This window comes from Novosphingobium sp. UBA1939, assembly GCF_002336885.1.
Lineage (GTDB): Bacteria > Pseudomonadota > Alphaproteobacteria > Sphingomonadales > Sphingomonadaceae > Novosphingobium.
In genome coordinates, this window is record NZ_DDFB01000051.1 from 1 (window position 1) to 57,671 (window position 57,671).

46 protein-coding genes (1 of these 46 running past the window's edge) are annotated in these 57,671 nt (G+C 66.1%); 18 read left to right on the forward strand and 28 right to left on the reverse strand.

Translation table 11 applies throughout. From position 1 onward, the window contains the following. A partial coding sequence (locus B3547_RS07755; protein ID WP_292961816.1) for an inositol monophosphatase family protein occupies positions 1-497 on the forward strand: 497 nt, incomplete at its 5' end. Positions 498-564: 67 nt separating this feature from the next. Further along, positions 565-1,500, forward strand: coding sequence for a chloramphenicol hydrolase (estDL136, locus tag B3547_RS07760; protein WP_292961817.1), 936 nt, complete (start codon positions 565-567; stop codon positions 1,498-1,500). 81 nt (positions 1,501-1,581) lie between these two features. Here estDL136 and B3547_RS07765 read toward each other — a convergent pair whose 3' ends face one another. The 6 genes from B3547_RS07765 to B3547_RS07790 all read right to left on the reverse strand — a co-directional run bounded on the left by B3547_RS07765 (position 1,582) and on the right by B3547_RS07790 (position 12,131). After that, positions 1,582-3,993, reverse strand: coding sequence for a TonB-dependent receptor (locus B3547_RS07765; RefSeq protein ID WP_292961818.1), 2,412 nt, complete (start codon positions 3,991-3,993; stop codon positions 1,582-1,584). A 165-nt stretch (positions 3,994-4,158) separates the two neighbouring features. Further along, on the reverse strand, positions 4,159-5,562 hold the full coding sequence (locus B3547_RS07770; protein ID WP_125953200.1) for an efflux transporter outer membrane subunit: 1,404 nt from the start codon (positions 5,560-5,562) through the stop codon (positions 4,159-4,161). Then, positions 5,555-6,721: an efflux RND transporter periplasmic adaptor subunit gene (locus B3547_RS07775; protein WP_292961819.1), complete on the reverse strand. Its 1,167-nt coding sequence runs from the start codon at positions 6,719-6,721 to the stop codon at positions 5,555-5,557. The genes B3547_RS07770 and B3547_RS07775 overlap by 8 nt, the downstream gene beginning before the upstream one ends. Further along, complete coding sequence (locus tag B3547_RS07780; RefSeq protein ID WP_292961820.1) at positions 6,711-9,938, reverse strand: efflux RND transporter permease subunit; 3,228 nt, start codon at positions 9,936-9,938, stop codon at positions 6,711-6,713. The genes B3547_RS07775 and B3547_RS07780 overlap by 11 nt, the downstream gene beginning before the upstream one ends. Before the next feature lie 152 nt (positions 9,939-10,090). Further along, on the reverse strand, positions 10,091-11,461 hold the full coding sequence (locus B3547_RS07785; protein ID WP_292961821.1) for a sensor histidine kinase: 1,371 nt from the start codon (positions 11,459-11,461) through the stop codon (positions 10,091-10,093). Further along, the gene (locus B3547_RS07790; protein WP_124810998.1) at positions 11,451-12,131 is read right to left on the reverse strand and encodes a response regulator transcription factor; all 681 of its coding nucleotides are present in this window, start codon (positions 12,129-12,131) and stop codon (positions 11,451-11,453) included. Before B3547_RS07790 ends, B3547_RS07785 begins: the two co-directional genes overlap by 11 nt. A 195-nt stretch (positions 12,132-12,326) precedes the next feature. Between B3547_RS07790 and B3547_RS07795 the strand changes: the two genes are divergently transcribed. The 4 genes from B3547_RS07795 to B3547_RS07810 all read left to right on the forward strand — a co-directional run bounded on the left by B3547_RS07795 (position 12,327) and on the right by B3547_RS07810 (position 16,848). Beyond that, complete coding sequence (locus tag B3547_RS07795; RefSeq protein WP_292961822.1) at positions 12,327-12,746, forward strand: group II truncated hemoglobin; 420 nt, start codon at positions 12,327-12,329, stop codon at positions 12,744-12,746. Positions 12,747-13,152: 406 nt separating this feature from the next. Further along, positions 13,153-14,349, forward strand: a complete 1,197-nt coding sequence (locus B3547_RS07800; RefSeq protein WP_292961823.1) for an AAA family ATPase — start codon at positions 13,153-13,155, stop codon at positions 14,347-14,349. Between the two features lie 44 nt (positions 14,350-14,393). Beyond that, positions 14,394-15,488 (forward strand): ParB/RepB/Spo0J family partition protein, encoded by a 1,095-nt coding sequence (locus tag B3547_RS07805; RefSeq protein WP_292961825.1) that lies wholly within the window; start codon positions 14,394-14,396, stop codon positions 15,486-15,488. A gap of 106 nt (positions 15,489-15,594) precedes the next feature. Continuing rightward, on the forward strand, positions 15,595-16,848 hold the full coding sequence (locus B3547_RS07810) for a replication initiator protein A (RefSeq protein WP_292961827.1): 1,254 nt from the start codon (positions 15,595-15,597) through the stop codon (positions 16,846-16,848). Positions 16,849-17,508: 660 nt separating this feature from the next. On the opposite strand, the gene B3547_RS07815 is transcribed toward B3547_RS07810, so the two are convergent. The 14 genes from B3547_RS07815 to B3547_RS07880 form a co-directional block, all read right to left on the reverse strand. After that, a complete protein-coding gene (locus tag B3547_RS07815; protein WP_292961829.1) occupies positions 17,509-17,784 on the reverse strand; it encodes a helix-turn-helix domain-containing protein in 276 nt (91 codons plus the stop codon). A gap of 263 nt (positions 17,785-18,047) precedes the next feature. Next, complete coding sequence (locus B3547_RS07820; protein WP_292961830.1) at positions 18,048-20,057, reverse strand: TonB-dependent receptor plug domain-containing protein; 2,010 nt, start codon at positions 20,055-20,057, stop codon at positions 18,048-18,050. A 226-nt stretch (positions 20,058-20,283) separates the two neighbouring features. Continuing rightward, entirely contained in the window at positions 20,284-20,880 is a 597-nt protein-coding gene (locus B3547_RS07825) for a response regulator transcription factor (protein ID WP_292961831.1), read from the reverse strand. A gap of 241 nt (positions 20,881-21,121) precedes the next feature. After that, positions 21,122-21,331: a hypothetical protein gene (locus B3547_RS07830; RefSeq protein WP_292961832.1), complete on the reverse strand. Its 210-nt coding sequence runs from the start codon at positions 21,329-21,331 to the stop codon at positions 21,122-21,124. An 11-nt stretch (positions 21,332-21,342) separates the two neighbouring features. After that, complete coding sequence (locus B3547_RS07835; RefSeq protein ID WP_292961834.1) at positions 21,343-22,110, reverse strand: PilZ domain-containing protein; 768 nt, start codon at positions 22,108-22,110, stop codon at positions 21,343-21,345. 136 nt (positions 22,111-22,246) lie between these two features. Next, entirely contained in the window at positions 22,247-22,522 is a 276-nt protein-coding gene (locus tag B3547_RS07840; RefSeq protein ID WP_125953212.1) for a hypothetical protein, read from the reverse strand. Beyond that, positions 22,519-22,965 carry a chemotaxis protein CheW gene (locus B3547_RS07845; protein ID WP_125953213.1) on the reverse strand — a complete coding sequence of 149 codons (447 nt, stop codon included), beginning with the start codon at positions 22,963-22,965 and terminating at the stop codon, positions 22,519-22,521. Before B3547_RS07845 ends, B3547_RS07840 begins: the two co-directional genes overlap by 4 nt. Positions 22,966-22,984: 19 nt before the next feature. Continuing rightward, a complete protein-coding gene (locus B3547_RS07850) occupies positions 22,985-23,356 on the reverse strand; it encodes a response regulator (RefSeq protein WP_125953214.1) in 372 nt (123 codons plus the stop codon). 15 nt (positions 23,357-23,371) lie between these two features. Further along, entirely contained in the window at positions 23,372-23,926 is a 555-nt protein-coding gene (locus tag B3547_RS07855; protein WP_371431877.1) for a chemotaxis protein CheD, read from the reverse strand. 2 nt (positions 23,927-23,928) lie between these two features. Continuing rightward, the gene (cheB, locus tag B3547_RS07860; RefSeq protein WP_292961840.1) at positions 23,929-24,960 is read right to left on the reverse strand and encodes a chemotaxis-specific protein-glutamate methyltransferase CheB; all 1,032 of its coding nucleotides are present in this window, start codon (positions 24,958-24,960) and stop codon (positions 23,929-23,931) included. Further along, entirely contained in the window at positions 24,957-25,829 is an 873-nt protein-coding gene (locus tag B3547_RS07865) for a CheR family methyltransferase (RefSeq protein ID WP_292961842.1), read from the reverse strand. The genes cheB and B3547_RS07865 overlap by 4 nt, the downstream gene beginning before the upstream one ends. After that, a complete protein-coding gene (locus B3547_RS07870; protein WP_292961844.1) occupies positions 25,826-27,949 on the reverse strand; it encodes a chemotaxis protein CheA in 2,124 nt (707 codons plus the stop codon). The genes B3547_RS07865 and B3547_RS07870 overlap by 4 nt, the downstream gene beginning before the upstream one ends. Next, positions 27,946-28,206: an STAS domain-containing protein gene (locus B3547_RS07875; RefSeq protein ID WP_292961846.1), complete on the reverse strand. Its 261-nt coding sequence runs from the start codon at positions 28,204-28,206 to the stop codon at positions 27,946-27,948. The genes B3547_RS07870 and B3547_RS07875 overlap by 4 nt, the downstream gene beginning before the upstream one ends. 33 nt (positions 28,207-28,239) lie before the next feature. After that, positions 28,240-29,649 (reverse strand): methyl-accepting chemotaxis protein, encoded by a 1,410-nt coding sequence (locus tag B3547_RS07880; RefSeq protein WP_292961849.1) that lies wholly within the window; start codon positions 29,647-29,649, stop codon positions 28,240-28,242. Positions 29,650-29,891: 242 nt separating this feature from the next. Between B3547_RS07880 and B3547_RS07885 the strand changes: the two genes are divergently transcribed. From B3547_RS07885 to B3547_RS07895, 3 genes are all read left to right on the forward strand, one after another. Further along, positions 29,892-30,899, forward strand: coding sequence for a chemotaxis protein CheB (locus tag B3547_RS07885; protein WP_292961852.1), 1,008 nt, complete (start codon positions 29,892-29,894; stop codon positions 30,897-30,899). 37 nt (positions 30,900-30,936) lie between these two features. After that, entirely contained in the window at positions 30,937-32,439 is a 1,503-nt protein-coding gene (locus tag B3547_RS07890) for a globin-coupled sensor protein (RefSeq protein ID WP_292961854.1), read from the forward strand. Between the two features lie 69 nt (positions 32,440-32,508). Continuing rightward, positions 32,509-34,311 carry a putative bifunctional diguanylate cyclase/phosphodiesterase gene (locus tag B3547_RS07895; RefSeq protein ID WP_292961856.1) on the forward strand — a complete coding sequence of 601 codons (1,803 nt, stop codon included), beginning with the start codon at positions 32,509-32,511 and terminating at the stop codon, positions 34,309-34,311. Positions 34,312-34,338: 27 nt separating this feature from the next. On the opposite strand, the gene B3547_RS07900 is transcribed toward B3547_RS07895, so the two are convergent. Next, positions 34,339-35,319 (reverse strand): alpha/beta hydrolase, encoded by a 981-nt coding sequence (locus B3547_RS07900; RefSeq protein WP_124811356.1) that lies wholly within the window; start codon positions 35,317-35,319, stop codon positions 34,339-34,341. Positions 35,320-35,565: 246 nt separating this feature from the next. Between B3547_RS07900 and B3547_RS07905 the strand changes: the two genes are divergently transcribed. From B3547_RS07905 to B3547_RS07920, 4 genes are read left to right on the forward strand one after another with little or no spacing between them, the layout of a single operon-like run. Further along, positions 35,566-36,690 carry a fumarylacetoacetate hydrolase family protein gene (locus tag B3547_RS07905; RefSeq protein WP_292961858.1) on the forward strand — a complete coding sequence of 375 codons (1,125 nt, stop codon included), beginning with the start codon at positions 35,566-35,568 and terminating at the stop codon, positions 36,688-36,690. 53 nt (positions 36,691-36,743) lie between these two features. Then, positions 36,744-37,526: an SDR family NAD(P)-dependent oxidoreductase gene (locus B3547_RS07910; protein WP_124811358.1), complete on the forward strand. Its 783-nt coding sequence runs from the start codon at positions 36,744-36,746 to the stop codon at positions 37,524-37,526. Next, positions 37,517-38,413 carry an SMP-30/gluconolactonase/LRE family protein gene (locus B3547_RS07915; RefSeq protein ID WP_292961861.1) on the forward strand — a complete coding sequence of 299 codons (897 nt, stop codon included), beginning with the start codon at positions 37,517-37,519 and terminating at the stop codon, positions 38,411-38,413. The genes B3547_RS07910 and B3547_RS07915 overlap by 10 nt, the downstream gene beginning before the upstream one ends. Further along, entirely contained in the window at positions 38,410-40,314 is a 1,905-nt protein-coding gene (locus tag B3547_RS07920; RefSeq protein ID WP_292961863.1) for a sialate O-acetylesterase, read from the forward strand. The genes B3547_RS07915 and B3547_RS07920 overlap by 4 nt, the downstream gene beginning before the upstream one ends. A 7-nt stretch (positions 40,315-40,321) precedes the next feature. Here the strand turns inward: B3547_RS07920 and B3547_RS07925 are convergent, their stop codons facing one another. Further along, on the reverse strand, positions 40,322-41,380 hold the full coding sequence (locus B3547_RS07925) for a LacI family DNA-binding transcriptional regulator (RefSeq protein WP_125953224.1): 1,059 nt from the start codon (positions 41,378-41,380) through the stop codon (positions 40,322-40,324). Between the two features lie 242 nt (positions 41,381-41,622). On the opposite strand from B3547_RS07925, the gene B3547_RS07930 reads away from it, so the two are divergent. Further along, entirely contained in the window at positions 41,623-43,038 is a 1,416-nt protein-coding gene (locus B3547_RS07930; protein ID WP_124808868.1) for a sugar porter family MFS transporter, read from the forward strand. A gap of 117 nt (positions 43,039-43,155) precedes the next feature. On the opposite strand, the gene B3547_RS07935 is transcribed toward B3547_RS07930, so the two are convergent. Next, positions 43,156-44,166, reverse strand: a complete 1,011-nt coding sequence (locus tag B3547_RS07935; protein ID WP_292961866.1) for a cupin-like domain-containing protein — start codon at positions 44,164-44,166, stop codon at positions 43,156-43,158. Between the two features lie 5 nt (positions 44,167-44,171). Then, positions 44,172-44,864 (reverse strand): SapC family protein, encoded by a 693-nt coding sequence (locus tag B3547_RS07940; protein ID WP_292961869.1) that lies wholly within the window; start codon positions 44,862-44,864, stop codon positions 44,172-44,174. Positions 44,865-45,231: 367 nt separating this feature from the next. Between B3547_RS07940 and B3547_RS07945 the strand changes: the two genes are divergently transcribed. The 4 genes from B3547_RS07945 to B3547_RS07960 all read left to right on the forward strand — a co-directional run bounded on the left by B3547_RS07945 (position 45,232) and on the right by B3547_RS07960 (position 54,040). Continuing rightward, positions 45,232-48,153, forward strand: coding sequence for a TonB-dependent receptor (locus B3547_RS07945; RefSeq protein WP_292961871.1), 2,922 nt, complete (start codon positions 45,232-45,234; stop codon positions 48,151-48,153). A gap of 79 nt (positions 48,154-48,232) precedes the next feature. Further along, positions 48,233-49,795, forward strand: a complete 1,563-nt coding sequence (locus B3547_RS07950) for a tryptophan halogenase family protein (RefSeq protein WP_292961873.1) — start codon at positions 48,233-48,235, stop codon at positions 49,793-49,795. Between the two features lie 73 nt (positions 49,796-49,868). Continuing rightward, positions 49,869-52,532, forward strand: coding sequence for a glycoside hydrolase family 3 C-terminal domain-containing protein (locus B3547_RS07955; RefSeq protein WP_292961902.1), 2,664 nt, complete (start codon positions 49,869-49,871; stop codon positions 52,530-52,532). Next, positions 52,529-54,040, forward strand: a complete 1,512-nt coding sequence (locus B3547_RS07960; protein WP_292961875.1) for a glycosyl hydrolase family 8 — start codon at positions 52,529-52,531, stop codon at positions 54,038-54,040. The genes B3547_RS07955 and B3547_RS07960 overlap by 4 nt, the downstream gene beginning before the upstream one ends. A gap of 3 nt (positions 54,041-54,043) precedes the next feature. Here B3547_RS07960 and B3547_RS07965 read toward each other — a convergent pair whose 3' ends face one another. From B3547_RS07965 to xylA, 4 genes are all read right to left on the reverse strand, one after another. Continuing rightward, entirely contained in the window at positions 54,044-54,784 is a 741-nt protein-coding gene (locus tag B3547_RS07965) for a FadR/GntR family transcriptional regulator (protein WP_124808874.1), read from the reverse strand. A gap of 100 nt (positions 54,785-54,884) precedes the next feature. Then, entirely contained in the window at positions 54,885-56,330 is a 1,446-nt protein-coding gene (locus B3547_RS07970) for a family 43 glycosylhydrolase (protein WP_292961878.1), read from the reverse strand. Between the two features lie 11 nt (positions 56,331-56,341). Then, positions 56,342-57,043: an acetylxylan esterase gene (locus B3547_RS07975; protein WP_292961881.1), complete on the reverse strand. Its 702-nt coding sequence runs from the start codon at positions 57,041-57,043 to the stop codon at positions 56,342-56,344. Positions 57,044-57,083: 40 nt separating this feature from the next. Beyond that, positions 57,084-57,671: the 3' portion of a xylose isomerase gene (xylA, locus tag B3547_RS07980; protein WP_292961883.1), read on the reverse strand. 720 nt of this gene lie beyond the right edge of the window; only the last 588 of its 1,308 coding nucleotides appear in the window; the start codon falls outside the window, past its right edge; it ends in the stop codon at positions 57,084-57,086.

A 57,671-nucleotide genomic window follows, 5' to 3' on the forward strand; every position in this document is an offset into this window, starting at 1 on the left:
GCACGCGCGAATATGGCGAGGCGCGGACCGACTGGGCGGTCCATGTCGGGCTGGCGGTGGACGGCGCACCGGTGCTGGGCGCGGTGGCGCTGCCCGGCGCCGGGGTGACACTGCGCTCCGACCGGCCGATCCCCCTTCCCCCCGCACCGGCGCGGCTGCGCATGGTCGTCAGCCGCACGCGCCCCGCGCCAGAGGCGACCGCCGTAGCCGCACGGCTCGGCGCGGACCTGGTGCCGATGGGTTCGGCCGGGGCGAAAGCCATGGCCGTGATCCGGGGGCAGGCGGATATCTACCTGCATTCGGGCGGGCAGTACGAATGGGATTCCTGCGCGCCGGTCGCCGTCGCGCTGGCCCATGGCCTCCATGCCAGCCGCATCGACGGCAGCCCGCTCGTGTACAACCAGCGCGATACCTACATGCCCGACCTGCTCATCTGCCGGAAGGAACACGCGCAACAGGTGCTCGATCTGGTGCGCGACGTGCGCGTGGAGGCATGATCACGCGCTAGCCTGGACACGGCACCGCGGCGCGATCCGACAGAAATGAAGATGCGGAAGGGGAGNNATGGCGTTGAATGCACAAGTCGAAGCCCTGCTCGCGATGTTCGCGCAGATGCCGCCCGTCGATTTCGCCGCGATCTCCGCACGGGCACTGCGCGAAATCAACGACCAGCGACCGATGCAGATGGGGCCGCCGCCCGCCGTGGCGATCCTCGAGGACCTGGCGCTGGACCTTGCCGGGCGGACGATCCCGGCGCGGCTCTACGTTCCCGAAGGTTCGGGCGAGAACCCGCCCCTGGTGATCTACTACCATGGCGGCGGCTGGGTGATCGGCACGCTCGATACGCACGACGGAACCTGCCGCGCGCTCGCGCGGGCCAGCGGCGCGGCGGTGCTTTCCATCGGCTACCGGCTGGCGCCCGAGCACCCCTTCCCGGCCCCGTTCGACGATTGCTACGACGCGCTCGTCTGGGCGCGGGACCATGCCGCCGATCTGGGAGTGGACGGCACCCGGATCGCCGTGGCGGGGGACAGCGCCGGTGGCAACCTGGCGGCGGCGGTGGCGATCCGCGCGCGCGACGAAGGCGGACCGGCGCTGCGCCACCAGTTGCTGATCTATCCCGTCACCGATGCCGATTTCTCGCTGCCATCCTATGCCGCCAACGGCGGCGGGCAGTATTTCCTCTCCACCGCCGCCATGCGCTGGTTCTGGGACCAGTATGTCGGAACCGAGGCTGACGGGCATATCCACGGCGCAACCGTGCTGCGCACCGAACACCTTTCCGGGCTGCCGTCCGCCACGGTCATCACCGCGCAATACGATCCGCTGCGCGACGAAGGCGTCGCCTATGCGGAACGGCTGGCGGCCGCCGGCGTGCCGGTGGAGGCGGAGGAAGCGCCGGGCATGATTCACGGCTTCTTCTCGATGTTCGCGTTCGTGCCGGATGCCGTGGCCTATATCGATCGCGCCGGCGCGCGCCTGAAGGCGGCGCTGGCCTGATCGAAGAAAAGGGGTGGATGGCCATGCCACCCACCCCAGTTTTGCGCAGGGTGAGGATCCTGCGCGCCCTTCGATAGCTCGTCAGAAGTTGATAGAGGCTTCGAGGCCGAACGTGCGCGGCGGGTTGAAGTTGCCGTAATCGCCCAGCACCGCATCGTTCGCGCCCGAGCGGCGATAGATGTGCGTTTCGTTGAACAGGTTGCGCGCCCAGGCGGCGACCGTCAGCTTCTGGCCGTTGCCGTTCATCGGAATGTCCGCCAGCGCGAGCCGGCCGTTGACGATGAAGCTGTCGTCCGTCTTCACGTTCTCGGACTGGAAGCTGTACATGCTGCTCGCGTAGTTGGCATCGATGTGGAAGCGCAGCGCGGTGCCGGCGGCATTGAGCGGCACTTCGTAATCCGCGTAGGCCGAAGCCGCGTTCCGGGGCGTGTACACCACGAAGACCTGCGTCAACTGCCCGAACGTCGGCCCCGGGTTCGGGTTCGCCGTGGCGGGGATGTTGGTGTAGGTATAGGCATAGGACGCGCCTAGGGTCATGTTCTCGACCGGACGCACCGTCAGGTCCGCTTCCACGCCGCGGATCTTGGAGGTGCCCGGCGCATTGGCGGTGTTTTCGGTGTGCAGGTTGTAGGTCGGGTTGGGTGAACCATCGGCCAGGAACTGCAAGGTATCGACGTTGTCGAAATCGATCTGCGTCCCGGTGCGATCCATGATGTAGCCGGCAAGGTTCAGGCGCACCTTGTGATCGAGGAAGTCCATCTTCGCGCCGAGTTCGTAGGCCTTGACCTTCTCCGGTCCGAACGCGCCGAACGTGCTCGACCGGTCGTTGGCCCCGCCGGCGCGATAGCCGGTGGAATACTTGGCATAGACGTTCACGCCGGAGGACAGGTCATAGGCCAGCGTGACCATCGGATCGAACCGGTCCTTGTCGAACCGGAACGTCCACGGCGTGGCGACGCCCGAAACCGTGGTCAGCGCGCCATTGCGCTTGTCCTTGGTATAGCGACCGCCGACGGTGATGTGCAGCGGATCGATCGGCGACCAGGTGACCTGCGCGAAGGCGGCATAGCTGCGGGCCGTGGCATGGCTGTCGCGCTGGATGAAGCGCGAGCCATAGGCCCAGCCGTTGTTCGACGAGGTGATCGCGCCGTTCACGATCTCGCTGTTGATGATGTAGCCGGTGCCGTCCGCGTTCCAGGTGTTCGACGAAGGCGTCGCTGCCGATTCCTGGGCGTTTTCGGTGAAGTAGTAGAGGCCGACCACATAGTCGAAGCGCGCCACGCTGCCCACCGCCTGCAGTTCCTGGCTGAACTGGCGCTGGTGCAGGTCGGAAAGGCTGTAGCGGCTGAACGTGGCGTTCGGCAGGAACACCGTGCGGTGCGCGCCGCCGGAATTGTCCCACTGGTTGGTGGTCACGCCGCGCCATGCGGTGATCGAGCGCAGTTCGAGGCCCGGGCTGACCTTGTACTTGAGCACGGCGGAGAACCCGTCGGTCTTGTCCACGCTCGGCTGCTGCGGCACGCCGATGTCCGCAACCGACATGCGCTGGTTGCCGCTCACCACCACCAGCGGCGAAAGCGGCGCGATAAAGCCCTTGGGCAGCTTGCCGCCGTTGGCCTGGATCTGCGCCAGCGTGGCAACCGGCAGGCCATTGGGGTTGTAGTTGATCAACTGGCTGTAGAACGGCGTGTTCTCATCGCGCGACTGGTCATAGGAAAACTCGGCCGAAAAGCCGTCGAACGGCTTCCACAGGGCCGTGGCTCGGCCACCGACGCGCTGATACTGGTTCCAGCCCGCCTGACCCGCCAGCGGGTTCTTCACGGTCGGATCCTGATGCTGGACCACGCCGTCCAGCTTGAAGGCAATGTTGTGGAATTCGGGCAGGTTCACGTGCAGTTCGCCGTTGTAGCTGCCGTAATTGCCCACGCCCGCCAGCACCCGGCCGCCGAACTCGCCGGTGGGCTGCGCGGTAACGATGCTGACCGCGCCGCCTTCGGTGTTGCGGCCGAACAGCGTGCCCTGCGGTCCGCGCAGGACTTCCACGCGCTGCACATCGAACAGCGCAGCGTTCAGCCCCTGCTGGCGACCCAGATAGACGCCGTCGAGATAGACGCCCACGCCCTGGTCGCGCGCGGTCTGGTTGGCGTCGAACGGCACGATGCCGCGAATGCCGACCGTCAGCGCCGACTGGCGCGCTTCGAACGTGGCCACGCGCAGCGACGGGATGGCGCCATCGGCCAGATCGATCAGGCTTTGCACGTGGCGATCGCGGATGACCGTGGGAGTTACCACGGAAATGGCGATCGGGGTCTTCTGCAGATTGGTCTCGCGCTTGGTCGCGGTGACGACGATCTGCTCCAGCCCGCGGCCGGAGTCGGGGCTTTCCGCCTCGGCGGCGGCCGGTGTCGCATCGTCAGCGGCGTGCGCCATGGCGGGCGCGAACGCGAGCGGAAGCGCCAGCGGCAGGGCCGCCAGCGACGTATGGAACTTCATTTCCGAATTCCTCCCTGGGGTGATGGACGGGCTGCGACGATCGCTTGCGCCCAAGTCCTTCGACACCGCGGGAGCTAACTTTAGTAATTTGCATTCACGTTACAGAAACAGTGTGGAAAATTAACTTTAGGTAATCTTCGGCAGATTCCTGCGCGACCGCCACGATCAGGCCCAGCCGCCGCCCACGGCCTTGAACAACCCGACGGTCGCCTGCTGCCGGCGCGTGTCGATCTCGATCGCCTGCCGCTGCGTCCGCAGCGCGGTGGTTTGCGCCGTCACCACGTCCAGGTAACTCACCGCGCCCTTCTCGTACCGCCGCGTTGCCAGCTGCTCGACCTGCGCCGCCTGTTGTGCCGCGCGCTCTTCGGCGGCCGCTTCGTCTCCCAGGTGATGCAGGCGCGACAGTCCGTCCTCGACATCCTGCATCGCGCCCAGCACGCGCAGGCGATAGTCCGCCGTGGCCTGCTCCCACCCGGCCCTCGCTTCGGCAACGCGCGCCCGGTTGCGACCGCCATCGAACAGCGTCAGCAGGACGTTGGGACCGACCGACCAGAACAGGTTGGGCGCGCTGGCCAGGCCCGCCAGCGCGGTGTTCTGGACACCCCCCTGCCCGCCCAGCAAAAGCGAAGGGAAAAAGGCCGCTTTGGCAACGCCGATCCGGCGGTTGGCGGCGAACATCCGGCGTTCGGCCGCCGCCACGTCTGGCCGGCGCTGCAGCAACGTCGATGGCAGGCTGACCGGCACCTCCGGCATGGGCAACGGCGCGGAGGAAGCGGCGATCGAGAAGCCCGACGGTGTGGTTCCGACGAGCGCGGCAATGGCATGTTCGGTCAGCGCACGGGCGTTGCGCAGATCGGCCAGCTGGCCCTGCGCCTCGGCAAGCTGCGTGGCCGATTGCCCGGTTTCCATGCCGTTTGCGATACCGCCCGCGAACCGCCGGCGCGTCATGGCATCGGCGCGGGAATAGGCATCGACCGTCCTTTGCAGCAGATCGATCTCGCGATCGTAGCCGCGCAGGGCGATGTAATCCGTCGCAAGTTGCGCTTGCAGCGAAACCCGCACGGCCGCCAGATCGTCGGCACTGGCCTCCGCATCGGCACGACCGGCCGCGACGCTGTTGCGTACCCGCCCCCAGAGGTCGGCCTCGTAGCTCACCTGCGCGCCCAGCGTATCGGCGGCATAGAGGTCTGGCTGCTTCTGTCCGCGCAGCGGGCGATTGTCCGACTGGCGGTTCTGCGTAACCGTCGCCTGCGCCCCGATCTGCGGGAACAGGCCCGCGCGCACTTCGGCGAGATAGGCCCGCGCCAGATCATAGCGGCCGACCGCCACCGCCAGCGATGGATTATCGGTGGCGAGCCGCGTTTCCAGCGCATCTAGCGTGCCATCGCCGAACGCGGTCCACCAGGTTTGCGACGGCGCCGCATCGCCGGGCGCGGCCGGCGTCCATGAGCCGGCCTCCGCATACGTCGCCGGCACCGACACGGCGGGCGGCTGGTAGGGCGGCGCCATCGAGCAACCCGCCAGCGCGGTCAGCCCCAGCAGCGCGGCCAGCGCGCGACGGTCAGCCATGGCGGCTCTCGTCGACATGGACGGCTTCGCCCGTGGCGATCGAATCCGGCGGGTTGTCGACGATCCGCATGCCCGGAGAAAGGCCGGAAAGGACCTCGACCGTGCTGCCGAGATCGCGCCCCAGCGTGACGCGAACAAGGCGGACTTTCGAATCCGCCCCCACGGTCGCGACCTGGGTGCCAGCGGCGCGGAACACCAGCGCGCTGGAAGGAATTGCCACGGCTCCCGTGCTGCCCGGCAGATCGAACGAAACCTGTGCATAGCCCCCCGCGCGCAGCACCTGCCCCGGATTGTCGGCAACAAGCTGAACCTGCAGGGTCCCGGTCTGCGGATTGATCGCGTCCGACGTGCCGACAAGGCGCGCGGTGAACTGCCGGCCCGGATAGTCGGGCACGGTCAACCGCGCCTGCAAGCCCGGCTTCATCGCCGCCGCGTAATTCTGCGGCACGCTGACGTAGAGGCGGATACGGCTGATGTCGGCGATCGTGAACATCGGTTGCTGGCTGGACGCGCCGGGACCGACAAGGTCGCCAATGTCGGCATTGCGGGCGGTGACCACGCCCGCAAACGGGGCGCGGATGGTGGCATAGGCTTTCATCGCCAGAAGCCGGCCGAGATCGGCCTCAGCGCCGCGTACCGTCGCCACCTGCACGGCCAGATTGCCGTTCTTCTCGTCCGCCTCCTGTTGCGACACCGAATGATCGGTCAACAGGTCGTTCCAGCGGGCCGCCGTGCTGCGCGCAAGACCGGCGCCGGCCCGCGCCCGCGCCAGGGACGCCCGCGCCGCGACGATCTGCTGATCCAGTTCCGGCGTATCGATCCGCCCCAGCGGCGTCCCCAGCCCCACGGCTGAGCCGATGTCGCGATCCCAGGACCGGACGTAGCCCGGCACGCGCGCGAAGATGTGCGCGGTGTTCCATGCCGCCATCGTGCCGGGCAGTTCGAGCTGCCCGTTCGCATCGGCGCCGCGCACGGGGATGAGGTGAACCGTGGGCAGCGAGCGCGCGTCGCTCCACGCCTGCGCGCGGCTGGTGTCGCTGGTGCGGCTGATCATGCCGGCGGCCACCACGGCCAGCGCCAGCGCTCCGGCAACGATCCCGGCGGCTTTCAGCCCCCGTGGGGACGCGGCCGGCGTTTCGGCAAGCCGTTCACTCTGCATGGACAAGGTCTCCCGTGGAAGAATGGGGCGCGGCATCGGGCGCGAGGCGGTCCTTGCGATGCGCGATGGAGAAGACGACCGGCACAAACACCAGCGTGGCGATCGTGGCGCAGATCAGGCCGCCGATGACGGCACGGCCAAGCGGCGCGTTCTGCTCGCCGCCCTCGCCCAGCCCCAGCGCCATCGGCGCCATGCCGATGATCATGGCCAGCGCGGTCATCAGCACCGGACGGAAGCGGGTCGATCCGGCTTCCACCGCGGCGGTCACCGCGTCGCCCACGGCGGCAAGGCGTTCCCGGGCGAAGCTCACCACCAGCACCGAATTGGCGGTGGCAACGCCCATGCACATGATCGCTCCGGTCAGCGCCGGCACCGACAGCGGCGTGTGCGTGGCGAACAGCATCCAGGCGATGCCCGCCAGCGCGGCCGGCAGGGCCGAGACAATCACGGTGGGATCGATCCAGCTCTGGAAGTTCACCACGATCAACAGGTAGATCAGTGCGATCGCGCCCAGCAGGCCAAGAACCAGGCCGACGAACGCGGTGTTCATCGTTTCCACCTGGCCGCGCAACTTCACCGTCGCGCCCTTGGGCAGGTCCGCCTTCGTCGCGTCCAGCACCTTCTGCACATCACCGGCCACGGCCCCCAGATCGCGGCCTTGCGTCGTCGCGTAGACGTCGAACGCCGGTTGAACGGCATAGTGCGAGATCACGGCGGCCGAAGGTTCGCGGTGCATCGTGCCAAGCGCGCCGAGAAGCTGCACGTCGCCGGGCCGGCCGCCGCTGACCGGGATGTTCTGGAGATCGGGGATGGTGTCCGTCCGGTACTGCGGCGTCTGGACGACGATGGGATAGGACACGCCGTTGCGGGGGTTGAGCCAGAACGCGGGAGCAACCTGGAAGCTGCCGGCAAGGTTCACGGAAAGGCTTTTCGTCACGTCGTTCTCGGTCACGCCGACGCGGTCGGCGGCGGTGCGATCGACGTCGAACCGCAGTTCCGGATAACTGCTGGCCTGTTGCAGGCGCACGTCGGCGATGCCGCCCACGTGCTGCATCCGCGCCACCAGTTCGTGCGCATAGGCTTCGTTCTCGCGCACGTTCGGGCCGGTCACCATGACGTCGATGGGCGCGGGCGAACCGAAGTTCAGGATCTGGCTGATGATGTCGGCCGGCAGGAACGAGAACGTCGTACCGGGGAAGACCCGGGGCAACCGTTCGCGCAAGGCACGGACATAGCCCGCCGTGGGCCGGTGCCCTTCGCCCAGCGTGACGAGGATATCGCCGTCCTGCGGGCCGACGCCGCCGGTGTTGGAATAGGCGCGGTTGATCCCCGATACCGGCAGGCCGATGTTGTCCACCACCGACACCAGTTCGTCCTTCGGCACGGTGCGCCGGATCTCGTCCTCGATATGGTCGAACAGCGCCGCCGTTTCCTCCAGCCGCGTGCCCACCGGCGCGCGGACATGCAGGCTGATTTGCCCGGAATCGACGCTCGGAAAGAAGTTGCGGCCCAAGAACGGCACCAGCGCCAGCGATGCCAGGACCACCGCCATGAAGGCCGGGACGAACACCCTGCGCCGCTCCAGCGCGAACACCAGAACCGACACGTAATAGGCGCGCACTTTCTCGAACCGGTGCTCGAACCCCTGCTGGAAACGCCGCAGCGGATGGCCGCGCGGCGCGCGCCCCGCCAGTGCGTCGTGACTCGCCATGATCTCCGCCGTGTGCTGCGAGGCGTGGTCGCGCAACAGGTAGTTGCTCATCGTCGGCACCAGCGTGCGCGACAGGACGAAGCTGGCGATCATGGCGAAGACCACCGCCTTGGCCATCGGCGCGAACAGGAAGCCGGCGACGCCGGGCAGGAAGAACATCGGCACGAAGGCGATGCAGATGCACAGCAGCGACACGAAGGCCGGGCGCACGATCTGCTCCGCGCCGTCCATGATCGCGGCGCGCACGGTCTTGCCCTGCTCCAGATGCCAGTTGATGTTCTCGATGGTGACCGTGGCGTCATCGACAAGGATGCCGACGGCGAGCGCCAGTCCGCCCAGCGTCATGATGTTGAGCGTTTCGCCCGCCGCCGACAACCCGGCGACCGCGGCCAGAATCGCGAGAGGGATGGATGTCGCGATAATGACCGTCGATCGCCAGGAACCGAGGAACAGCAGGATCATCAGCGAGGTAAGGCCTGCCGCGATCACGCCTTCGCGCACCACGCCCGACACGGCCGCCTTCACGAACAGCGACTGGTCCGACAGCAGCTGCACCTTGAGATCGGCGGGAAGCGTCTCCTTGAGCTTGGGCAACAGCGCCTTGACCTGATCGACGATGGCGATGGTCGAAGCGGAGCCGGACTTGAGGATCGTCATCAGCACGGCGCGGCCACCGTCCACGCGCACCTCGTTGCGCTGCGGCGGCGAACCGTCGCGAACATGCGCCACGTCGCGCATATAGACCGTGGTGCCATCGACCGTGCGGATCGGCAGATTGTTGAGCTGATCGACCACTTCCGGGCTGTTGTTCAGCCGGATATTGTATTCGTACTGGCCGATCTTGGCCGTCCCGGCGGGCACGATCTGGTTCTGCGCCGCCAGAGCCAGGCCGACGTCGGTGGCGGAAAGGTGGCGCGCGACCAGAGCCGCCGGGTCGAGATCGATCTGGATCTGGCGTTCGCGCCCGCCATAGGGCGAAGGGATCGCCGCGCCCTGCACCGATGCCAGCGACGGCCGGATGAAGTTCTGCCCCAGATCGAAAATCTTCTGCTCCGACAGCCCTTTCGATGACAGCGCCATTTGCAGGATGGGCACCGTGGAGGCGTTGTAGTTCAGGATCAGCGGCGGGGTGATCCCCGGCGGCATCTGCTTGAGCACCGTCTGCGACACCGACGTGACCTGCGCCGTCGCCGTGCGGATATCCACGCCGGGACGGAAGAAGATCTTCACCACGCCGATCCCGTTGAGCGACTGGCTTTCGATATGGTCGATGTCGTTGACCGTCGTGGAAAGCTGGCGTTCGTAATAATAGACGACCCGGCCCGACATGTCCTCCGGCGGCAGGCCGCGATAGGTCCATACCGCCGCGATCACCGGGATGCGGATGTCGGGGAAAATGTCGGTGGGTGTCCGCACCCAGGCGATCGAGCCGGACAGCACGATCAGGATGGCGAGGACGACGAACGTATAGGGCTTGCTCAAGGCAAGCTTGACCAGTTGCAGCATGGCAGTTCCGCAAATCGCGCTCGCGCAACCAGGGCCGGAAGGGGGGAGGCTGGTTGCGCGAGCGCCAAAGTTTGCCGTGGTCGCCCGTAGCGTGCGCCGCCGGCCGGCGCTTCAATCGCGCCGGCGCGGCCCGAGCGCCAGTGAAATGAATTTCACCTTGCCTGTTGCGCTTCCACAGGCGCGACGATGCGCGCGCGCAGGCCCGGTTCCGCCGGCAGAAGCTCCAGCGCGAAGTGGTGCAGATGCACGATCGCGGCCACCACGCTGAGGCCCAGCCCCGATCCGGGAACAGCCGCGGACGCCACGCCCCGATCATAGCGCCGCAGCACGGCCTGCAACTGGTCCATCGGAATACCCGGACCGTTATCGCACACCTCGATCGCCACGAATCCATCGTCCTTCGCCAGCAGGATCGACACGCGCCCACCCTCCGGCGCGAACTTGATCGCATTGTCGACAAGGTTGCTGAAGGCCTCGAAGATCAGCTTCTCGTCGCAGTACAAGTGCACCGGCTCAGCACCGTCCCATCGCAACGCGATATCGCGCTCCTCGGCGAGCGGGCCGTACAGTTCGACCACCGCGTCCAGCAGCCGATCGATGCGGCTCGTCGCGAAACCCTGGCGGCGGCCGGACGCCTCCAGCTCGGAAATGCGCAGCAACGCCGCGAACCGCGCCAGAACGAGATCAAGATTGGCCATGGCCGCCTCGATCCGCACGACATCCGCCGGTGCCATGTCCGGATCGCGGCTGGCGCGATAGAGCTGGTTGCGCACCCGGGTCAGCGGCGTGCGCAGATCGTGCGCGATCGCGTCGGTGACGGATTTCACCTGGTCGACGGTGCGCTCCACCTCCCCGATCATGCGGTTCACGGTTCCGGCAAACAGGTCCAGTTCATCGCCGCGCCCCTCGATCGGCATCCGTGCTGCCAGCCGGCCCGAACCGATCTCCAGCGCCACGCGCTGCAGACGGTCCACGCGCCGGAGCGGTCCAAGGCTGACAGCGAACCCCGCCGCCAGCAGCAAGGGCGCCACGAACAGGCCGCTGAGGACGAGAATTTCCACCATCCGCCCGCGCAGATCGACGATCGGCCGCACATCGCGGCCGACCATGAGCAGCGCTCCGCCCGGAGTTCGTGCGGCCAGGATGCGCAACGGCCCGCGCACGTCCGGCCCGTCATCGCGCTCATAGGGATGCCCGATGACCAAGGGCGGGCTCGCTCCCATGTCTCCCGCCAGCCAGCGTCCGCCTGGAGAGAGCAGGCCGAAGTGGTTGAGACCGCTGACACTCGTCGCCGATGATTTATCGATTTCCCCCGGCAGGTCCGCCTCCGGCAAGGCCGCCAGCCGCGCGATTTCCGTGCGGAGGATGCGATCGCTACGGTCGTTCAGTTCGCGCTCGGTCAGGCTGTAGATGATCAGCAGCAGCAGAAGCACGCCGACGGTCGCGGCCCCGCCCAGTGCCAGCGTCAGCCGGAAGGTGCTGGTCTTGCGAATGTCGCGCAGATGCGGCCAGTCACCCGGCATCGAAGCGGTATCCCTCCCCCTTCACCGTCGCGATCAGCGACGCGTGCCCAGGTCGATCGATCTTCTTGCGCAACCGCGCGATATGCACGTTGATGAGGTTCGCGCCCGGATCGAAATAATACCCCCACACGCGTTCGAAGATGATCTGCCGCGTGACGATCTCGCCCGCATTGCGCATGAGGAATTCCAGCAGGCGGAACTCCATGTGCAGCAACCGCACCGGATCGCCATCGACGCGCACCTCGCGCCGGATCAGGTCCATCTCGACCGGTCCGCCCCGCAGCATGGCGGCAGCCGTTTCCAGCTGCCGGCGCCGACGCAGCAGGACTTCGACCCGCATCGCCATCTCGTCCGGCGCGAAGGGCTTGATCAGATAGTCGTCGCCCCCGGCGCGCAGCCCGTCGATCCGCGCATCGACGTCACCCAGCGCGCTGATCATCAGCACCGGCGTGACGATGCCGGCGGCGCGCAGCCGCGCCACGACGGCCAGACCATCAAGGCCGGGCAGCATCCGGTCTAGCGTGATCGCATCGAACGGTTCGCGCAGGGCGCGCTCCAGACCGTTCTGCCCATCCGCCTCGGCGTGGACGGTGTGACCGTGCACGCGCAATTCGTCCGCAATCTCGCGCGCCGTTTCGGCATCATCTTCAATGACGAGAATGGAAGCCATGTGCACCGTCGATCGGGCCGCTGCCCTGAAAGCCCGCTCCTCATAGCGAACAGGGCCGGTGCGGCGCACGTTACATCTGCGTCACGTGGTTTGCCGCATTCCGCGCACGGCGCGCGGAGCCAGTCCGCCACGATGCCGCTTGATTTCCTGCGCGGCATCGCGTGAATGCGCGGTCGCACACGGACAGGACACGGCATGACGGACATCCCCGCGCCCGCAAGCGCCACACCCTACGAGACGCTGGGCGGCGAACCGTTCGTGCGCGCGCTTTGCGCCCGTTTCTATTCGCTGATGGATACCCTGCCCGAAGCCGCCGCCTGCCGGAACGTGCATCCGCCGTCGCTGGCCCGGGCGGAAGAAAAACTGTTCGAGTATCTTACGGGCTGGCTGGGCGGCCCGCCGCTCTATACGGACAAGTACGGCCACCCCCGCTTGCGCCAGCGCCACTTCGTCGCGGCCATCGGACCGGACGAGATCGAGGGATGGCTGCTGTGTTTCCATCGCGCATGGAGCGAACTGGCGGAACCCTCTCCGGTGGCAGATGCCATCCTCACCAAGATCGACGCCCTGGGTTGGCACATGCGCAACCAGGCGGGCGCCGCGCCAGTGGCCTGATCCATCGTCCGGAATCCGAATCGGCGCGGCGACGCACGGCGCCCGAATCGATTCTCATGTGTCCCGGCGGCTCGATCGGAACGGGCCGATGGCCCGATGACGGGCAATCCCGATAAAAGTATTTGTTTACAAGTGGTTAACAAACTCTCCCGGAAACACCCCCTAGAGACGAAAAACCCGCCCTCCGGTAGTTGTGTGTAGGGAGAGCGCCTTTTTGCGCTCTACGGGGCTCTGAGGGCAAAATTCGGCCAGGAAGGGCCAATGTTCGCGCGAAAGATGCGCGAACGGGGGGCGTATCGGGCCAAAACGCGCTTTCCTGAACCCGTAATGCATCATCCGTTGCTTGTTGAAGCACTTTCATGCATGTATTCTAAACAAAGCTTCATATCCGCGCGCGGGGCAATCCATGAATGAAATCGTAGCCCAGATCGGCGATCTTGCCGATGCCGGCGAAAAGATGATCGAGCGGCTGCGTCGCAAGGCCTTTCTGCCCGAAAGCCGCAAGGGGCTCAACTTGCGCTTCGGCATTGCCGAAGCGGCGCAACTGCTTGGGTGCTCCACCAACCGCATCCGGATGGCTGAGGACGACGGACGGCTGCCCCCTCCCCCCGCCGGAGAGAATGGGCGGCGCGTGGGCTATACCGTCGAGGAACTGCTCAACATGCGCGAAGTGCTGGGCGCCGCGCCACACCGCGCGCCGCTCGATGTCCCCGCCGTGATCGCGGTGCAGAACTTCAAGGGCGGCGTGGGCAAGTCCACGGTGACGACGCACCTTGCGCACTACTTCGCCGTTCAGGGCTACCGCGTGCTGGTGGTGGACTGCGACAGCCAGGCGACCACCACGACGCTGTTCGGCTTCAACCCGCACTTCAACATCACGCGGGAGGAAACGCTCTACCCGTACCTCTCGATCGATCCGACGCAGGCGGACCTGCTTTATGCGGTGAAGCGCACACCCTGGCCCAACGTGGACCTGATTCCGTCGAACCTCGAGCTGTTCGATGTCGAATACGAGCTGGCAGCCGGCGGTGCGGACGGGCAGTCGGTCCTCGCCGCGCGCTTTCGCAAGCTCAAGGCGGGCCTGATGGACCTCGCGCGCGATTATGACGTGGTGATCCTCGATCCGCCGCCGGCGCTGGGCACCATCAGCCTCGCCGTGATGCAGGCTGCCAACGCCCTGCTGGTTCCGTTGGCCGCCACCACGCCGGACTTCTGTTCCACGGTGCAATTCCTGTCGATGATGGACCAGGTGATCGTACAGCTCGTTTCGGCGGGCATCACCGTCGACTACAATTTCGTCCGCCTGATCTGCTCGAAGTTCGACAGCAACGACCCGAGCCACGCGATGATCCGCACGGTCATGGAGCAGACCTTCGGCCCTGCCCTGCTGCCGGTGCCGATCCTCGAATCCGCCGAGATCAGCCACGCGGCGATGCGGATGATGACCGTGTACGAACTCGAAAAGCCGATCGGCACGCCGAAGACGCACAAGCGCAGCAAGGCCAATCTCGACGAAGCGCTGGGGCAGATCGAACAGCTGGTCCGGCAAGGCTGGGGCCGCGTGGCCCCGGCGCGCGAGGAGGATGTCCTCAATGCCGCATGATCCCCCTTCCCCCCATGGCCTGACGCCATCCAGCGAGAAAATCCATGGCGCGTAAGCAAAGCGACTATCTCGCCGCACTGCTCGCGGACGATGAACCGATTGAGAAATCATCGGAAAATGACCTGATCCAAGCGGAATCGCGGGCGCCGGCCACGCCGCCTGCCCCAATCGAGACCCCACGGGCCGAACGGCTGCGCGGAACCACGCTGCTGGGGCGCGAAAGCGCTCTTGCCCGCGTCGCCAGCGGCGAGGTCCGGCAGGTTACGCAACTGTTGCTCAATCCCGAACGAGTGCGGATCTGGCCCGGGAACGCCCGTTCCTATGGTCATCTGACCGAGGAATCCTGCCGCGAACTGATCGATTCGATCGTGGCGGAAGGAGGGCAGAAAGTGCCCGCCGTGGTCAGGCGCGTCGAGGGTGATCCGGAGCACGATTACGAGGTGATCGCCGGCACGCGGCGGCACTGGTCGATCGCCTGGCTGCGTCGTCATTCCTATCCGGACATGATGTTCGTCGCGCAGGTCGCCCAGCTTGACGACGAGGCGGCCTTTCGCCTTGCCGACCTGGAAAACCGGGCGCGCAAGGACGTCTCGGACCTCGAGCGCGCGCGCAACTACGCCCAGGCGCTCAAGGATCATTACGGCAACCACCAAACGCGGATGGCCGAGCGCCTCAAGCTGTCCAAGGGCTGGCTTTCCAAGATGCTCAAAGTCGCCGCCCTGCCCGACGATGTGGTCGCCGCGTTCGCCTCCCCGGCCGACGTGCAGTTGAAACCGGCGTACCCGCTGGCGCAGGCGCTGGACGATCGCGGGGCCGCGCAAGCCATTCACCGCGAAGCTAAGGCGCTCGCCCGGCTTCAGGACGCCCGACGCAAGGCGGGCGATGCCACGCTTCCCGCCGCGGAAGTGCTTCAGCGGCTGCTCACGGCTCCGGTGGGCGACAAACGCCCTGCCGGACCGCTTGCCGAATGGGTCAACCCCCGCACGCAGCGCGCGGCGGTTTCGGTCCTGTCGTCCAACCGGCAAGGCGCGACAGTGCGCCTGCACGCGGGTTCGGGATCGAACATCGAAGACCTGCTGAAGGGCATCCGCGATGTGCTGGAAAGACTGGCGGCGGACGGCAAGGGCGTACAGGCTTGAGGCCGTGCGACCGCTTTCCGTCGGCCCGCGGATGGCCCCTGCCCCGTCCTGATTGCAGGAACGCGCGCCGCATTGCCGCTCCGGTTTCCCCGGGGAAACTTTCTCCGTGAGCCGGGTGCGCAAGTCTGGCGAGTCAGACCAGTTCGACCTGTTTCTTCCCTACATCGCCGACCTCCCCTTGCGCGATCAGCGCGAGATGATGGAGCGGCCTTTCTTCAGTCTCGCCAAGTCGAAGCGCCTCAAGCCGATCGACTACACCTCCCCCGACGGGAAGCTGTGGGTGCATGTTTCGGCCAACCCGGACTACGGCATGGCGACGATCTGGGATGCGGACATCCTGATTTATTGCGCCAGCGTGCTTGCCGACATGGCCAGGCGTGGCGTGAACGACGTGCCGCGCAAGCTGCACATCATGCCCTACGACTTGCTGCGCGCGATCGACCGGCCCACCACGGGACGCGCCTACGAGCTGCTGGGCCAGGCGCTCGACCGGCTTGTCGCCACAACAATCAAGACCAACATCCGCGCCGAAAACCGGCGTGAAGCCACGTTCTCGTGGCTGGATGGCTGGACCCAGCTGGTCGACGAGAAGACCGAACGGTCGCGCGGCATGACCCTGGAGCTATCCAACTGGTTCTGGGAGGGCGTGATGATGAAGGGCGGCGTCCTGTCGATAGACCGCGCCTACTTCAAGCTTACCGGGGGCCGCGAACGATGGCTCTACAAGGTCGCGCGCAAGCACGCAGGCGGCGCCGGCGACGACGGGTTTGCCATTTCGATGCCGGTGCTGTTCGAGAAAAGCGGTGCCGAAGGCGAATACCGCCGCTTCAAGTTCGAGATCGTCAAGCTGGCGGAAAAGAACGCCCTGCCCGGCTACACACTGTCCATCGAACCCGGCAAAAATGGCGAGCCGCTGCTGCGTGCCACGCGTACCGATGGCAAGGATGGAAGCAGCCGCGCGGCATCCCATCCGGCAGCCGCGATGGTTTCCCCGGGGAAACACCCCTCCCCTGCTCCGCTTTCGCCCTCCCCCCTCCCCAAAGTGGCAACGGCTCCCGCACCGTCAGCGCCAGATCGCCTCGCTCCGACCGACAACGACGACGACATGGTGATCGATGCCGGCGCGCTCGTCCGGACTGCCCTTGCCGGTCTGACCAGCGCCTCGACCCGGGGCTTCGTTACCGGCGAAACCGCGGAGTATCTGCGCGAAACCTGCCCCGGCTGGGACCTCTACGCCCTGCATGCGGAGTTCGAACGCTGGGTCGATGCGGACCCGGAACGTACCCCCGCCAACTGGCAGCGCGCCTTCATCGGCTGGGTCAAACGCCATCACGCCAAGAACCGGAACAGCCTGCGCTGAGTTCCGAGCCGGGCGCAACACCCGCCCGGCTTCTCCTCCAGCCCCGCCTTCCCGATCGCGCGAGAAGGGGGGGAGGGGAGGGGGCCTGTTCGGTTTCTTCAGCGGACCGACGGTCCTTCCGCAATTCGCCCCCTGCTGCGAAAGAGCGCCACCAGATCCAACGCGCCGCAACGCCGATTCCGCGCGAGCTTCCTGCCTCCAACGCAGACCAACGCGGCATTGCTCTTGCTAATGCCCGTTCCCGAAGTGTCGGGCGGGCCAAAGGCAGGCATCGCATTCCCCCACCCACCCGCATGCCGATCTCGCGGTTTTGAACCTTGATTCGGACTCGTTCGCCGGAATTGATTCAAACCTGCGCGGCAGGGATCGATCGGTACGTGATCTTCGATCTATCAGGAACGGGAGTTCGGCAGCCTTCGATCCATCGGGAACGCAAGCACGATCCTTCGAGAACGTAATGTCGTTCCTTCGGGAACGGATTAGCGGCACATCGGGAACGCGCGCATCACGCGACTCGCGCGGAAACAACGAGTCGGAAGGCTGCTCTGCAGCTTTAACTCTTCTAAAGGCGTTTAACCCTATCTAACGCCGCCGGAAATTTCATACTGAAATAGATTCCGGAGAATGCCCGTCCGGCAAGCGCCACCATAATCACGATTGTCAGGGGAGGGGAGGGGATGCGCCGGCTGCGTGCTTTTCGTCCAGGTGGCGCAGCAATCGCAGCAGACGCGGGCCGGCGACATAACCTCCGCCCGCGCCCCGCGCGAGATAGCCTTCCGCCACCAGAGTTACGACCTGCCGGTGCGCGGTTGCCGGCGGAATGGCGAGATCGCGCGCGATATCCGCAATTGGCCGGCCCACACCGTCTATCAGCACGGCGTCGAGCGTTGCCAATGTCCGCTTGAGCGAACTGATGTGCGGCGTACCAGTTCTCATAATATGAGATCGTATCATCTCGTGCACGAATGCCAAGAGGGAAGGGGGAGGGCAGCCATGCGCGCCAAACGCGCTCATGCCCCTCGGGCGAACCTCAACGGTCGGTCCGTGGCGATTTCCGGGCGCCAGCCATGGCAGGATTCATCAAGGCCGCGCGGATATGCACAGTCGCCGCGTGCGACCCGTTTGGCGCGGCCGCAAGCAGGCCTTGGACGGGGGCAGGGCGCGGGTCGACCGTCGGTTGGACCAACCCGCGCTCCGCGTCAGAACGTAGCGATACGGGCGACGAGGCGGACGGACCGGCCGGGCATGACCACCAGGTCCTTGTTGAAGGCGGTGGCGTAGCGCTGCACATCGTTGGTCAGGTTCTGGCCGACGATCGAGAACTCGACGCCAGGATGCGCCTTGAACGGCCGCGCGGTGACATGCGCGCTGAGGGCGTTGTATCCGTCGGTCGGGGTGTCGAACGCGCCGTAATCGTTCTGGCGCCCGTAGTGGATCAGCAGCATCCCTGCGTCGAACCGGGGGCTGGTCCAGTCAACCCCGCCGCCGATTCGGTAGGGCGCGATGCGCGGCACGTTGTTGCCGTCATCCAGCGTGGCGCGGGTATAGTCCCCCAGCACGCGAGCCGTGAGCACGCCCTTGCCGCTTTTCAGCAGGTCGTAGGTCGCTTCGGCCTCCACCCCGCGGAAATGCGCCCCCTGCTGGCGATAGAACACCTCGCGCAGGTCGTTGCCGTCGCCGACCAGGCAGTTGCCGTCATCGTCGCAGGTCCGCCCCGTAAGATCGCCGTAGATGTAGTTGCGGAACCATGTGCTGTAGAGGCTGCCGTCGAGATGGAACGGCCCCTTGTTGACGCGCAGGCTCAGTTCCAGCGCATTGGCGCGCTCGATCCGGAGGTTGGGATCGCCGGTCTCGTAAGTCTGTGGCCCGTCGTGCCCGCCGCGCGCGAACAGTTCGGTCAGCGCCGGGGCGCGGCCGGTGCTGGAGAACGTGGCCCCCAGCTTCACGCCGTCGGTGGCGGTGAACAGCAGGCCCAGCGCGCCGCTGACCGGCGTGTAGCTGCGCGTGGTGAACTGGTCGGTGTTCGGCGTGCCGGTGATGTGGACGTTTTCCACGCGGCCGCTGGCTTCGAGATGCAGGCGTTTCGCCAGTTCGACCTCGGTGAACAGATAGCCCGCGAAATTTTCCGACGTGGCGGGGGAGAGGTAGGAGCTGTCCTGCCCGATCGCCGAGAAATTGCGGTGCTGGTATTCGAAACCCAGCGCCGTGTTGCTGATCGGCCCCAGGCGGTTGAGCAGCAGTTCGCTGCGCATGTTGTATTCCTTGTTCTTGAACGTGGTGTTCACCGAACCGTCGGGGTTCTTCTCCTGGTGCTGGTAATCGCCGTAGCTGCCGTCAATGTTGAGCGACTTGAACAGGCCGGTGCCCAGATCGAACACATCGCGCGTGATCACCTTGGTCTGGCGCATGTCGATATAGGTGGTGTCGCTGGGAATGCCGTATTGCGCGTCGTAGTGCGTCACCGCCAGCCCGACATGGCTGCCGCCGTCCTTGAGGAAATAGGAGCCGCCAACCGATCCGCCCCAGCCATGGAAGAACGAGTTGGCCTGCTGGCCCAGCGGCGTGTCGTAATCATCGGTGTGCCGGTAGTACCCATCGGCGTGGAGCGCGAGATTGCCGGCCCTGGCATCGACCAGCCCCGCGACTTCCGCCGCGTTGTTGACGCTGCCATAGCTGCCCGTCAGCTCCGCGTTGAGCGGATCGGCGGGAAGGCTCATCGGCACGCGGTTGTTCAGCGTGTTGATCACGCCGCCGATCGCCTGGCTGCCATAGCGCAGCGTGGCCGCGCCGCGCACCACTTCGATGCTGCGCGCGGAGAGCGGATCGATCGGCGTCCCGTGGTCCGGGCCGATGTCGGACACGTCGGAAATGCTGGTGCCGTCTTCCAGCAGGCGCACGCGGTTCGAATCCATGCCCCGGATGATCGGGCGCGAGGCGCCAGAAGCGAAGCCGGAGGCGGAGACGCCGGGCACGGTCTGCAGCGCGTCGGCAATGCTGGCGCCACCGGCCTGGCGGATCTGGTCCGCATCCACCCTGGCCGGGATCGAAGGCGTTTCATCCTGCGTGTGGCGGAACGGGGTGGCGGTTACGATGATCGCGGGATCGGCCGTGCCGCTCGCCGGGGCGGAAGCGTCATCGGCGAGGGCGGGAGAGGCCCCCAGCAGCACGGACAGCAGCGAGCCGCCGGCGAGGAGGAAGGGGTAGCGCATGACAGCGTCCTTTCAAGCAAACGCATTCTCACTGTCATGGATCGCAAACGTGGGGTCGGGCGGGGGCATATCCGGATCGCCGCAATGTTACAAGATAACATATCAAAATGCGGCGAATGCCTGAAGGCGATTTGGTTCTGGTCATTGGAGGAGGCCGCAACCGAGATCGAGGCGAGGCGAAACGAAGGGAACTTCTGCGCGACCCGGACGTCACACCCACCGATGTTCAGGCGCGGGCGCCCGGGGTAACACCGCCTTCTACGGCAATGCGCACCATCTCCGATGCGCGTCCCGCACCGAACTTCTTCATGATCTTGCCGCGACAGGCCTCGATCGTGCGTGCGCTAACCCCAAGCCGCTGCGCAATCTCCCGGCTCGATTGCCCTTCGACGACGCCCTGGACGATGCTCTTTTCCCGATCGGACAACAAACCCACCTTGTATTGCGCAATGGAATCACCCGCGTGATTCCAATTCACCCGGGCGATTGCGTCGTCCACCGCACCGGTGAACTCGGCGTCCGTAAAAGGCCAGACAAGGTAGGATTTTGCGCCGTTGAGCGCCGCCGTAATGATGCGCTGGGCGTCCATGTCGCGACAATAGGCAACGATCGGCAACCGTTGCCCCTTTATCGCTATCTTCAGCGCGGCGTCGGCGATCATGTCGTTGCGATCATGGACCAGGAACACGGCGTCATCATGAGCCATCCGGACCGCTTCATCGACGGAATCGAAAGGTTCGGCATGAAATCCGCGCGAGAACAGATGACTGCACATCTGCGCGCGGCACCCCTCCCTGTCGTCCACAACATAGATTTTCTGCATTGTGACAGTAATCCTACGAACCCCCAACGTGCCTGAAAATATCGTCCATTTCGGCGAAGTCTTTGATCGTTATCAACAATAACATCCGTCATGGATCTGTTTGTTTTGTAAATGTTTTCTTTAAAATCAAAGTCCGGCGCGATTCGCGTCATCCGGTCAATGATTCAGATCAAAACAAGCGCCACCACCTGTGCTATGCTCTTCTACACACAGGATAAGGGTATTGCCCTTGTGGATAAAATTACGCGTTTTCAAAGTAATACGGGTCGATGGCAAGGTAGCGGAGGTTGTTGAAACCCGGGCGTCCGACGCTGCGCGACAAGGCGCAGATTCGCAGACATGCCTTTTTCTGAGCGATGGCACAGAGGTGATGCGCGATGACGCTGGCGGTCTTTTCCTTTCGACCACCGGTGAAAGGCTGATGATCCTGGACGAGGGTGATCCGGCGCACGGCTCGCCGAACTAGCCCGCGTGCCTGCGGCCTTGCGAGAACATGGGCCCGGAGGCGTGGGGGTCACGGCGATTTGCGGTATGGCAACTGCGCTGATTGGGGCATGCCCTACAAAGTTCCACCGAATTCACCAGCCAGCCATCGAGCTTGCTTAGCTGAATCCGTTCGTAGAACTGAAAGCCCAGGCGCCCGTTCACCTGCCAGCGGACTTCGGCCGGGCGTTGCAGGAAGTTCTTGATGGACACCATGATCTGCGTGCCATGCGGGAATGTGCGTGGCGTCTTCAGAGTGACGCCGCCACCGCCCGGCGTGATATCGATCAGACTGGCTTCCACTTCCAGCGCCGCGGTCGAAAGCAGCACGCGCGCGCACCGCTGGATGCGCGGGGTGGATCGGCGCGCATCCTTCGGCGTCGTTGCGGACAGGACGTTTTCCACGTCGATGCAGCAATCGAACTGCACGCCAGCCGTCCCGGGCCGCACCCAGCGCACCGTGGCGTCCACCGACAGGCTGCCGCCGAATTCCAGCACAACCCGATCGTCCACGCGCAGCGCCTGCTGCGTCCGGATCTGGGCACCGGACGATGATACGTCCCGCACAAGGCACATGTCATCGGCATCGCCACCAATGAGCCTTGCCACCAGCAGCACCGAATGGGACCGTTGCGATGCCCTTCGCCCCAGCGGCCCGTCGGTCATCGTCCCGGGCTGCAACTCGGCGGGTTTCAGAAAGTCGATTGCGGTCGGCATGGAACACCTCTCCGGTTCATCACGCCGCAAGGATACGCCAAGCAAGAAATGAATTCGTAATCGCACCTTGCGGTTAAATGAAATGGAAAAACGTTGAAATATTAATCATCGATGAGGTTGATTTTTCTTATAAAATCCCTGTCTATTTTTGAGATCGTTATGAAATTCACTGGTTAATTGCTGGCCCTTCGAAACGACTCGCCAACATATCGATATCGATCATGAAGCGGGTGCCCCCGGGGGTGACGGCATCGCCCAGCAGGCCGGACAGGGCGCGCAACTGCTGGCCGATCAGATCGATCGCCTGCAGTTCGCGCAGGTGGTTGGCGATGACGTTCGCGTCGGCGCACAAGCGTGTTCCCAGCGCTTCCACATCCTCGCTCAGCTCCAGCAGCACGTCCGCCGCGACGCGGACATGCGCATGTCCCGATGCTCCGTTCATGCCGCACACCCCAACTCTTCCGGCGCATCCTCAAGAATGGCCTCAAGGTTAAGCACCATCACCATCCGGTCGCCAACCGTCGCAAGCCCTTCGAGAAATGGTACGATCGCCTCCAGCGATACCGCCGGCGGCGGCTGCATCGCATCGGACGGCACGGTCACGATATCGCTCACCGAATCCACGATCAGCCCGCGCGCCTGGCCGCGCACCTGCGTGACGATGATCGCGTGGCGCGGGGAGGCGTCGGTAACCTGCCAGCCCAGGCGCGCGCTCAGATCGATTACCGGCAGCACGCTTCCGCGCAGATTCACCACACCCGCGACATAGTCCGGCACGCGCGGCAGCCGGGCGGCCGGCGTCCAGGCGCGGATTTCGCGGATCGCCATGATGTCTATGCCGAAGATCTGTCCGGCCACTTCGAAAGTAATCAGTTCGCGATGCATGGCTCGCTCCTTCTGTCCATCAATGCGCAACACGCCGCACGGCGGCCACCAGCTTTTCGGCGTCGAACGGTTTCACGATCCAGCCGGTGGCGCCGGCATCGCGGGCGCGCGCCTTCTTCTGGTCCGAACTTTCGGTGGTCAGCACCAGGATCGGCCGATCGCGATGCCGGCTCCCGGCGCGCAGGCGCTCGATCAGCCCGAAGCCGTCAAGGCGCGGCATGTTGATGTCGGTAATGACGACGTCGGCCTCGTTGGCGGCCAGCCATTCGAGCGCGGCCTGGCCGTCTTCGGCCTGAACGACGCTGAAGCCGTGGCTGCTCAGCGCGTGGTTCAGCAACGCGCGCATGCTGGCGCTGTCATCTACAGTCAGAACGCGGGTCTGTTTGTTCATGGGCGGGACTCACTTTCAGAAGAGTTCGACATCGCCGTTGGCGCGGCGCGGTCTGGTTTCAGGCACTTCGTGCGGGGCAAGGCTGTTCACCACATGGCGGCAGCGGACCTGTCCCCGCACCGGACGAAAATCGACGCGGCGGGCGTTGGAGCCGCCAAGGTCTGCGTGCTGCAGCACGATCCGTTCGCGTTCCAGAAAGTTGCGCGCGAAATCCGCGTTCGCCGTGCCGATGGCTTTCATCCCGGTTCGCAGGTTGGCTCCGCCGTAAAGGTGCGCGCGCAAATCCGCCTTGCAGGCGCCCTGCGCCAGCATCTCGTTGATCAGCATTTCCATCAGATAGGTGCCGTAATGCACGTCGATCCTGCCGCCACCGTGCGCGCTGGGCGGCTCGGCCAGCAGGAAGTGGTTCATGCCCCCGACCCCGGCCAGAGGGTCAAAGAGGCAGGCGGCAACGCAACTGCCCAGGACGGTGCTGAATTCGTCACGCGGATCGCTGGTTGCGCGCGCATCGCCCTGCAGGATCGTTACCCGCCGCATCTCCTGCATCGGGGGGAAGGGAGCATGGTGCATGGTCATGCCGCGCCTCCCGCAAGCAGGTGATCGGCGATGCGCTCGATCGGCGCCACGACACGCGCCGCGCCAAGCGAGATCGCCGCACGCGGCATCCCGAACACGATGGACGTCGCCTCGTCCTGCGCGATGGTTTTCGCGCCGGCCCGTGCCATCGCCAGAAGGCCTTGCGCGCCGTCGCAGCCCATGCCCGTCAGCACGGCGCCGGCAGCGCGCGCACCCACGGTCTGCGCGGCCGATTGCAACAGCACATCCACGCTGGGCAGGTGCCCCGCAACCGGATCTCCGGTCCGCAACTTGATGCATGGCGTGGCCGTTCCGCCAATGCGCATGTGGCGATGATCGCCCGGCGCGATGTAGACACGGCCCGGATGCATCGGCATGTCCGGTTCAGCCACCACCACCTCCGCATCACAGATGGCGTTCAGCGAATTGGCGATCGCCGGCACGAACCGGGCGTTGACGTGCTGCACGATTGCGGTGGGAGGGCAATCGGCCGGAAAGCCGCGAAGCAGCGTCTGCAGGGCCTCTATGCCACCGGTCGATGCGCCGATCGCGATCAGGGCCGGTCGTGCCGTACCACCGCGGGCGACCTCCCGGCTTGCCATCGCCCCGCCATCCCGCGCTTGCCGGGCCCCGCTGAATCTGACCTGCGCGGCCTCGTGGATCAGATCGGGCAGAGCATCGCCACCGGTCCGGTCCACCGTGATGTCCGCTTTCGAACAGCAGGCGACAGCCCCGAGCATGAGCGCCCGGGCGGTAACCTCGGCGCCCTTGGTGGTCGCCCCGGACACGATGATGACTGGCGTGGGCCGCAGGGTCATGATCTTTTCCAGGAAATCGAGCCCGTTCATCCCGGGCATCTCGATGTCCAGCGTTACCACATCGGGATTCAGGCGCTTTATCAGGTTGCGCCCCTCGACAGCGTTGGCGGCGGCGCCGACCACCTCGATCCCCGCTTCGCCCGACAATCGGGACAGCAGCAGGGCCCGCATCGTGGCGGAATCATCGATTACCAGGACACGAATGGTCATGCCGCGGCCTTTCGGTAAATAGTGGGGCCTACCGGCCGCAGGATGCGCGCCGCCGGTCCGGTCACGCGCTCGCTGTGCCCGATGTAAAGGTAGCCCCCCGGAGCAAGAGCATCGGCAAACCGTGCCACGAGCTGCTCCTTCGTCTCTGCATCGAAGTAGATCATCACGTTCCGGCAAAAGATGACGTCGAACGGGTGCCGCATGGGCCAAGGCCCCAGCAAATTGAGGATGCGAAAGCGCACCAGCGCGCGCGTCAGGTCGCTGAAGGTCGCCATCCCGTCGGCTTCCTGCGTCCAGCACCGGCGCAGTTCCTGGGGTACCGGTTCCAGATCCTTGGCCGGATAGGTCGCCGCTTCGGCTTGCCGCAGGACATGCGGGGCAAGATCCGTTGCCAGCATCTTCAGATCGCGCCCGGCCAGCCTTCGTCCGGCAAGTGGCTCGCTGCCCAGCAGGGTCATGGCCAGCGACCACGTTTCCTCGCCGCTCGAACAGCCCGCCGACCACAGCCTTGCGCCGCGCCCCGCCTCCAGCGATGCGACGAGCGCCGGCCTGACCTGTTCGGCAAAATGCGCGAAATGGTGCGGTTCACGGTAGAAGAACGTGTGGTTGGTGGTCAGCGCGGCCACCGCGCGGGCTTCTTCCGCCGCATCGGTGCGCAACCGTGCAACGTAGTTTCCGAAACTGCCGCATCCTGTTTCGCGCACCAGCGGCGCGAGCCGCGAATAGACCAGCATGGCCTTGCCTTCCGGCAGTATGATGCCGGCATGGGCATAGGCGATATCGGACAGCGCCCGGAAGTCGACCACCGAATAGATGGCCGGGCTGATACCGGGCAGTGGTTCGGCAAAACCGGCGTGCGCGGCGCTCATGCTGCCTGCCTTTCGGAAAGGATGTTCATCGCGCCGGCCGCAAGGCCATCGACATCAAGGATCAGCGCAACCTGTCCGTCGCCAAGGATCGTCGCGCCGGCGACGCCTTCGACCTGGTGAAAGTGCGTATCCAGGCTCTTGATGACGAACTGGCGCTGATCGTGAATGTGGTCGACCAGCAGCGCCGCCTTGCCCGCCGCTTCGGTATCGACCACGACCAGGACACCCCGTTCGCCGTCCGGCGCGGACCCGCCGATTCCGATCGTCTCGCCCACCGGCAGAACCGGGATGTAGCGTCCGCGCAGGTTGATCATGTGGCGACCGCCCATCGCTTGCAGATCGCCCGGTTCCGGCCGCAGGCATTCGACGATATGGGCCAGCGGCACGACCATGGTCTCGTCACCAACCCCGACGACCATGCCATCGGCGATGGCCAGCGTCAGAGGCAGCGTGAGCGTGAACGTGGTGCCTTTGCCGAAATGGGATTCGATCGTCACGCGACCGCCGAGATCCTTCACGTTCTGACGCACCACATCCATGCCGACGCCCCGCCCGGAAACGCTGGTGACGCTGGCGGCGGTCGAAAAGCCGGGCGCGAAAATCAGGTTGTCGATCTCTTCCGGCGAAAGCTGCGCGTCGGCCGAGACCAGCCCTTGCGCCACGGCCTTGGCCAGCACGCGTTCGCGATCGATACCGCGTCCGTCATCGGCGATCCGGATCAGAATGCGGCCCGACCGATGCTCGGCCGACAAGGTCAGCGTGCCATCGGCCTCCTTGCCGGCGGCAAGCCGCTCCTCTGCGCTTTCGATACCGTGATCGACCGCGTTGCGGATCAGGTGGGTCAAGGGTTCGCCCAGCCGTTCGATCACGGTCTTGTCGAGCTCGGTCGCTTCGCCCGACAGCGACAGACGGACATGCTTGCCCGTGGACGCCGCCAGTTCGCGCAATATCCGGGGCACGCGGCTGAAGACCGTGCCGATCGGCTGCGCGCGGATCGACATGGCGCTTTCCTGGATGTCGCGCGTCAGGGAATCGAGCAGGGTCAACTCCTCGCTGGCGGAAATTCCCTGGTTCGCCATGCGCTGCGCCACCATCGCCTGCGCGATCACCAGTTCGCCCACGGAATCGATCAGCCGGTCGAGCTTGGCCAGGTCGATGCGGATGGTCTGCCCTGCGACAGCCGCCGGAGACGCCGCGGCGGCCGTATCTGCGGCAGCGGCCGCCGGGGCGCTGTCGGCCGGCTGCGATCGGGATTCGGCAGCCTGCTTCACGCTCACCGCCGGCAAAGCGCTTTCGATACGCGGCGCCGGAATGGCCGCATCGTTACCGATCGCGATCGAACAATCGTCTCCCACGAAATCGAAGATGTCACGCGCCTCTGCCTCATCGACATGCGCGGGCATGCGGAACGTCCAGCCAAGGTATCCCTGCCCGGGGACAAGCAGGTCGAGTGGCGGGACGTTCGCCGTGTCGCACAGGATGCACTCCCCGCCGAGGCTTGCGACTTCGCGCAGCAGCAGAAGAGGTTCGCCGCCGTTGAGCATGGCTCCGGCATGCGGACGCACATGCAACAGCCAGCCCTCGGCCGCTTCACCCGCTTCCGCGGTTGCCGCCTCATCCACCCCCACAAGGTCGTCCAGCAGCGAATCAAGGTCGAAATCCAGCTCTGCATCGTCTGCCGAGGCGGCCGGTCCGCATTCATCGACGGCCACGGCCACCGCCTCCTTTGCCGGCGTCGCGCCACCGCCACCCTGCGCGGCGGCCAGCTCCGCAACGACCGCGGCATCGTCGACATCCGGCGCGCCCTCGCGCACCGCCGCGACATGATCGCTGAGCACATCCAGAGCGCGAAGGAGCAGATCAACCAGACCCGGCGTCAGGTCGACCATCCCTTCGCGCACATCCGAAAGCAGCGTTTCGAACGTGTGCGTATAGGCCTGCAGCGCGGCAAACCCGAAAGCGCCGGCGCCGCCCTTGATCGAATGCACCGCGCGAAAGATCGCGTTGACGGTCTCGGCGTCGTGCGTCCCCGCCTGGCACGCGGCAAGCCCGGCTTCGGCGGCCGCCAGCGATTCTTCGCATTCGACGAAGAATATCTGCTGAAGTTCCTCGTTCGTCATGCCGGTTCACTTTCGTTCAGGATAGCGGCGAGTCCCGCCATGCGCGCGATTTCGGACAGGGCTTGCGACGGCATGATGCGAACGGTGTCGCTGGTCTTGCGCGCGCTGATGACAAGCTGCAGCAGGGCCTGGCTGACGTGCGTCACCTGCGCGGCGTCGATCGTCAGCGGACCTGTGCCGACCGCCGCGACAAGATCGGGCAGCAAAGCCTCTACAGTCGCGCGATCGCAGCGGGGGGGAAGCGGAAATGTCTGCATGATGAAACGGGGTCCTTTGCGGGCTGGCGCGGCTCAGAATTCGGACCAGTCGTCTGCCTGGTCGGCGACAGCGGCCGCCGGTTCGGAAGCGAGAGCAAGATTGCCTTGCACCCTGGGTATCGACGGGATTGCGGGCCTGGATCCCGCCGCCGGGCGATAGGCGGGACGGTCTTCGCTTTCGCCCATGCGGAACCGGTCCACCAGCGCGGTCAGTTCATGCGCTTCGCTGGCGAGACTGCGCGCCGCGGCCGTGGCCTGTTCGACCATCGCCGCGTTCTGCTGCGTCATGCGATCCATCTCGCCCACCGATGTGTTGACGTGGCGCAGATTCTGCGCCTGCTCGTGCGCGGTATCGGCAATCTCCGTAACCAGCGCCGAGATCTCACCGACACCCCCGACGATCCTTTCAAGCAGGCCGCCGGCTTCACCCACCAGCATCACGCCATCGGCAACCTGCCGCGAACTCTGGGTGATCAGTTCCTTGATGTCGCGCGCGGCGTTGGCGGAGCGCTGGGCCAGCGCCCGCACTTCGTTCGCCACCACGGCGAAGCCCTTTCCGGCATCGCCTGCGCGCGCCGCTTCAACCCCTGCGTTCAGCGCGAGCAGGTTGGTCTGGAAAGCGATGCCGTCGATCACGTTGATGATCTGGCTGATTTCGCGCGCGGACGACTCGATCGCGGACATCGCCTCGGTCGCCCGCGTCACCACCTCGCCGCCTTCGCTGGCTTCGCGATGCGCGGCCCCGATGGTCTGCTGCACTTCGCCGGCGCGTTCCGCCGTCGACACCATCTTGCCGGTGATCTGGTTCATGGCCACCGCCGTTTCTTCGAGGCTGGCCGCCTGGCGTTCGTTGCGCTGGGCAAGATCGTCCGACGCGGCCCGGATTTCCGATGCTCCGACCAGCACCCCGGCGGCCGCGGCCCGCACCGACTGGAGCGCGGTGGCAAGGGCTTCGGCCGCCGCGTTGAAATCCCGCCGGACGGCATCGTACGCGCCGGGGAAGGGCTTCTCGAGACGGAATTCCAGATTATTGGCCGCAAGGTGCCCCAAGCCGTCGCTGAGGCTGTTGATGATTTCGCGCTCCTCGGCGGCGCGGCCTTTGCGCAGTTCCAGTGCATTGTTGCGAAAGATCGCCATCGCCTTGGTCATCCGGCCAACGCAATCGCGGTATTCGGTGAAGCGGACCGGCGCATCGACATCGCCCGCAGCCAGCGCCTCCATGCGTTGCACGGTCTGGACATAGGGCGTGCAGATCGCGCCGCGCGCGTATGCCAGGATCGCCACCGCCGTCACCGCAAGGGCCAGCGCGGCCGCCATCACCGGGGCGCTGCCGCCGGCGGCGAGCACCAGAATCACGCCAGCGCCGGAAAGCGCCGCCTGAATAGAGATCAGAACGGCGAATTTCGTGCGGATCGGCGCGTCTTTGACAAACCAGTCTAACATCGGACCTCCTGCACCAGCCCCATCCCGACAGCGCCATCTGGACGCGCGGGACTTGCGGTGTGGTGCAGGGTTTATCCCTACGTAATGAACGCAAGGCCCTGTTCGGGGATCGTAAATCTACGATCAGGCGGCAGCGGTTTGCTTGCTTTTTATGGTTAGAAGGGACCCGTGCCCTAGCGGCTGACGAATCCACCAATACGTTGAAATGAAAGACTTATGCCATGCATGACGCAAGGGTTCTCGTGGTCGACGACTCCGCAGCGATGCGCGCCCTCTTTTCCGATCTGCTGGAACAGTCCCGCAACGTCCGGGTCGTGGGAACCGCCGCTAACGTCAACGAAGCGCGCGAACAGATCGAGCTGCTGCGTCCCAACGTCCTGACGCTCGACGTGGAAATGCCGGGCATGAGCGGGATCGAGTTTCTCGAAGAGATCATGGACAGCAATCCCATGCCGGTCGTCATGCTTTCCAGCCTGACGCAAAGCGGTGCCGTGACGACGCTGCGGGCCTATGAGCTGGGCGCGGTGGAATGCTTTCCGAAGCCTTTGAAAGTCAGCCCTGAACAGTTCGCCAAGAACGTCAGCAAGCTTGGCAAGATCGTGCTGGCGGCCGCCAACAGCAACGTGCGCCAAAAACGGCCCCATCACGTGAATCGCTGGCACAAGGAGCAGTTCCACTGGAACGGCACGCTGATCGCCATCAACGCATCGATGGGCGGGTTCGAGGCCCTGACGGATCTGTTTGCCGCTTATCCGCCCAATTGCCCGCCGACGGTAGTGGTTTTGCAAGCGGAACCCGAAGTGGCCAATGCGTTCATCCAGCGGCTGAACACCGAACTGGCCTGCACCGTAACGCCCGCAAAAGACGGTACGCCGCTGCTCCAGGGCGGCATCTACATCGCTTCCGATCCGGATTTCCACGTCGTGCTGGAAGCGGGCGAACCGGCGCAGTTGCGCCTTCTGGCGAGAGAGCCGGCCAACGGGGTTCGCCCGTCGGCCGACCTTCTGTTCGGAACGATCGCCCGCGCAGGCGTGCCGGCCATCGGCATCATGCTGTCCGGCCTGGGGCAGGACGGGGCCAAGGGCCTTTTGCTGATGCGCAACGCGGGCGCCGAAACGTTCGCGCAGGAACGAGGCAACGCCATCGTGCCCGAGGCCCCCACCGCGGCGATCAACCTGAACGCGGCCACGCACGAACTGCCAGCCGACCAGATAGGCGCCGAAGCCATCAAGGCCTGCACAGAAAAATAGACCTGCAAACGTCTCAACCGATCGCGAAGGACCACTCATGAGCAATATCAACGTAAACGAATTCGTGAACGAGCGCGTCGATTTCTTCGGTATCGACGATGCCGATTATGGCAATTTCGCCAAGATTGCCGAAGCGCTGGCCCGTCATGCCCCCGCCGCGCTCGATCGCTTCTACGACAAGGTCGGAGCGACTCCCAAGACGGCGGCCTTCTTTTCGTCGCGGCAGGCGATGGACCACGCCAAGGGCAAGCAGATCGCGCATTGGGCGGCGTTGTTCTCGGGCCGGGTGGATGGCAGCTACATCGCCAAGGCGGAACAGATCGGTACGGTCCACGCCCGCATCGGGCTGGAGCCGACCTGGTACATCGGCGGCTATGCCCGCGTCCTTTCGGCCATCATCACCACCATCTGCGACAAGGGCTCGGGCCTGTTCGGCAACAAGGCCGCCGGCCGGCAGGTAGCCACGCTGGTCAAGCTGGCTTTGCTCGACATGGAAATCGCGCTGTCCGCCTATTTCAAGGCCGAGGAGAAATCCCGCCTTGCCGTGATCGAACAACTGGGACACGCGCTGGCGGAAGTCGCCAACGGGCGTTTTTCCACCAAGCTCGAAGGACTGCCCGAAAACTATCGCCAGATTGAAGCCGATTTCGAAACGATGCGTCTCGAAATCGGCGGCGCGCTGGCGTCGGTTGCCGAGGCGGCATCGACGATCAACACCGGCGCTGCCGAAATCCGCCAGGCTTCGGACGACCTTGCCAACCGCACCGAACGGCAGGCTGCCTCGCTTGAGGAAACAGCCGCCGCGATGCAGGAGCTGACCACCGGCGTGCGCGAAGCGGCCGATGGCGCCGTTCACATGACCGGTTCTGTGGCGGAAGCCGATCACGAGGCCGTGCAGGGACGCAACGTGGTCAAGGAGGCCGTGGGCGCGATGGACGGAATCCATCGCACGGCCACCGAGATCAGCAAGATCATCGACGTGATCGATGGAATCGCCTTCCAGACCAACCTGCTTGCGCTCAACGCGGGCGTCGAAGCGGCCCGGGCGGGCGATGCCGGCAAGGGGTTTGCGGTGGTGGCCAACGAAGTGCGGGCGCTGGCCCAGCGCTCCGCCGACGCCGCCAGCAATATCAAGCACCTGATCAACGGCAGCGTTGAACAGGTCGAACGCGGGGTCAAGCTGGTGGGGCAGTCGGGCGAGGCGTTCGGTTCGATCGCGGCGCGCGTTGGCGAGATCAAATCGCTGGCGACGGGCATTGCCGATCTCGCGCAGGCCCAGGCGCTGAACCTGCAGCAGGTTAACGATGCGGTTCGTGAAATGGACCAGATGACGCAGCACAACGCGGCAATGGTGGAACAATCGAACGCCGCGTCGCGCAGTCTGGCCGGAGAAGCCGAACAACTGGCCACGCTGGTTTCGCGCTTCAACGTATCAGGCGCCGCGGTCGTGCCCATTGCCAAAGCCAAGGACCGGCGCAAGACACCGGCGGCCNNACGGCCGAGGACTGGTCGGAATTCTGAAGCGGCAGCCGGCCCATGACGCCGTGCATCTGCCCGGGACTGCGCGGTTTCGCTGGCCGGAACCGCCACAGCCGAAAGACGCCTAGCCATGCGCGAATATTCCATCAGCCATTTCGACTTCCCGGGCAGTGACGGACTGCCCGGCGAGGCCGCGCCGAAAAACGTCTCCGACGGCGCGGCCTCGCCCCTCCGTGATCCCGACACGCCATCGCAAGTCGGCATGCGCAGCCGCTTCTACCAGCATGCGCTGGACGAAGCGGCGGTGGTTGCGGTGACGGACCGCAAGGGGACGATCGTTTCGGTAAACCGGAAGTTCTGTGACCTGTCCGGCTATTCGCGCGATGAACTGATCGGCCAGAACCATCGCGTCTTGAAATCCGGCCGCCATGATCGCGCCTTCTTCCACCAGTTGTACCACACGATCAGCCAGGGCGGCATCTGGCATGGCGAAATCTGCAACCGGGCCAAGAACGGCGGGCTTTACTGGGTTGATACCACGATCGTGCCGTATCGGGGGGCCGATGGTGAAATCGAACGGTACATCGCGATCCGTTTCGACATCACCCGCCAGAAGATGGCCGAGGATCGACTGTGGCATCTTGCCAACTTCGATCCGCTGACGGGGTTGCCCAACCGGCTTTGGTTCATGAATGAAATCAAGGACTGCATCCACCAGGGCCTTGAACGCATAGCTCCGTTTGCGATCGCCATGCTCGATCTCGATAATTTCAAGGATATCAACGACAGCCTGGGCCACGCCGCCGGCGATAGCGTGCTGCGCGCCGTGGGCGACCGTTGTCGCGCGGCGATCAGGAATGGCGATTGCATCGCCCGCATCGGCGGAGACGAATTCGCGATCATCATGCACGACTGCGGTGATCCGAAGATGGCCATGGAACGTGCCGACACCCTGTTGCGAGCCATAACTCCGCCGGTCCATGTGAAGGGTAGCGATCGGACAATCTGCGCCAGTATCGGCATCGCCATTTTCCCCCGTGATGGCTGGGACCAAAACGAATTGCTGAAATGTGCGGATATCGCGCTCTATTCCGTGAAATCGAACGGACGGGCGCGTAGCGCCCTGTTCGACAGCGAGATGCGCCAGGCGGTGCTGCAGCGCGCGCGCATACGGGCCGATTTCGAGACCGCGCTGCACACTGGTCAGCTACGTGTGTTCTATCAGCCGATCATCGAGAGTGAAGGTCGTTCGCCGATCGCGATGGAAGCCCTGCTGCGCTGGCAGCATCCGCGCGATGGCCTGATTTCGGCTGCGGCTTTCGCGGACGCCTTGATCGAGGAGAGCCTCGCCGCCAGGGCCGACATGTTCGTCCTGCGCACGGTGATCCGGCAGATCCGCGCATGGCGCGATGCGGCGGTGCCGTTTCGCTCCATTTCGATCAATGCAACGATCGCGGATTTCAGATCATCCGACTATGTCGACCTGATCATCGAAGCTGTCGAAAGCGGCATGATCGACCGACGGGACATCTGCGTGGAAATCAACGAGGATACGCTCCTTGGAAGCCAGCAGAACGAGGCGATCCTGCAAATCAGCCGCTTGCATGACGCAGGCGTGGGAACGGCCTTCGATGATTTCGGCACCGGGTTCGCATCCTTGCGGCATCTGCGCGATATTCCCGTGGACACCGTCAAGATCGACAAGAGCTTCATCGATTCCGTGGAAACCAAGCCATCCGACTGTGCGATTGTGACCAGCGTGATCGAACTGGCCCATCGGCTGGGCAAGAAGGTGACTGCCGAAGGCGTGGAAACCCTGGCGCAAGCCGACATCCTGCAACGGCTGCACTGCGACAGCATCCAGGGCTATCTGGTCGCTCCGGCGATGGACAACACCATGATCGAGCGGTTCATCGGTGACATCGAAGTGTGACCGCTGTTTTCACCCTGTTCCGCCGGTTCAGCGCGCGGCCTTGACCCAGCCGTGCATGTCCATCCAGCGCACGAACGCATCGAACCAGCCGGTGCTGGTCGTTGTCTTGGGGTACATGCCGAATCCGTGCCCGCCCTGTTCGTAGAGGTGGAATTCGACCGGACGCCGGGCCGCGCGCCAGCTTTCCACGAGGCCAAAGCCATTGTTGGCGAAGAAGGGGTCGTCTGCGGCAATGGCCACGAACATCGGTGGCGCATCGGCCGGCACGGTGACAGGGGCAAGCGGGCCATAGACAAGGCCGAGGAAGGCGGGCCGGGCATCCTGTCCGGACAATTCGGTAGCCAGCGTCAGCATCGCGCCGGCGGAAAAGCCGACCATGCCGACACGGTTGGGATCGATATGCCATTCGCCGGCACGCTGGCGGATCAGCGCGAAAGCGGCGCGCGAATCGGCAATTTGCGGCGCAAGCCCCGCCATCCGCTCTTGCGGGGTCGGCTGGGATTGTGCCGGAGACTGCGAAGCGCGGGCCACCCCCGCGAACATGGCGCGCATGGACTTGTCGAACTCGGCCATCGTCGCCGGGGTCTGGTTGAGCCGGTACTTCAGCACGAAAGCGGCGATGCCCCTGGCGGCAAGCGCCTTTGCCACGTCGGAGCCTTCGTTCTCCATGGAGAGCGTGAGAAAGCCGCCGCCCGGCGCCACGATCACGGCCGTCCCGCTGGCCTTGGCGGGATCGGGCAGGTACGGGGTGAGCGTCGCGATCGTCACATTGCGGGCGAAGCGGCTACCATACTGCGCATGCCACGTCTCGGGGTTGCGTGCGCCGGGCAAGGGGCCGGTGCCGAGTTCGATCGCACCAGGCTGGGCCGGTGTGGGGATCGGCGTCATAGCGTCGTTCTGAGCCCGGAGCGGTGTCGCCATGGCCAGCGCCGCCGCGAGGCTCGTGACGGCAAGACGCGCCGGAAAGTGCCGGGTTGCGCGGGATTTGGCCTTGCATCCATGCTTCATGACATCTCTCCTGAAGATGCGCACCCTGTTTTCGGGGATCGGCGGGCGCGCCGTTGCCTCATGTGGTAGCGATACCATTGCGTCGGGGCAAGGGGCCAGCCGCATGCCCCGGCGCTTGCGCGGCCCGAAGCCGCTACAGCCATGCGGAGGGTACGTTGAAAACGAATGCGCGTCCGTCCGCACTTGATATTGGCGGTGTGGCCTCGTAAGGTAGCGCTATCAATTAGAGAAACAAGGGATGCATTGATGGGTATGAGCCTTACGGCTTGTCTTCCGCACGACTTTACGGACGGGGCCTTCATCGGTCGTGCGCAAGCGCCCGATGGGCCGCATGTGCTCGTCCTTGCAAGCGGCAGAATCCGTGACATCACCGAGATTGCGAGCACGGTTTCCGGTGCGCTGGCGCGGGGCGTGCCCGATGGGGGCAAGGACCTGGGCGCCATCGAGGACGGCTTGCCCGAAGGCTGGGAACTGCTTTCGCCGATCGACATCCAATGCGTGAAGGCCTGTGGTGTGACCTTTGCCGTTAGCGCTATCGAACGTGTGATCGAAGAACGCGCGCGGGGCGACGCGGGCGCGGCGGCCGAAATCCGCATCGGGCTGGAGGCCACGATCGGCGCGGGCATCCGCGCGGTGGTGCCGGGCAGCGAAGAGGCGATGGCGCTGAAGCAGGCGCTGATCGCGCAAGGCATGTGGTCGCAGTATCTCGAAGTGGCGATCGGGCCGGACGCGGAAGTGTTTTCCAAATCGCCCGTGCTGTCGACCGTGGGCCACGGCGCGCCGATCGGGGTGCGTTCGGATTCGAGCTGGAACAACCCGGAGCCCGAGGTCGTGCTGGTGGTCGATCCGGCCGGCAAGGCCGTTGGCGCCACGCTGGGCAACGACGTGAACCTGCGCGATTTCGAAGGCCGTTCGGCACTGCTGCTGTCGAAGGCGAAGGACAACACCGCGTCCTGCTCCATCGGCCCGTTCATTCGCCTGTTCGACGCGGGCTTCGGCATCGACGACGTGCGCCGCGCCGATGTGGAACTGGTGGTGGAAGGGCAGGACAACTTCCGCATGGAAGGCACCAACCGCATGACCGAGATCAGCCGCGATCCGCTCGAGCTGGTCCGCCAGACGCTGAGCGAACACAGCTATCCGGACGGATTCGTGCTGTTCTGCGGCACCCTGTTCGCCCCGACGCAGGACCGCGACGAACCCGGCGGGGGGTTCACCCACAAGGTGGGCGATCGCGTGACGATCCGTTCCGAACGGCTGGGCACGCTGACCAACACCGTCACCACATCGCGCGATGCGCCCAAGTGGGCGATGGGCATCGGCGCCTTCATGCGCAACCTGGCCGCGCGCGGTCTGGTGGACCGGGCGTGAACGCGGTGACGTCGACCGCATCCGGGGCTGCTCCGCAAATCAAGGGAAAGCAGGTGCTTGCACAGACAGAGAGCCGCGCGTTGACGGCACAGTACCCCAGCATCCGCGACAAGCGGGTGATCGTGACCGGTGGCGCGAGCGGGATAGGCGAGGGCATTGTCGAGGCTTTCGTGCTGCAGGGTGCGCAGGTCGGCTTCGTCGACATCCTGCCCGAGGCAGGGGAGCGCCTCGTGCAGCGGCTTGGCCACGCCGAGCATGTGCCGGTGTTCCGCGCACAGGACGTATCGGACAGCGATGGGCTGGCCGGCGCGATGACCGCGCTGGCCGGCGTGCTGGGCGGCTGCGACGTGCTGATCAACAATGCCGCCAGCGATGACCGCCACATGCTCGACGACGTGACGCCGGCCTACTGGGACGAGCGGTTGGCGGTGAACCTGAAGCACAAGTTCTTCGCTTCGCAAGCGGTATGGCCGGGGATGAAGGCCGGCGGCGGCGGCGTGATCCTCAACCTCGGTTCGATCTCGTGGCATCTGGGGCTCGACGAACTGGCGCTCTACCAGATCGCCAAGGCCGGCGTCGAAGGCCTGACCCGCAGCCTTGCGCGCGAGCTGGGGCCGTATAACATCCGCGTCAACACGATCATTCCGGGCAACGTGCAGACCGAGCGCCAGATGCGCTGGTATACGCCCGAAGGGGAGGCGGAAATCGTCGCGGCACAATGCCTCAAGGGCCGGCTGCAACCGGTGGACATCGCCGCGATGGCGCTTTTCCTCGCCTCGGATGACGCGCGCTTCTGCACGGGCCACGAATACTGGGTCGATGGAGGATGGCGTTGAACGCGACCCGAAGGGTGGAGCACGCGCTCACGCTCGGTTGCACGCTGGGCGAAGGCCCGGTGTGGGACGCGGCACGCCAATGCCTGTGGTTCACCGACATCAAGCAGCGTCGTATCCACCGCTTCGACCCGGCGGACGGGCGACACCAGAGCTTTCCGGTGCACGAGCAGGTGGGCTGGGTGCTGCCGGCCGGCGGCGGGGAACTGCTCGCCGGGATGAAGGACGGGCTGCATCTGTTCGATCCCGCGACCGGCCATTCCCGACACGTGGCGCACGTGCCGGGCGAACCTGCCGGCAACCGGCTCAACGATGCCTGCACCGATAGCCGCGGGCGCGTGTGGTTCGGATCGATGGACGATGACGAGACCGCTACGAGCGGGCGCTTCTATCGCGCGCAGGGCGGCCGGATCGTGCCGCAAGGCCCCGACCGGGTGTGCATCACCAATGGCCCGGCGATCGCGCCGGGTGATTCCCGGCTCTATTTCACCGATACGCTGGCACGCGCGATCATGGTGGCCGATGTCGATGCCGACGGTGCCGTTGGCCCGGCGCGCGCTTTTGCCGACGTGGCGCGCGATTTTCCGGACGCTTACCCTGACGGGCCGGTGTGCGATGCGCAGGGCTGCGTGTGGACGGGGCTGTGGAACGGCTGGGGCGTCGCGCGCTATTCGCCAGAGGGCGAACTGCTGGAAAAGGTTGAGGTGCCGGCCGCCAACGTGACCAAGCTGGCCTTTGGCGGGCCGGACATGACGCGTGCCTTCGTCACCACCGCACGCAAGGGGCTGGACGCGGCGGCGCTAGCGGCACAGCCGCTGGCGGGCGATCTTTTCGCCTTCGATGTCGATGTGCCGGGCGTGGCGCCGGCGCTGGCGGACTTCCCCGCGTGATACGGCTGGCGTTCACGGGGCTGGCGCTTGGCTTTGCTGCTCCCGCATTGGCGGCGCCCGCGCTCGATCTGGGCGCGGTGTGGAGCGACCATGCCGTGATACAGCGGGACCGGCCGGTGCTGGTGGAAGGGCGGGCCGCGCCGAACGCTGTGGTGTCCGCCACGCTGGGCACCGAACGCGCCGAGGGCAAAGCGGACGCCGCCGGCGATTTCACCTTGCGCTTTGCCGCGCGGCCGGCCTCGGCCGATCCGGTCGACCTGGCGGTGACGTCGGGCGGGCAGAGCCTGCGCGTCTCCGATCTGGCGGTGGGCGATGTGTGGCTCTGCTCCGGCCAGTCGAACATGGAGTTCCCGCTGGCGCACGCGCTGAACGGGGGGATGGAAGTGGCACGGTCGGGGGACCCCGGCCTGCGTCTGTTGCAGGTGCCCAAGGCGATGGCGTATCTGCCCGAGCGCGCGTTCGGGAAGCCGACGCGCTGGGCTGTAGCCGGTCCGGACTCGACCGCGGACTTCTCGGCGGTGTGCTATTTCATGGCGCGCGAATTGCGCCGGGCGCGTGGCGTGCCGATCGGCGCGATTCACGCCAGCTGGGGCGGATCGAAAGTGACTCCGTGGCTCGATCCGCAGGCCGGCGCCGCGATCGGCGGGGCCAGCGACATGGCACTGCTGGGCCTGTTCGCGAAAGACCGGCTGGCCGCCGTGATACAATTCGCACCGCGCTGGCAGGCGTGGTATGCGGGCGAGACCGGCGGCGGCGCGCCGTGGACCCGGCCCGACGATCTGTCATGGCAGCCCGTGCCGGCGATCCGCGGCTGGCTGGCGTGGACTGGCACGCCACTGGCCACCAAGGCGACCGGCACGGTCTGGCTGCGGCGGCAGGTCACGCTGACGGCGGATCAGGCGCGGGCCGGGGCGACGCTGATGCTCGGCGTGCTCGATGACATGGACATGACCTTCGTCAACGGCCACGCGGTGGGCAACACCTTCGGCTGGGACGAGGAACGTGCCTACAAGCTGCCGCCGGCGTTCCTGCGCGCGGGGGTGAACGAGGTCATGGTCGCCGTGACCAACACCTATGCCGATGGCGGATTCGCGAGCCCTGCGGACCGGCTGGCGCTGGTGGCGGGTGACGGCCAGCGCATGCCGCTGGCAACCGGTTGGCGCTATACGATCGCGCCCGTGCGCCGCTATCCGCCGCGTCCGCCATGGGATGCGAACGCGGGCATCGGGCTGATGCACAACCGCATGATCGCCCCGCTCGGCCATTTCGCCATGGACGGCGCGGCCTGGTATCAGGGCGAAAGCGATGTCGACACGCCCGACTATGCGCGGCGGATGAAGGCGCTGATCGCGGGCTGGCGCGCGCGCTTCGGGCCGGCGCTCAAGGTCGGCATCGTGCAACTGGCGAATTACGGCCCGATGGCGGACAAGCCGGTATCATCCGACTGGGCGCGGACGCGCGATGTGCAGCGGCGCATCGTGGCAGAGGATGGCAACGCCGCGTTGGCCAGCGCGATCGACATTGGCGAGCCGACCGACATCCATCCTGCCAACAAGCTGCTGGTGGGCCAGCGGCTGGCGTTGGGGGCGCTGGGCAAGCCCGTGCCGATGCCGCTGGCGGCGCGGCGCGAAGGCAATGCCGTGCGGGTGACGTTCGGCGGCATCGAAGGCGGGCTCCATGCGCTGAGTTCGGCGCAGGCGATCGGCTTCGAACTGTGCGACGCGGGCGGAGCCTGCCGTTTCGCGCCGGCGCGGGTCGATGGCGATGCGGTGGTGATCGCCGGGGACGGCGGGCCGGCGGCCAAGGTGCGCTATGGCTGGGCCGACAGCCCGATGGTCAACCTGTTCGACGCGCGCGGGCTGCCAGTGCCGGGGTTCGAACTCGACGTGGTGGGCGAGTGACGATCGCCTAGGCCTTCCCGGGCGGCGCGGCATCGGATTCGCGCCGGACCAGTTCGTAGGCGAGCGTGGCGAGGCGTGGCTGCGGGTTTTCCTCGGCACGGTCGGCGCGGATTTCCTGCGCCAGAAGCTCCAGCGCGGTCTCGGCCATCTTGCGGATCGGCTGGCGGATCGTGGTCAGCTCTGGCCAGATCGTGGAGGCGAACGCGGTATCGTCGAAGCCGCAGACGGTAAGGTCGCGCGGCACTTCCAGATCGTTGCGGTGCGCTGCCGCCACGCAGCCGGCGGCCATATCGTCGTTCGAGGCGAAGATCGCGGTCGGGCGCTGGGGCAGGGCGAGCATGTCCATCGCCGCGTCCAGCCCGGAGCGGTAGGTGAACTGCCCCTGTTTGACGAGCGCCTCGTCCACGTTCACGCCGGCTTCGGCCATGGCATCGCGAAAGCCGGCAAGGCGCAGCGCGCTGGCCGATTGGCGGGGGTTGCCGATGATGAAGCCCACGCGCTTGTGGCCCAGATCGAGGATGTGGCGCGTCATGTCGTAGGCGGCCTGGTAATCGTCGATCATCACCACGCCGTGATGCGCTTCTGCTTGGCCGGGGCCGACCAGCACGGCGCGGGTTCCGGCGCGGCGCAGGCGGGCGAGCAGCGCGGTGTCGTCGCACAGCGGCGGGGGGAGCAGGAAGCCATCGACCGCGCTTTCCACCAGCCGCGCGATCATTTTCGCCTGATCGCGATCCGGATCGCAGCGTTCGACCATGAGGTGGGCATCGAGCCGCGTCGCCGCGTCCATGCAGCCGATCAGCAGTTCGCTGAGATAGGAGGCGGAAGGGTTGGCATAAAGCAGCGCGATGCGCAGCTGCGATGCCCCGGCAAGGCTGCGCGCGGCGCGGTTGGGCGCGTAGTTGAGTTGTTTGATGGCCGCTTCGACCGCAAGGCGCGTTTCCTCGCGCACGCCCGCGCCTCCGTTGACCACGCGGCTGACGGTCATCGGCGAGCACTGGGCGAGGCGCGCGACGTCGGTCACCGTGGGGCGCCCGGACTGCCGACGGCGCGATCGGATATCGTTCATCTCTTGCTGCTCCCGTTGCGGATTTCCTGACCGTGCGGCACGCCCTTGGCAAGCGGGATTGTCATTTAAGCAGACTTAAACCTATTTCACGCTTGCGCGGCGCGAACGGCGCGATATTGAGGTAGCGCTATCATCGAGCGGGAGAGCGGCATCGGCAGAACCGGTGACAGCTCAAGCAAGACCGTCGATGCAAGGCGAAATGCGTGGCAATCAATGCGCATTGAACGAGTCGGGAGAGGAAAATGACGGCAGTGCAGCAAGACCGGGTGAACATGGCGCTTGTGGGCGCCATCGTATCGGTCGCCACGATCGGCGGACTGCTATTCGGATATGACAGCGGCGCGGTCAACGGCACGCAGGCGGGCCTGAAGGCGGCGTTCGCGCTCGATGACAATGGTCTTGGCTTCACCGTGGGGTCGCTGCTGGTCGGTTGCGCCGCCGGCGCTTTCACCGCCGGGCGCATGGCCGACCGCTTCGGGCGCAAGCGCATCATGGTGCTGGCCGCGATCCTGTTTCTCACCGGCGCGCTGGTGCAGGGCCTCACCGGAAATCACACCCTGTTCGTGATCGCCCGTTTCTTCGGCGGCATGGCGGTGGGCGCGGCCAGCGTGTTGTCGCCCGCCTACATTTCCGAGGTTGCGCCGGCGGCGATCCGCGGGCGGCTGACCAGCGTACAGCAGGTCATGATCATCACCGGCCTGACGCTGGCCTTCGTCGTCAATTACGTGCTCGCGCGGCAGGCAGGGGATTCGCTGGGGCAATTGGGCGGTGTTCCGGCCTGGCGCTGGATGTACATCGCGCAGGCGATTCCGGCGGTGGTGTTCCTGGTCGCGCTGCAGTTCATTCCGGAAAGCCCGCGCTATCTGGTCAGCAGCGGCCGCGCCGAGGAAGCTCACGCGGTGCTTTCGCGCCTGTTCGGCGAGACCGAGGCCCGCCGCAAGGTCGATGAGATCCGCGCATCCTTCGCCACCGACCACCGCCCGCGCCTGGCCGATGTGCTGGCGCCGGGAACGGTGCTGCGCCCGGTCGTGTGGGCGGGGTTGATCATTGCCGTTTTCCAGCAGTTCGTCGGGATCAACGTGATCTTCTACTACGGCGAAACGCTGTGGAAGCTGGCGGGCGTTTCCGAACAGGCGGCGCTGGAACGCAACATCATCTCGGGCCTCGTTTCGATCGCGGCCTGCTTCGTCACCATGGCGCTGGTCGACAAGGTCGGGCGCAAGCCGCTGCTGCTGATCGGTTCGGCGGGGATGACGCTATCGCTCGGCGCGATGAGCTGGGCGTTCTCGCGCGGGACGCTCGACACCGCCGGGGCGCTGCAGATGGACCAGCATCTGGGCCTGATCGCGGTGATCGCGGCCAATATCTACGTGGTGTTCTTCAACGTCAGCTGGGGCCCGGTGATGTGGGTGATGCTGGGCGAGATGTTCCCCAACCAGCTGCGCGGGTCGGCGCTGGCGGTGTGCGGGCTGGCCCAGTGGGGCGCGAACTACGCCGTGGTGCAGAGCTTCCCGGCCATGGCGAGCGGCCTGGGCCTTGCCGAGACCTATGTACTCTACACGCTGAGCGCGGCGGTGAGCTTCTGGCTGGTCAAGGCCTTCCTGCCCGAAACCAAGGGCAAGGAGTTGGAGCAGATGGAAGGCTGGGGCGGGCACTGATTCAAACGTTCCCTCGCTGCGGCCCCAATCCCTCCTCTCCCGGGGCCGCCGCAGTACCTGAGAAGGCCCGGAAGGCACATGCTTTCCGGGCCTCATTTTTGTAGGCGGGTCGGGAAGTCAGCCGCCGCGCAGGGCGCGCAGCACCATCGCGCGAATCGGACCATAGCCAGCCCCCTTGATGTCGCGCAGCACGCCGCGCCGGTCTTCCGGCAGGTGCGCGAGGGGGTGGCCATCCGGCCGGAACACGTAATGATCGAAGAACGCGCGGAACGCCGCGCGCTCCGCCTCCGGCCGCTCGGCGATGGCGATCATCGAGAGCAGCATGGCGAGCAGCGGGGCGTCGGGGCCGATCGCGGTCGCATCCCACCAGTAATTGAGCATCACGTTGACCGGCGCGGTCGCTTCCACCTGGTGCCACCACAGCTTGGGCAGGAACAGCGCGTCGCCGGCAGCGAGGTCCACCGTGATCGCGCGGTCCCGCGCCGCCGCGAACCGGGGGTAGCGCTCGGGGTCGGCGCTTGCCGCGGCAAGGCTGGCCGGCTGGCCGGCCATCGTGTGATCGATCGGCCCGACATAGAGATCGCCGATCGCATCGGGCGGATAGAGCGTGAAGCGCCGTGCCCCCGCCAGCACGCAGGCGAGGTTTTCATAGGCGTCGTAGTGGGTGGCGGCGGTCGACGGGTTGCCGATCCACAGCCGCGCTTCGACCTGCGGCGGCACGATCGGCACCGCGTTGGCCTCGGCAAAGCCGGGAAGATAGGCGGGCGTGACCAGCGAGCCGAGATAGGCGGTGGGCGCGGACGGATCGTCGGCATGGCGCAGCATGTGCGCGAAGGCCTGCGCCAGCGGCAGTTCCGCGCGGGTGAAATTGAAGCCGGAAAGATCGTCGCTGTAGTAATAGCGGCCGCCGATCGCCGGATCGCCGAGAAAGACCTGCGGCCGCCGCCCCGTATCGAACGACAGGACATGGTCGAGCGCGGCGCGGGCGGATGCGCGCGCGGCCTGCGCCGCCGGCAGATCGGCGCACAGGCCCCGGATGACAACGGGCGTGCCCGCAAGGATCACGCCGGCGTGAAAGCTTTCCGCACTCGCCAGTTCGGGCGCGCCGGGTGCAAGCTCCGCCAGCATCGGGCTCAGTTCCAGCCGCCCGCGAGCCGTTCGTTGCGGCGGCGGGCGAGGATGCCCACCTGCTGCAGCGAGCCGTGGATGGCGAGCGCTGCCTGGAGCCAGCCCTGCCGAAATAGTCTGATGATTGTCGCATCCTCGAGCGCCGACAGCGCCTCGCCGCTCACCGAATAAAGGCCGTTCAGCGCGATCGTCTGCCCGTCGTCGAAAGAAAGCGAAATGTCGACCGGTTCGATCAGTCTCTCTTCCACCAGCATGGCGATGAATTGCTCGGTCGGCGCGGCGGTGCCCATGAGATGGCCGATCGCGCGCTGGACCACGCGCATCTCGTCGCTCGGCCCGCCCATCGCATCGAACAGGGGCACCGTGCCGCCGGGCGCGAAGCGCGGGTGGGCAAGGTCGATCGCGATATTGTCGTCCGCGGTGAAGAAGCCCTGGCGTTGCAGGTCGAGCGGAAGAAAGGCCGCGTTTCCGGCCTCTGCGCCCTCGACCAGCACTTCGCCCGGCTGGAATCCGAACAGCGCCACCAGCGCGAATCGGCCCGTCTCCGGCGATTTGGCGAGCACGACCGGACAGCAGGCGGCGGCGCGTGTCACCTCGGTAACGACGATCTGCACCATGTGCGGATGCGCGCCCGCCAGCGGGTGCATCGCAAGATTGCGATGGGCATCGCTGTTCAGAATCTCGATTTGCTCCGCCAATCGTCCTCTCCTGCATTCTCGCGTGTTTTGCGATGGTTATTACATGATATTGCGGGCCGCGATGTGCGCGCTAACATCGAAACTCTAACCGGAATCGTGGGCTTTTTGCAACACTGCCGGGCACCCGTCTGATTGCGCAGACAATTTCATGTTGATAGCGCTACCTTTATCGGTTACTCAAAATGGGCAAGGTGACGAGCAGAGCACCGGCGTGGCGGAGAGATGGCTGGCAACCGCAGTTGCACGGCGTTGTCCTCAGCGACCCTGGAGCTCCCCGTTTCGGCCCGTTCGGGAGGCAGTGAACGGTGCGAGCGATGTCGTCTCCTTCCCGGGCGGGGGGGCCGTCAGACAGAGCAGTGGAGAGGGTATGAGGACTTCAATCAATTCGCGGTTCCTGCTGGGCGGGGCGTCGGGCGCCATCGCGCTCGCGATCGCCATGCCGGCGGTGGCGCAGCAGGCGCCGGCCGAAAGCGCAGGCCCGGCCGATGCCGAGGTCAGCAACGAGCCAGGCTCCGAAATCATCGTCACCGGCATCCGCGGTTCGCTCCAGCGCAACATGGAAATCAAGCGGAGCGCCTCCGGCGTGGTCGACGCGATTTCCGCCGAGGACATCGGCAAGTTCCCCGATGCCAACGTGGCCGACGCGTTGCAGCGCCTGCCCGGCATCTCGATCCAGCGGTCGGGCGCGCGCGGCGAAGCCAACGGCGTGACCGTGCGCGGCTTCGGCGGCGATTTCAACGATACCCAGTTCGACGGCCGCCACCTGTCGACCGCATCGGGCAACCGCGCGGTGGATTTCACCACGATCGGTTCGGACTTCGTCCAGAACATTTCGGTCTACAAGACGCCCGACGTCGAACTCGGCAACAGCGCGATCGGCGCGACGATCAACGTCGCGCTGCCCAAGCCCTTCGACAGCAACGGCACCAAGCTGGCGCTGAAGGCATCGGGTTCGGTGCAGGACCGCAGTGGCCGGGTCGTCCCCTCGGGCGCGGCGCTGGCCAGCACGACCTTTGCCGACGATACCATGGGTATCCTGGCCTATGTCGCCTACAAGCGTTCGGACACGACCTCCAACCAGGTCTTCATCCCCGGCTGGATCGGCAACTACTTCTACCAGTGCCAGTCGCAGCCCGCGTGCCAGACCAGCGACTTCACGCCCGCCAAGAAGAACGTGCTGGGCTGGTTCCCGCAGCAGCTGGGCGCTAACCAGGTCAACACCAAGGACGAGCGCATCGACGGCCGCCTGGCCTACCAGTGGCGCCCCAGCGACAAGGTGCTGGTGACCCTGGACGGCAATTTCACCCGCCAGACGCTGCACACCGCGACTTACGGTTACGGCGCGTGGTTTAACGGCGATGACCTGCGCAACGTGAAGCAGGACAGCAACGGCACCGTGGTGGACTTCAACCAGTTCGGCACGCCGATGGACTTCAACGCCAACCTCGCGCGGGACATCAACCAGACCTACATGGTGGGCGGCAACCTCAAGTGGGAAGCCACCGATCAGCTGAGCTTCGATGTCGATGCCTCGCTGTCGCGCTCGGTCCTGAACCCCGGCAAGAACGGGTACGCCAATGCCATGGACATCGGCTACGGCGGCACCAATGCCACAGCGAACGGCCCGTTCCTTTCGACCGGCTGTACCTATCCGGCCGGCGCGACGCCGACCACGCCGCCGACCTCGTGCACCAACTATTCGACAGTGCTGGGCGCCAACACCGGCGTCACCATCGGCGGCCCCAGCTCGGGCTATCTGCCGAGCATCCACGACGTCGGCCCGAACGGCAACGTCGGGAAGTTCACCGACCCGTCGCTGATCGGCAGCCACGTCATCGCGGGCTTCCCCAATTATTACACGGATCTGGTCAAGCAGATCAAGATTTCGGGCAAGTACGAAAGCGACGCGATCAAGATCCACTTCGGCGCGAGCTACCAGGAAAACAAGTTCCACAAGGAAAACCAGAGCCCGTTCGTCAATGGCACGTTCTTCCGTTACGGCGGCTATGGCGCGCCGTCGGGCCGCACCGGCGCGGTGGCGCCGCTGCCCAGCAGCATCTACCAGGGCACGATCAGCACCGCCAACTTCATCCCCGGCTACAAGGGCAACCTGGCGCCCGCGATCATCGCCTACGATCCGGTGGCGGTCTATCGCGCTCTCGAAGCGACCGGTGGCGGCACGACGGCGCCCGCGTTCGATCCGGCCAGCGTGCTGAATGTGCGCGAACGGACCTTCGCCGGCTATCTGCGCATCAACTTCGACAGCATGGTCGGCAACATGCCGATCCACATCAGCGCCGGCGTGCGTGACGAGTACACCAAGCTGACCTCGGGCGCGATTGGTCGCAACCCGGTGACGCTGGTGACGGTCCCAACCGACCCGACGCTGATCTCGGTGGGCTCCTATACCCCCGACCAGCTCATCACCCGCGAGACGAGCTACAACTACGTCCTGCCGAGCCTGGACGTGAAGCTGGAAGTGACGCCGAAGCTGCAGCTGCGCTTCGACGCTTCGCGCACCCTGACCCGGCCGGTGCTGAACGACCTCAGCCCCACGATCACTCTGGGTACGCTGCGCAAGGGCAGCCTGGCGGCATCGGGCGGCAATGCCAACCTCAAGCCCTACCTGGCCGACAACCTCGATCTGGGCGCCGAATACTACTACGGCTCGAACTCGTACTTCGCGGTGAACGGCTTCATGAAGTTCATCTCGAATTTCATCGTCGGCGGCGTGCGCACCCAGACGATCAACGGGGTGACCGATCCGTTCACCGGCCAGGCCGCGCAGTTCCAGGTGAACGGCAAGGTCAACGGGCCGGAAGGCGTGGTGCGCGGCGTGGAAATCGCCTGGCAGCACGTGTTCGGCGAAACCGGCTTCGGCTTCAACGCCAACGCCACGCTGGTCAGCACCAACCGCACGTTCGACACGAGCGACATCTCGGGTTCGGCCTTCGCGATCACCGGGCTGGCCAATTCGGCCAACCTGATCGCGTTCTACGACAAGAACGGGCTGGAGGTTCGCCTCGCCGGCAACTGGCGCGACAAGTACCTGCTCAGCCTGGGCCAGACCCAGGGTGGCACGTTCGGCGCGGAGCCGGTGAACGTGAACCGCCAGTTCCAGATCGACGCCAGCGCCAGCTACCAGCTGACCAAGCAGGTTTCGGTCTTCTTCGAAGGTACCAACCTCAACAACTCGACCTACAGCACCTATGGCCGGTTCTCGAACATGCCGCTCGATACCTGGTCCTACGGTCGCCGCTTTGTCTTCGGCGCCCGTTTCAACTACTGATGTGACGTGGTGGCGGCGCCGGTTTCCATACCGGCGCCGCCACCACCAATAGTCGTTCGAACAACGGGGCAGGACGCGGATGGTGCGTGCAGTGCGCGATGTCGTGATTGTCGGCGGCGGGACCGCCGGATGGCTGACTGCGGCGATCATTGCCGCCAAACACCGCCCGCGCATCGGGCACGACTTTTCCGTTACCCTGGTCGAATCCCCCAACGTGCCGATCATCGGCGTGGGCGAGGGGACGTGGCCGACCTTGCGCTCCACGCTGAAAAGCGTCGGCATTTCCGAAACCGATTTCTTCCGCGAATGCGATGCCGCCTTCAAGCAGGGCGCGCTCTTCGCCAAATGGACCACCGGCGCCGAGGACGATGCCTATTACCACCCGCTGGTGCTGCCGCAACGCTTCGGGCAACTGAACCTCGCGCCGCACTGGCTGGCGGGGACGCTGGTCGAAGATGGGGACGCGGATGACACGTTCTGCGATGCCGTCTGCCCGCAGGGCCGCATCTGCGACGAGAACCTGGCACCCAAGACCATGGCCGATGCCGAGTTCGAGGGGCAGGCCAATTACGCCTATCATCTCGACGCCGGCAAGTTCGCGCCGTTCATGCAGCGGCACTGCACCGAAAAGCTGGGCGTGCGCCACGTGCTGGCCGATATGCGCCAGGTGCTGCAGGACGAGAGCGGCGACATCCGCGCGATCGTGACCGAGCAGGCGGGCGAGATCGCCGGCGACCTGTTCGTCGATTGCACCGGCATGCGCAGTCTGCTGCTGGGCGAGACGATGGGCGTGGGCTTCAAGGACTGCAACGACGTGCTGTTCTGCGATACCGCGCTGGCCGTGCAGGTACCCTATCCCGATCCGGACGCGCCGATCGCCACGCACACCATCTCCACCGCGCAATCGGCGGGCTGGATCTGGGACATCGGCCTGCCGACGCGGCGCGGCGTGGGCCACGTCTATTCGAGCCGCCACATCAGCCGCGAACAGGCCGAAGCCGAGCTTCGCGCCTATATCGGCCCGGCCGCCGATGGCCTGGCCGTGCGCAAGATCGATATCCGTTCCGGCCACCGCGAACTGTTCTGGAAGGGCAACTGCGTGGCGGTGGGGCTGGCGGCGGGCTTTCTCGAACCGCTGGAGGCCTCGGCCATCGTGCTGATCGAGCTTTCGGCGAAGATGATCGCCGAACAGATGCCGCCGGCGCGGGAAGTCATGGACATCGTCGCCCGGCGCTACAACGAGAAGACGCTGTACCGCTGGGGGCGGATCATCGATTTCCTCAAGCTGCACTATGTACTGAGCCAGCGCCGCGACACCGCCTTCTGGCGCGACAACATGGACCCGGCGACGATCCCCGAACGCCTGCGCGAACTGCTGGCGCTGTGGCGCTGGCAGCCGCCCTACCTGCACGAGGAGTTCGACCGGGTGGACGAGGTGTTCCCTTCGGCCTCCTACCAGTACGTGCTCTATGGCATGGGCTTCCGCTCCGAGGTTTCCGCCCGCGCGCTGGAACCCGAGGTGCGCGATGCCCGGCGCGCGAGAGGGCAGAACGCCGATATCACCACGCGGATGCTGACGGCCCTGCCGCGCCATCGCGACCTGATCAACCGCATCGTGGAATATGGCCTTCAGCCCGTGTGACCACGCTTGAACGCCGGCCGGGGTGCGACCCGGCCAGAAGACCAGAGAGGACATCTTCGTGATCGAGAGTTCGATGCCCGCGCGCCGTCATGCGCGTTCGCTGCTCGCCGCCGCAAGTCTGGTAGCGCTAACTATCTCGCCGGCCCAAGCGCGCGAGGCCGCTTCGGCGGCGCCCGAGGCGTGGACCGAAGCGGATCGCGCGGCCTCGGCGCTGGTCGCGAAGATGACGGTCGACGAAAAGGTCGAACAGCTGCTCAACGTCGCGCCGGCAATCCCGCGGCTGGGCATTCCCGCCTACAACTGGTGGACCGAGAGCCTGCACGGGGCGGGCGGCGCGGTGCCGACCACCAATTTCCCGCAGTCCATCGGCCTTGCCGCCACGTTCGATCCGCCGCTGGTGCACGACGTGGCGCGGGTGATCAGCACCGAGCTTCAGGGGCTGCACACGCTGGCGCGGCAGACCGGGCATCTCGGCAAGATCGGCACCGGGCTCGATACCTGGGCGCCCAACATCAACATCTTCCGCGATCCGCGCTGGGGGCGGGGGCAGGAAACCTATGGCGAGGACCCGTTCCTGACGGCCCGGCTGGGGGTCGCCTATGTGCAGGGCATCCAGGGACCGAACCCGGATCTGCCCGAAGTGATCGCCACGCCCAAGCACTTCGCGGTCCATTCCGGGCCGGAGCCGACGCGCCACACCGACAACATCATGGTCTCGCGCCATGATCTGGAAGATACCTACCTGCCCGCCTTCCGCGCCGCGATCGTGGAGGGCAAGGCCGGGTCGATCATGTGCGCCTACAACCGCGTGGATGGCCAGCCGGCCTGCGCCAGCGACCTGCTGCTGAAGGACCGGCTGCGCGGCGCGTGGGGCTTCAAGGGCTATGTCGTTTCGGATTGCGACGCGGTGGTCGATATCTACGATCGTCACAAGTACGCGCCCGATGCCGCCTCGGGCGTCGCGGCGGGGCTGCTGGCGGGCGTGGACAACGAATGCCACACCGGCACGATCGGCGAGGCCCCCGGTCTCGCGGACCGCTACAAGGCCGCGTTGAAGGCCGGATACCTGACCGATAGCGACATCGACCGCGTGCTGGTGCGCCTGTTCTCGGCCCGCTACCGGAATGGCGACCTGCGCGGGATCGCCGCGCGCAAGCCCAACGCCACGCCGGTGAGCGCGGTGGGCACGCGCGAGGGGTGGGACCTTTCGCTCAAGGCGGCCGAAAAGAGCCTCGTCCTGCTCAAGAACAACGGCGTGCTGCCGCTCAAGCCCGGCGTGCGCGTCGCGGTGATCGGTCCGCTGGGCGATGCCACGCGCGTGCTGCGCGGCAACTATTCCTCGCCCAATTCGGCGCCGCCGATCTCGGTGGTCGACGGGTTGCGCCGGGCCATGCCCGAAGCGAAGGTCACGCTGGTGCCGTTCGCCCCGTCGATCACCGACGGCGATCTCGTCACCGACGGCAATTTCCTGACGCCCGATGGCCAGCCCGGGCTGCGCGCGGTCTACTACAACGCGATCGATCCCGCCAGGCCGCGCGGCGAACGGACCTTTTCCGCCAGGCCTGTCGTGACGCGGATCGAGGCCAATCTCCAGAGCAGCGCGATGCAGCTGAAAGAGGTTTCCGACGCGCACAAGGTGGTGTGGGACGGCTTCTTCGTCGCGCCGGAAAGCGGCCTCTACAAGCTGGGCGTGACCGGGGTGAAAGGCGCGCTGGAAATCGGCGGAAAGCCGGTTGTCAGGTCGGACCACTATTCGTTGTGGGGCGAAGCGCCCAAGTATGTCGAGGCCGAGCTGAAGAAGGGCGAGCGCTATCCGCTGCACTTCGATCTGGAAGGCGGCGGCGCGGCGGGGCCGGGCCTGTTCTGGAAGCGCATCACCCACGATCCCTGGGGAGATCTGGCGCGGGGCGCGGCCGACGCGGACGTGCTGGTGGCGGTGGTCGGCCTGACCTCCGATCTGGAGGGCGAGGAAATGCCGCTCAAGATCGAAGGCTTCGACGGCGGCGACAAGACCGGGCTGGAACTGCCCATGGACCAGCGCGAACTGCTGATCCGCGCACGCACGCTGGGCAAGCCTCTGGTCGTGGTGACGATGAACGGCAGCCCGATCGACTTGTCATGGGCCAGGGACAATGCCGATGCACTGGTGGAGGCGTGGTATCCGGGGCAGGCGGGCGGCTTGGCCGTGGCCAACGCGCTCTCGGGCAAGGTCAACCCCTCGGGCCGCCTGCCGCTGACCTTCTACAAGGACACGGCGGACCTGCCGGCCTTCACCAGCTATGCGATGGCGGGGCGGACCTACCGCTACTTCACCGGCAAGCCGGTCTATGGCTTCGGCTATGGCCTGAGCTACACCACGTTCGGCTATGGACCCGCGCGGGTGGAGCCGGTGGACGGTAGCACCGCGAACGGCATCCGCGTGACCGCGCAAGTCACCAACACCGGGGCGCGCGAGGGCGAGGAAGTGGTGCAGGCCTACCTGCGCTTTCCCGATCAGCCGGGCGCGCCGCGCGTGGCCCTGCGCGGGTTGCAGCGGGTGGCGCTGAAGCCGGGCGAGAGCAAGGCGGTGACGCTGGAACTTTCGCCGCGCGACCTTTCGGCGGTGCGGCCTGATGGCGTGCGGCAGGTCTTCGCCGGGGCCTATCGCCTGAACCTGGGCGGCGGGCAGCCGGACAGCGGCTTGCCGGGCACGGAAACCACGTTCACCGTCGATCGCGTGGTGGATCTGCCGAAGTGAGGGGGCTGGCGCGCCTTACCCTGACGGTCGCGGTCCTTGTGCTGTCTGCGGCTTCGCCCACGGCCGCACAGCCGGCGAAGAAGGCGCAGGTTACCGAGGCGTCCACCGCGCCGCCGGGCGTTGCCTTCACCCGGCATCAGGAAGCGCCGCTGGGAAAGGTGACGCGGCATCCCGGCGAGGGCAAGGGCGCCTATGCCACGGGCACCTACCGCAATCTGTTCAGCGAACTGCTCGGGGTGCCGCGCGAAGAGGTGAAGGCGCGGATCGAGACGACGTGGCGCGCCTATTTCCATGGCGACGGGCAGGAGCAGCGGCTCTATTTCGAAACCGGCGCCAACGCCAACGGCACGCTGGCCTACGTTACCGACTGGGCGAACAACGATGCCCGGTCGGAAGGCATGAGCTATGGCATGATGATCGCCGTCCAGCTGGGCCACAAGCGCGAGTTCGACGCGCTGTGGAACTGGGCGAAGACTTACATGCAGGTCACCGACCCGGCCAATCCTTCCTATGGCTACTTCGCGTGGTCGATGGGCACCGATGGCAGCGCGCGCAGCACCGGGGCCGCGCCCGATGGCGAGGAATTCTTCGCCATGGCGCTCTATTTCGCGGCGAACCGCTGGGGCAACGGCACCGGCATCTACGACTACAAGGCCGAAGCCGACCGCATCCTGACCGCCATGCGCCATCGCGCGGTGATGACCGGGACGCCGCCGTTCCGCATCCACCCCGAAGACGCGCCGTTCGTGCAGCCGGATCGCCCCTGGCCCAGCATCAACAACCGGGCCGAGGCTGCGGCGCTGGCGGCGCAGGGCAAGACGCCTCCGCCGCCATGGCGCGATCCCGCGCCCAAGCCCCATGCGGTGGGGCCGATGATGGAGGAAAGCCACGCGATGATCCGCTTCGTGGCGGACGTGGGCTATCCGGGGTCGGACGCGTCCTACCACCTGCCCGCGTTCTACGAACTGTGGGCGCGCTGGGGGCCGGAGGCCGATCGCGCGTTCTGGGCGACGGCCGCCGACGTCAGCCGCGATTACTTCGTGCGCGTGACGAACGCGCGCACCGGCCTGGCCCCCGATCACAGCTATTTCGACGGCAGCACCATGACCACGGGCACGGGCGAGCCCTATCCGTTCGGCTACGACAGCTGGCGCACCGCCAGCAACTGGTCGGTCGATGCCAACTGGTGGGGCAAGGACCCACGCCAGAAAGCGCTGAGCACCGCGATCCAGACGTTCCTGGCGGGCGAGGGGATCGATCGCTTCGCCGATCGCTACACGCTGGATGGCAAGCCCCTGTCGCAGCGCCATTCGCCCGGAATGGTGGCGGCCACGGCCGTGGCCGGCCTTGCCGGAACCCCGGCTCCGTTGGCACGCGCCTTCGTCAAGGAGCTGTGGGACACGCCGATGCCGGAAGGCGAGCAGCGCTATTTCGACGGCATGCTCTATCTGATGAGCATGATGCACCTGGCCGGCGAGTACCGGATCATCACGCCGCCGGTGCGGTAGCTATCAGGCGCGCGCGGGCGCGTCGATATCGGCCAGGGCCAGTTCGATCAGCGTCTGCATCGCCGCGCGCGCGGCCGGGCCATCGCCATCGGCCACGGCATCGAACAGCACGCGGTGATCGGGCAGGGGATCGCGCGGCAGCTTGCGCTTGCGCTGCTTGTAGATCGTGGTCCACCGCACCGCCGCCGAAATCGTGCTGGCCAGCGAGATCAGCGCCATGTTGCCGGTGGCCTTGAGCAGCGTGGAGTGAAAGGCCTGGTCCGCCGCCTGCCCCAGCGGGGAAGCGAGCGTGTGCTTGGCCATTTCCTCCAGCGCATGGCCCATCTGCGCCAGTTGCGCCCCGGTGCGGCGCGTGGCGGCGATCTCGGCGGCGGCCGGCTCGATGATCAGGCGCAGCTCGAACAGGTCGTCGATTGCCGCCCGGCTGGGTTCGCCCTCGAAGGTCCAGGCCAGCACATCGGGATCGAGAATGTGCCAGCGCGAGGGGTCGGTGATCTTGGTGCCCGCCTTGGGGCGGCTTTCTACCAGACCCTTGGCGGCAAGGATGCGGATCGCCTCGCGATAGGCGGTGCGCGAGATGTGGTTGCGCTCGGCAAAATCGACCTCGCTGGTCAGCACGTGGCCCGGCGGGTACTTGCCGGTGACGATGGCGATGCCAAGGTCACGCGCGATGCTGCCATGCAGCCGCAGCGATTTGTCAGACCTGTCGATCCCGTCCCCGACCGGTTCCTTGCTTCGCGACACGTTCCACTCCTTGCCCTTCCCCCCTATTCGGGCGCAATTCCGCCAAAGTCCAGCGGTTCGATGATGCCGGGCGCCGGTGCGATCTGTCAGTCCTTTCGGATCAGGGCCGGCGGAACGTCCACTTGCCCGCATCGGACGCCGGATCGAAGCGGACAAGGCGCGGCGTGCTGGCGCCCACGGCGGACAGCGCGAGGGGCCTGAACGGATCGGGCGTGGACTTCGGGATGATCCGGAAGGCGCCGTCGGCAAGCTGGTCGATCCGCCAGAGCTGTTCGGGCGCGCCGGTGAAGGCGGGCACGGCCACGACATCGCCCGCCGGCATCGCCGCCAGCGCGCGGCTGGTGCCGGCGATCACGATTCGCACATAGGGTGCGCCGAACCAGCCGCCGGCACCGGCGACCGGCTCGATCGTCCAGTGCTGGTGCGGCCGCACCATGTAATCGCCCATGTCGACCGGGATCGGCCCGGCCGGCCAGGTCGCGCGGTTCTGGTCGAGCGTCTGGTCGGGCACCGGCACCAGCGGTTCCTTGGGCGGTCCGAAGCCGGTCCATTTGAACGGCAGCCGCACCTCGTCCACCGCCAGTTGCAGCGCACCGCCGCGCTCGGACTGGATCTCGTAAGTCCCGGGGCGCAGGTTTTCCTGCCCCACGGGCCAGCCGTTCTTCCAGGTGAGCGGCAGGATCGCCAGCACGCTGCGGCCGGCGCGGTCCATGTCCGCCTCGTAGTGGAACGAGAACTTCTCCACCCCGTCGCCAAGGTCCACCAGCCCGAAGTGGCCCGCGCCCATGCCGCGCCCGTTCGACCCCCAGACGAGCTTGCCACCGCCCTTGAGCAGCGGCACGCCGAAGTTGTCGAGATACGGCCCCAGCGGGCTGCGCGCGCGGCCGACGCGGATGTTGTAGGTGGAATTGGGGCCGTCGCAGCAGGTGCCGTGGGTGCCCAGCAGATAGTACCAGCCATCGCGGTACAGCAGCGCGGTGGCTTCCATGTCGATCGCCACATCGACCAGCTGGTTTCCGGGCAGGCGCTCGGCGGTCTTGGGGTCAAGCTCGATCATGCGGATCGAGCCGAAATAGGTGCCGTAGCTCAGCCACAGCCGCCCTTCGGCCAGCAGGAACGCCGGATCGATGGCGTCGTGCAGTTCCACCCCGTCGCTGGAGGCGACCGTGCCGACGTCGTGGAAGCCGAAGTCCTTCGAGGCCGGATCGAGCGACTTCGTCCACATGATCTTGATGTCGCTCTTGTGCCCGCCGTTCATGCCGCCGCCGCCCACGGCCCAGGCGACGAAATAGCGGTCGCCCAGCTTGATGACGTCGGGCGCGACGCCGCCGCCGGGGCGCACCGGGCCGCTCTTCCAGGTCCAGCCGTCGCGGGAGACGAGCCCGCCGCCGAACGTGCCGAACGTGTAGAACTTGCCATCCGATTCCACGATGGTCGAGGGATCGTGGATATAGGGCTCGCCCTCCAGCTGGGCGACGGGGTAGCTCTGCGCGAGCACCGCCGCCGGCACGAGAGCGAGGGCGGCGGCGAACACGTGGCGCTTCATCGGCATTCCCCTCACTGCGCGCGCACCGCAAGATCGCGGATCGGCTGGCCCTTGCCATCGACGAAGCGGACGCAGAAATCGCTGAGGCCGGGGCCGTTGATCACCGCCCCGACCAGCACGTTGCGGCCCTTCTTCAGGCCGACGGCGGGCGAGACGACATCGTCCATCACCATGCGGCGGTCGCCGAACAGCGCGGCCGTCTCCGCGCCGTTGAGCCACCAGACCGAGGCGGAATTGGAACCGGCGGCGAGATGCGCGTCGGGGATGTCGCGCGGGGCGTCGATCACGGTCACCGCCCAGAAGATCACGCCGTAGGTCGGCTTGCCATAAGCCTGGGCGAAGCCGAACAGCTTGACGTCCCACGGCGTGGCATCGAGCGCGTGCCAGGTGAGCGAAGCGCCCTTGTGTGCGATGGTCTGGCCATCGCGCGGCAGTGCCTGGCCAGAGCCGGTACCAAGCCCGGCCGGACGGTCCGCAGCGAAGGCCGCGCGGACATAGGTGCTGGTGAACAGCTGGTTGGTGCGGTTGGGCTTGGCGATTGGTTCCAGCAGCAGCCAGCGCCGGATGAAGCCATCGGCATCAGGCGCGGCGCTTCCCGCCGTCGCAGGGGTGAAATGGGGCGCCAGCGGCGGCGCCGCGCGCGCCGCCACCGGCATGGCGCTGGCGGCGAGCAGCGCGAACGCTGCCCCAAGAACGCGGGCCTTGTGCATCATCACTTCTCCCCAGCCACGTAACCCCGTCCGACAACCGCCGTCAGAAGCGGTTGAGCATGTTCTCCAGCCATTCCTGCCGGCCCGAAACCGGCTTGGGAGCCAGATCGCGCGCCACGGCGAGATCGGCGATTTCGGCGAGGCTCGCGCCCTTGATCGCCTGCCCCAGTTCGCCATTCCATCCGGCGTAGCGTTCGGCGCGGAAGGCATCGATGCGGCCATCGGTGATGATCGCCTCGGCGCGCAGCAGGGCCTTGGCGATCACGTCGACGCCGCCGATGTGGCCGTGGAACAGGTCCGCCGCGTCGATCGACTGGCGGCGCACCTTGGCATCGAAGTTGAAGCCGCCATCGGTGAAGCCGCCGGCGCGCTCGATCTCGATGCAGGCCAGCGTCAATTCCTCGACCGAGTTGGGAAACTGGTCGGTATCCCACCCGTTCTGCGGATCGCCGCGGTTAGCGTCGATCGAGCCGAAAATGCCCAGCGCGCGCGCCATGGCGATTTCGTGTTCGAAGGTATGGCCCGAAAGCGTGGCGTGGTTGGCCTCGATGTTGACCTTGACCTCGCTCTCAAGTCCGAAGCGCTTGAGGAAGCCGTACACCGTCTGCGTATCGAAATCGTACTGGTGTTT

Excerpts from the sequence above, each read along its gene's own strand:
- B3547_RS07825 (WP_292961831.1), bottom strand. The coding sequence starts at position 20,880 with ATGCAGAAAATCTATGTTGTGGACGACAGGGAGGGGTGCCGCGCGCAG.
- B3547_RS07845 (WP_125953213.1), bottom strand. The coding sequence starts at position 22,965 with ATGCATCGCGAACTGATTACTTTCGAAGTGGCCGGACAGATCTTCGGC.
- B3547_RS07975 (WP_292961881.1), bottom strand. The coding sequence starts at position 57,043 with ATGATGCACAAGGCCCGCGTTCTTGGGGCAGCGTTCGCGCTGCTCGCC.
- cheB (WP_292961840.1), bottom strand. The coding sequence starts at position 24,960 with ATGACCATTCGTGTCCTGGTAATCGATGATTCCGCCACGATGCGGGCC.
- B3547_RS07905 (WP_292961858.1), top strand. The coding sequence starts at position 35,566 with ATGGGTATGAGCCTTACGGCTTGTCTTCCGCACGACTTTACGGACGGG.
- B3547_RS07765 (WP_292961818.1), bottom strand. The coding sequence starts at position 3,993 with ATGAAGTTCCATACGTCGCTGGCGGCCCTGCCGCTGGCGCTTCCGCTC.
- B3547_RS07795 (WP_292961822.1), top strand. The coding sequence starts at position 12,327 with ATGACGGACATCCCCGCGCCCGCAAGCGCCACACCCTACGAGACGCTG.
- B3547_RS07880 (WP_292961849.1), bottom strand. The coding sequence starts at position 29,649 with ATGTTAGACTGGTTTGTCAAAGACGCGCCGATCCGCACGAAATTCGCC.
- B3547_RS07925 (WP_125953224.1), bottom strand. The coding sequence starts at position 41,380 with ATGAACGATATCCGATCGCGCCGTCGGCAGTCCGGGCGCCCCACGGTG.
- B3547_RS07870 (WP_292961844.1), bottom strand. The coding sequence starts at position 27,949 with ATGACGAACGAGGAACTTCAGCAGATATTCTTCGTCGAATGCGAAGAA.
- B3547_RS07970 (WP_292961878.1), bottom strand. The coding sequence starts at position 56,330 with ATGAAGCGCCACGTGTTCGCCGCCGCCCTCGCTCTCGTGCCGGCGGCG.
- B3547_RS07840 (WP_125953212.1), bottom strand. The coding sequence starts at position 22,522 with ATGAACGGAGCATCGGGACATGCGCATGTCCGCGTCGCGGCGGACGTG.
- B3547_RS07955 (WP_292961902.1), top strand. The coding sequence starts at position 49,869 with ATGCCCGCGCGCCGTCATGCGCGTTCGCTGCTCGCCGCCGCAAGTCTG.
- B3547_RS07770 (WP_125953200.1), bottom strand. The coding sequence starts at position 5,562 with ATGGCTGACCGTCGCGCGCTGGCCGCGCTGCTGGGGCTGACCGCGCTG.
- B3547_RS07865 (WP_292961842.1), bottom strand. The coding sequence starts at position 25,829 with ATGAGCGCCGCGCACGCCGGTTTTGCCGAACCACTGCCCGGTATCAGC.
- B3547_RS07790 (WP_124810998.1), bottom strand. The coding sequence starts at position 12,131 with ATGGCTTCCATTCTCGTCATTGAAGATGATGCCGAAACGGCGCGCGAG.
- B3547_RS07950 (WP_292961873.1), top strand. The coding sequence starts at position 48,233 with ATGGTGCGTGCAGTGCGCGATGTCGTGATTGTCGGCGGCGGGACCGCC.
- B3547_RS07855 (WP_371431877.1), bottom strand. The coding sequence starts at position 23,926 with ATGCACCATGCTCCCTTCCCCCCGATGCAGGAGATGCGGCGGGTAACG.
- B3547_RS07945 (WP_292961871.1), top strand. The coding sequence starts at position 45,232 with ATGAGGACTTCAATCAATTCGCGGTTCCTGCTGGGCGGGGCGTCGGGC.
- B3547_RS07875 (WP_292961846.1), bottom strand. The coding sequence starts at position 28,206 with ATGCAGACATTTCCGCTTCCCCCCCGCTGCGATCGCGCGACTGTAGAG.
- B3547_RS07930 (WP_124808868.1), top strand. The coding sequence starts at position 41,623 with ATGACGGCAGTGCAGCAAGACCGGGTGAACATGGCGCTTGTGGGCGCC.
- B3547_RS07805 (WP_292961825.1), top strand. The coding sequence starts at position 14,394 with ATGGCGCGTAAGCAAAGCGACTATCTCGCCGCACTGCTCGCGGACGAT.
- B3547_RS07780 (WP_292961820.1), bottom strand. The coding sequence starts at position 9,938 with ATGCTGCAACTGGTCAAGCTTGCCTTGAGCAAGCCCTATACGTTCGTC.
- B3547_RS07895 (WP_292961856.1), top strand. The coding sequence starts at position 32,509 with ATGCGCGAATATTCCATCAGCCATTTCGACTTCCCGGGCAGTGACGGA.
- B3547_RS07850 (WP_125953214.1), bottom strand. The coding sequence starts at position 23,356 with ATGAACAAACAGACCCGCGTTCTGACTGTAGATGACAGCGCCAGCATG.
- B3547_RS07915 (WP_292961861.1), top strand. The coding sequence starts at position 37,517 with ATGGCGTTGAACGCGACCCGAAGGGTGGAGCACGCGCTCACGCTCGGT.
- B3547_RS07815 (WP_292961829.1), bottom strand. The coding sequence starts at position 17,784 with ATGAGAACTGGTACGCCGCACATCAGTTCGCTCAAGCGGACATTGGCA.
- B3547_RS07785 (WP_292961821.1), bottom strand. The coding sequence starts at position 11,461 with ATGCCGGGTGACTGGCCGCATCTGCGCGACATTCGCAAGACCAGCACC.
- B3547_RS07900 (WP_124811356.1), bottom strand. The coding sequence starts at position 35,319 with ATGAAGCATGGATGCAAGGCCAAATCCCGCGCAACCCGGCACTTTCCG.
- B3547_RS07775 (WP_292961819.1), bottom strand. The coding sequence starts at position 6,721 with ATGCAGAGTGAACGGCTTGCCGAAACGCCGGCCGCGTCCCCACGGGGG.
- estDL136 (WP_292961817.1), top strand. The coding sequence starts at position 565 with ATGGCGTTGAATGCACAAGTCGAAGCCCTGCTCGCGATGTTCGCGCAG.
- B3547_RS07935 (WP_292961866.1), bottom strand. The coding sequence starts at position 44,166 with ATGCTGGCGGAGCTTGCACCCGGCGCGCCCGAACTGGCGAGTGCGGAA.
- B3547_RS07800 (WP_292961823.1), top strand. The coding sequence starts at position 13,153 with ATGAATGAAATCGTAGCCCAGATCGGCGATCTTGCCGATGCCGGCGAA.
- B3547_RS07820 (WP_292961830.1), bottom strand. The coding sequence starts at position 20,057 with ATGCGCTACCCCTTCCTCCTCGCCGGCGGCTCGCTGCTGTCCGTGCTG.